The organism is Pseudomonas sp. HP_14, assembly GCF_055283875.1.
Genome location: NZ_JBTOQI010000043.1, coordinates 230,553 through 286,848, shown reverse-complemented (window position 1 = coordinate 286,848; position 56,296 = coordinate 230,553). Strand labels below are relative to the sequence as shown.

Sequence of the window (56,296 nt, the reverse complement as noted above, 5' to 3'; positions counted from 1 at the left end):
ATCAAAAATAATGGAAGCCTGCGTATGTCCACCCCTTCTACCGCCAGCAGTCCGGCGGACGAGATCGCCGTCGACGGATCCGATCCGGTCCGCGCTGCACATATTTCTGCGCGAATTGATCGCCTGCCCGCCGTTGCTACAGTCTGGAAACTGGTAGCACTGCTCTCCATCGGTGGCTTTTTCGAGCTTTATGATCTGTTTCAGACCGCCTACATCAGCCCCGGCCTGCTGCGAGATGGCATCTTTGCGACAGGTGCCCAGGGCGTGTTCGGCTTTTCCGATCAGGCTGCCTTCGCCTCGGCGACCTTTCTCGGTCTGTTTCTGGGTGCCAGCCTGCTCAGCCCGATTGCCGACCGTTTTGGCCGAAGGGCGATTTTTACCTTCGCGTTGATCTGGTACACCATCGCCACGGTGTTAATGGGCATTCAGACTGATGCGCTGGGCATTATCTGCATGCGTTTTCTGGTGGGGATCGGTCTGGGCATAGAACTGGTGACCATTGATGCTTATCTGGCAGAGTTGGTGCCCAAGCGCATGCGCAGTTCGGCCTTTGCTTTTGCCTTCTTTATTCAGTTCCTGTCGGTACCCGCCGTTGCGCTGATGTCCTGGTGGCTGGTGCCACAAGCGCCCTTCGGTATTTCCGGCTGGCGCTGGGTGGTACTGGCCAGCGCGGTGTTCGCGCTGTTCATCTGGTGGTTGCGTTCACGTCTCCCTGAATCACCGCGCTGGCTCGCTCAACATGGGCGTTTCGAGGAAGCAGAACGCATCATGGATGACATCGAAGCACGCTGTCAGCGCGATCATGGCAAACCACTGGACGCCCCCGAACCGGAAGTTGTCGCGGTCTCAGGCAAAGGGCGGTTCGCTGATATCTGGCAGCCGCCTTATCGCCGTCGGGCATTGATGCTGATCGTGTTCCATGTGTTCCAGGCAATCGGCTTCTTCGGCTTCGGCAACTGGCTGCCAGCGTTATTGTCCGGTCAGGGTGTCAGCGTCACCCATAGTCTGGGTTACGCATTTATCATCACCCTCGCCTACCCACTGGGTCCGTTGCTGTTCGTGAAGTTCGCCAACCGTTTCGAAAACAAATGGCAGATCGTCGGATCAGCGCTGGGCTCGATGATCTTCGGCACCCTGTTCGCCTTCCAGTCTTCGGCAACAGGTCTGGTGTTCTGTGGTGTAATGATCACCTTCTGCAACGCATGGCTGAGTTTCAGTTACCACTCCTATCAGGGCGAATTGTTCCCGACCAACATCCGCGCCCGCGCGGTGGGGTTCTGCTATTCATTCAGTCGCTTGTCGACCGTGTTCAGCAGCCTGTTGATCGGCTTCTTCCTTGATCACTTCGGCACCCCGGGCGTTCTGGCATTCATTGTCAGCAGCATGTTGATCGTGATGATTACCATCGGCAGATTCGGGCCGCGAACCCGTAATCTGGCGCTGGAAAATATTGCGCACCGCTGATACATAACGGCGTCGTTGCACGTCCGATCATCGCCTCACCCGAACACGTCGTGCCAGGCTGCTTCAATAGAAACATGCCTGGCCAACTAACAAAGAGGAGGTATGCCATGGTCGGTTCCCGCCCGGAAAGTCCCGATGTCGAATTAACGGACGTACAGTATCCCGAAACATTACCGGCTCCCGTGATCGACGAAACCGATCCGGATGCGGGCTTTGAACCAGGGACTGAGTTACTGCCAGAGAAAGGTGATTTTCACCGTATAAAGCCCCGCAATTGATCGCGGCGCGTCGCCCCCGTTGCAGGTGCAAGAGGCCGGCGCCCCACTGAGGAACGTCGGCCATTTCATCAACTTTGCAACCACTCCACGTTGGTTATACCGAAATGTTCCGCGTAAGGCTTGGAAACGCGGGGGACTTTCTCTGTTCGATATTTCGGAATACGGGCGATACCTGCATCGACACTGGCATGATGCCATGCTTCGGAATTATCCATGTGCTCTGCACTGATGTAGAAAGACTTGAACGCGCCGTTTAACAAATAATCGATTCTGTAGTGTTTGTACTGTGACATCCAGGCAGCGCCTCCTTTTGGTTTGCTTAGTGCAATAGATGACCTCCCGGCTTTGCAAAAAATTCACTCTTTTTTCACAAAACGCGACCAAGCAATCGTTCGCCCTGTGGCACGCTGCCTTATATCTTCATACGCTTGATTTAACGAAAAAAAGATGCTTATCGAATACCCAGGCGTTTGGCGAGTCGATTCAAATTAGCGCGATCTACGCCCAGTTCCCTGGCCACTTCCACCCACTTGCCATGATGGCAAATCAATACCTGCTCAATTAATTGTTTCTGATAAGCATCCACTGCCGCCTTCAATGAACCCCCATGTTCCATATCTGAACCCGAGGGCAAGTGCAGTCTTTCTTGTAGTTTTGTGCTCACACTAACAGCCTCTTCTTCCAAGCCTAGAGCTTGCGCTTCAACAGTGAGAATACGTGGACGCTCGGGGCTCAACGAAAGGGACTTGAGCACTGCCCGACTGATCAGGTGTTCCAGCTCGCGAACATTCCCCGGCCACGTATACCCCAGCAATAATTTCTGCGCCTCATTGTTGAGTCGCAAGCTGCGCAAGCCCATGCGCGCACGGTTTTCTTCCAGGAAATAGCCCGCCAGCAGTAATACATCCCGACCACGTTCGCGCAGCGGCGGAACCAGCAGCGGGTAAACGCTCAGCCGGTGGTACAGGTCGGCACGAAAGCGACCGGACCGGACCTCTTCGGCAAGATCGCGATTGGTGGCGGCAATGATCCGTACGTCCACCTGATGCTCCTGGTCAGACCCGACGCGCTGGAGTTGACCGCTTTGCAGTACACGCAGCAGCTTGGACTGCACTGGCAAAGGCAGCTCACCGACTTCATCAAGGAAAATGGTTCCGCCGTCGGCCAGTTCGAATTTTCCGGAGCGCCCATTGACGGCTCCTGAGAAAGCCCCTCTGACATGGCCAAACAGCTCACTTTCAACCAGCATTTCCGGAAGCGCCGCACAGTTGAGGCTGATCAGTGGTTTGTGGGCACGGGGTGAGCTCAGGTGAATGGCTTCGGCCACCAGTTCTTTACCAACCCCGGTTTCTCCTGTGATGAGTACCGATAGCGGGCTGTTACCGACTAACTGAATCTCCTGAACCAGTCGTTTGTGGGCCGGACTCTGCCCAATCAACTCTCGCGGCCCGCGACCGCCTGCAGCACGCTTGTAGACTTCGGCCAATTGGCGTTGGTCCTCGAAACCACGTGCCAGTTGGTTGATGCGCTCACTGGCCATCACCGTTGCGGCGGCCAGGCCGGCAAACGCCTCAAGGTTATCCAGATCAACCTGATTGAAGTTTGAAGGGTTCAGGGAATCCAGGGTGATCAACCCCCAAGGCTTGTCCTGAAAATAAAGCGGACACCCCAGACAATCATGAACCTCCAGATGTCCCTGATGGCCGTCGACCAGACCGTCATAAGGATCCGGAAAGTCACAGTCCATCGAGAAACGCGTGGGTCCTGGGTTCTCCAACAGTATTTTCAGCCGGGGATGTTCATCAACGCGAAAACGGCGTCCAAGGGTGTCGGCGCTCAGCCCCTCTACTGCCAGCGGTACCAGCACCTCCCCTTCAAGTTTGAGCAGCGCCACCGCATCGCAGGGCAGCAACTGCCGCAACGCATTTAACAATCGCCGATAGCGCTCCTCATCAGGTAGCTCGCGACTCAGGTCGGCCACTAACGGAACGAGGGCGTTTAATAGCGGATTGCTCATCATGATTGCGTTCCATCGGCTGAAAAAAACGAGGTCATTATGACTCGCAGGTTCATGGAATAGACAGCAGCGCGGTGGCATCTTTCGAACAATGCAGTCCGTCGAGCAGCAAACATCGGACCTGTAGGAGCTCACCGAGATTACGAGGCCAGCGATGGCTGAGTGTCAGGCAAACCGCTATCGCTGGCCTCGTAACCTCGGTGAGCTCCTACAGAGTCGGATTCAGTCTGGAAGATTGCAGCTCCCCCTGCCATAACGGTGAACCGGGAAATGGCCGCTCAGCTGTAAGTTTAATGAAACACCCGCCTTGTTTATCAAGGCTTGCAGGCCCGGGAAACTTTCTGACGCCAGCGCCATGACGATATACCAAGGGCTGTTTAATTTTATTGAGGTGGCGAAATGAATATTCCGTTTCATAGTGCGCTCAACCCCGGCAGGAGTGCACAGACATGGCCAGAATTCAGGGAAGAGTTCAACACACTAATCCCCAGACTTTCACCCCTTTAGTTGTCGATCTCGACGGCACCTTATTGCGATCCGATTTGTTGATGGAAACAGCGATGACATTCATTCGAAGTCATCCGCTGCAGATATTCAAACTGTTTGGATGGTTATTGAAAGGCAAAGCGGCTCTTAAAGAAGGTCTGGCGCTCAATACACAGATTGACGTCACGGTGTTGCCGTATGACCCGCAAGTGATCGAACTGATTGAGGCCGAGCGGGCCAACGGGCGGATGATCGTGCTGGCCACCGCCAGTCATGACAGCCTGGCCAAACGCATCGCCGAACACTTGCAACTCTTCGACCTGGTGGTGGCGTCCAATGCCGACCGCAACCTGTCTGCGCACAAGAAGCGTGATCTGCTCGTGGGTCATTACGGACAGAACGGCTTCGATTACCTTGGCAACTCCATGGACGACCTGCCCATCTGGGACGCTGCCCGCGAGGCGATAGTCGTCAATCCTCTGTCCGGAGTGGAGAAAAAAGCCAAGGCGCAAGGCAACGTAAAAAGCGTCATTCACTCCAATACATCAAGCCTGCGCGACTGGCGTAAAGCCCTGCGTATGCACCAGTGGATGAAGAACGCGCTGATCTTCGTCCCGTTGCTCGCAGCACATCAATTTGGCAGAGCAGACCTTTTGCTCAACGGTGTATTGGCCTTCCTGTTCTTTGGCTTGTGCGCTTCCAGTGTCTACGTCCTGAACGACCTGCTGGACCTTGCCGACGACCGCCATCATCAGACCAAACACAAGCGCCCTTTCGCCAGTGGCAAGCTGTCGATCAAAGCCGGGTTGATGGTCGTCCCGCTGCTATTGATCGCAGCATTCGGGGGGGCCGCTTTGCTGTTGCCTTGGCAATTCTCCGCCGTCCTGGCGGCCTATTACGGGCTGACCCTGGCGTATTCATTAAGCCTGAAACGCCAGATGGTGCTGGACGTGATCGTCCTGGCGATGCTCTACACCGCCCGGATTCTGGCAGGTGCGGCCGCATTCAGTTTGCCCCTGACCTTCTGGATTCTGGCTTTCTCGATGTTCATGTTCCTTAGTCTGGCGCTGGTCAAACGCTATGCCGAACTGCGTGAGGCCCGGGCCAAGGACCTCATGGACAAGGCGCGTGGCCGCGGTTACTACCCCGGCGACCTGGACATGATCGCAGCGTTGGGCGCCTCTTCCGGACACCTGGCGGTGATGGTGCTGGCGCTGTACATCCACGAAGGCTCGACTGTCGCGATGTACGGCCATCCGCATGTGATCTGGCTGACCTGCCCGCTGCTGCTGTTCTGGATTACCCGTGTGTGGATGCTCACCCATCGCGGCCTGATGAACGATGACCCGGTGGTGTTCGCGATTCGCGACCGCATGAGCCAGGTGATCGGTGCCCTCTTCGTTCTGGTTTTCTGGATTGCAGCATGACTGAACCCTTGTATTCCTGGGGCAGATATCCCCGCACCGCGCAACACGGACATACCTGTCCATGGATAGACGGCCTGACAGATCACCTGCACAACGTCATCGACCAGCATCAGACCAGCCTGCCCTACGGCAACGGCCGCAGCTATGGCGACAGTTGTCTGGCCGCCAGTGATCAGGTCCTGCACATGCGAGCGCTGGACCGGTTCATTCGGGCTGACTGGAGCACCGGAACCATCCGCGTGGAAGCCGGCGTGACCCTCGCGGAAATTCTGGCGGCAGCGATCCCTCGCGGCTGGTTTTTACCGGTTACACCGGGCACACAATTCGCCACCGTTGGCGGTGCCATTGCCAATGACGTGCATGGCAAAAACCATCATCTGCGTGGCACGTTCGGTAATCATGTTTTGCGTTTCGGCCTGCTGCGTCACGGCGAAAAAGCGCGGATCTGTTCGCCGATGGAAAACACCAGGCTGTTCACCGCCAGTATTGGCGGGCTGGGCCTGACCGGCGTTATCAATTGGGCCGATTTGCAACTGATGCCGATACGCTCCAGCCAGATCGACAATACCGTGGTGCGCTTCGCCAATCTTGCAGAGTTTTTCAGCCTGTCCGCCGAACTCGACCATCAACATGAGTACAGCGTGGCCTGGGTCGATTGCCTGGCTAAAGGTGCCGATACCGGGCGCGGCGTGTTCATCGTCGGTGACCATGCCCGCTATGGCTCCCTTGAAGTCGAGCGCAGCAGTCGCCTGAATATGCCGGTTACGCCGCCCGTCTCGCTGATCAACAACCTGTCGTTGCGCGCGTTCAACTCGCTGTACTGGCGCGCGCATCCGGGCAAGCGCACAGCCCGACGCAGCGCCTACGCGCCGTTCTTCTATCCGCTGGATCGCATCCTGCACTGGAACCGCATCTACGGCCGCCAAGGGTTTCAGCAATACCAGTGCGTGATTTCCGATGCGAACGCCGAAGTGGCGATGGCTGATCTGCTTGGGGTTATTGCCGAATCCGGCCAGGGTTCATTCCTGGCCGTGCTCAAACGTTGCGGCGATATCGCCTCGCCCGGGCTGCTGTCGTTCCCCATGCCCGGCACCTCGCTGGCGCTGGATTTCCCCAACAGCAGCGATTTGCGACACGTCCTGTTCCCACGTCTGGACGCGATTGTCCGGGCCGCGGGCGGTCGTCTGTATCCGGCCAAAGACGCGCACATGAGCGGCAGCGACTTCCGTCAGGCGTATCCCGCCTGGGAACGCCTCGAAGCACTGCGCGATCCCTCCCTGATGTCCCGCTTCTGGCAACGAGTGATTTTATGAAACGAGGCACCTTATGAAACGAGTGTTAATCATCGGCGCGACCTCGGCCATTGCCACTGCCTGTGCCCGATTGTGGGCCAGTGAAGGCAGCGACTTTTTCCTGGTAGCGCGAAATGCCGACAAGCTTGAACAGACAGCGGCGGATCTCAAGGGCCGTGGCGCCAAAACCATTACCCTGCACGAAATGGACGCTACGGACATCGCCTCCCACCCGGCGATGCTGGAGAGCTGCCTGCTGGCACTCGGGCAGATAGATGTTGCACTGATTGCCCACGGCACCCTGCCCGACCAGAAGGTCTGCGAGCAGAATGTGAGCGTCGCCTTACAGGAGTTTGCCAACAACGGCACCTCGGTTATCGCCTTGTTGACCCTGTTGGCCAATCAGTTCGAAACCCAGCGATGTGGCAGTCTGGCCGTTATTTCTTCAGTCGCGGGGGACCGCGGCAGGCCGTCCAACTATCTGTATGGCTCAGCCAAGGCAGCGGTTTCGACCTTCAGCGAAGGCTTGCAGGCACGGCTTTTCAAGGTCGGCGTGCATGTCCTGACGATCAAGCCCGGCTTCGTCGACACGCCCATGACTCAAGGGCTGTTGCTCCCGGCGGCGCTGTTGGCACAACCCCAACAAGTGGCGGAACGTATCGTCGCCGGCATCGCCCGCAAAGCGCCAACCTTGTACACCCCCGGTTTCTGGGCGTTGATCATGCTGATCATCCGCTCCATTCCACAGCCAGTGTTCAAGAGGCTGAACCTATGAACGAAACGCTGTTGCTGTCGGGCTGGCGTTATCGTGCCGTGGTGCTTTCAGTCGTGTGTTCTGCGCTGGGTTATCTGGGCTTCTCCCTGTGGGGCGGCTGGGAGGCAGTCAGCAAGGCGGTGGGTGAAGTCGGATTGATCGGCATCGCTATCGCACTGGCGATGTCGGCAGCCAATTACGGGCTGCGTTTCTTGCGCTGGCAGACGTATCTGAACGTGCTCGGTCATCCTGTGCCATGGCAGCCGAGCCTGAAGATCTATCTGGCGGGTTTTGCCCTCACCACTACGCCAGGCAAGGCCGGTGAAGCCTTGAGGGGCGTGTTGCTCAAGCGCTGGGGTGTGCCGTATCCGCAAAGCTTCGCGGCGTTTTTCAGCGAACGTCTGTCAGACCTGTTTGCGGTGGTCCTGCTGACCCTGTTCGGCCTGTCGCTGTACCCGGCGTCACGCCCCATGATCGTGGTCGGTGTAGCCCTGGTGTGCATCGGTTTGCTGGTGCTTTCGCAACGGCGTCTGCTGGAACGCATCGCAGCGGCAATCCCGGCCGGGGGTGGAAAACTGTTGAGCCTGGGTCGTCATCTGCTTGAGGTTTTGCTGGCAGCCCAGCGCTGTCATCGCCTGAGTCTGTTACTGGGCGTGACCTCGCTCAGCGTTATCGCCTGGAGCGCTGAAGCCTTGGCGTTCCACTGGATCCTGAACTGGATGGGTGCCGACATCGAGCTGACCTTTGCCGTGTTCGTGTATGCATTGGCGATGCTGGCCGGGGCAATCAGCTTCATGCCGGGTGGGCTGGGTGGTGCCGAAGCGGTGATGGTCGGCCTGCTGGTATGGAAAGGCATGTCCAGCGCCGACGCGATTGCGGCCACGGTACTGATCCGCCTCGCGACCCTGTGGTTTGCCGTGGCGATTGGTGCCGTGATGCTGCTGCAGCTCAAGGGCGAAGATGCGCAGGATCGAACCGTGATTGAACAGTCAGCAGCAGATTAATTCACGTACAGGAGTCACCCGATGGTCCAGGGAAGTCACCGTCATTCGTCAAATGCAGTTGCCTTGCTTTTGCTCTTTGCCGCAATCGTTACCAGCTTCATGGCTTCCAGCGGCCCGATTCAATGGATGGACAACGGGGTATTTCTCGCCGAGGCGTCCCAAGGGCATTACTTCAGCCAGTCCCTCGGCCCGCTGGATCACCCGTTGTATCAATTCATCAACACCCTGGTCTTTGACCTCTTCGGCCCTCTGGTGCTGAGTTTGCTCAACTCCATTTTGCTGTTGCCGCTGGCGTGGATCATCTACTCGCTGGCGATGAATGTCGGCGCCAGCCAGCGTCAGGCATTGCTGGCAGCGGCGGCAACGATCCTCGCTCACGGTGTGTTCTGGGTGTCGACCAAAGCCGAGGTCTACATTCTGAATTCACTGTTCGTGCTGCTCGCCTATCAGGTCCATCTGGATCAGAAGCCGCGCTTGGTCGCCGTCGGCAAACTGCTGGTCATCGGCCTGCTGACAGGGCTGGGCGCGGCGATTCACCAGTTGACGTTCGTTGTCCTGCTGCCGCTTTACCTGCAACTTTTATATCAGCACAAACTGCGTACCGTGCTGACCATTCCGGGCTTCGCTCTGGGGTTTTCGGTGGCCTTCCCGGCGATTGCCCATGACCTGCAATCCGGCATGAGCCTCATCGACATCGCCCACCGCTACCTGACCGGCTCATCGCTACAGGCCGAGACGCCCAATTGGGAAGGCAGCCTGCTGCGCTTCGATGACATGTGGCATGAAAAGAATTCGGTTTTCATTTTGCTGCTCTCCCTGATAGGTCCGCAGGTGCTCGGGCTGGTTCTGCTTCCCAAGAACAATCGCTTGCGTCTGCTGTGGTGTGCCGCTGCGCTGAACTTTGTTTTTGCCGTGTCTTACAACGTCACCGACCGCTTCACGTTCTTTCTGCCTGGAGTGGCATTGCTGTGCGTCCTGGGCATCATCAGCCTTGGTCGATTGCTGCCACCCAGTCGTAGCGGCCAGTCGCTACTCAACCTCTCGGTGCTCAGCTCACCGGTTGCAATTCTGCTGGTTTACTCGCTGTACGCAGCGGGTGTTATTCGTTTGCCGGTACACAGTGAGTCGTTGCCGTTTCGCGATGACATTCACTACTTTATGGCTCCGTATCTGCCCGATCGCTCGGCCGAACAGTTTGTGCGTGTCTATGAAAAAACCGCACCGCCCGGCTCACTGATCATCGCCGACTGGACCCCGATGGGCGCTCTGCGCTCGGCTCAGGCCAGTGGTGCATTAGCGGGGCGGACGCTGGAAATGTGCGAGGAAGTGAATGACATCAAGGTGTTCCTCACCGGCCCCGGCGCGTTCCTGACTCGCACCAGCTACTGCGCAATGATCAGCGAACGCTTCGTGCTGGAGAATGCCGTGGTGGGGTATACGTTGCAGAGTCGATGAGCACATAACCAGTGATCTGGAATGCGCTTTGCTCTAGATCGCGTACAGCCTTATCGCGAGCAAGCTCAGCTCCCACATATCCAGCTTGGGCTCTCCTGTGGGAGTAGAGCTTGCTCGCGATGAACGATACTGCGGTCTCGCTTGAAACTGCGGTTTTTGTATCGTCCCAGGCCAGGCTCGGCGCCCACAAAAACCGCATTCAGATCACCTGATCAAGGCTGCCACAACGTTTTCCCACCATCGAGCTTACGGTCCAGAAAGCTCGCCGCGCTGATCAATGCCAGATGACTCAGCGCCTGAGGCGTGTTGCCCAGATGATGTCCGTAACTGTCAAACTCTTCAGCGTAAAGCCCCAAAGGGTTGGCATAGCGCAACAGTTGTTCAAACTCCAGGTGGGCTTGCTCGACCCGTCCCGCACGCGCCAGGCATTCGACGTACCAGAACGAACAGGCGGTGAAGGCCCCCTCTTCGCCAGCCAGACCGTCGTGATGATCATCATCGTTGCGATAGCGATAGACCATGCCATCACGAACCAGTGTGGCCTCAATGGCGTCCAGCGTCGCCAGCCAGCGCGGATCACTGGCCCCGACAAAACGCACCAGAGGCATCAGCAGCATTGAGGCATCGAGGTTGCGGCTGCCTTTGTGCTGTACGAAATGCCCCAGATCTTCATTCCAGAAGTTCTTCCAGATGTCGTCGTGGATGGCCTGGCGCTCCTTGTCCCAGCGGTCGAAGGGCGCAGGCAACGAACGCTTGAAAGCGAGACGCAATGCGCGATCCAGCGCGACCCAGCACATCAGCCGGGAATGCAGAAAATGCTTGTCATCGCCCCGCATTTCCCAGATGCCGACATCTTTGTCGCGCCAATGCTCGCAGACGTAATCCACTTGCCGGGTTGCGTGCTGCCAGCCCTCGTAGGAAATCGCCTCGCCATACTTGTTCGCCAGGTAAACAGCGTCCATCAGCTCGCCGTAAATATCCAGCTGGACCTGTTTGTACGCCTCGTTGCCGATACGCACCGGTAACGCGCCGCCATAACCCGTAAAGTGATCGAGGTGCTCTTCGGGCAGTTCTTCACGGCCATCAAGGCTGTAGAGGATCCCGAGTTGACTGGAGTCTTCGCAACAGTCGCCGAGACGTCCACGCACCCAGCGCATGAAGCCGTTGGCTTCTTCGGTATAACCCAGGCGCATGAACGCATAAATCGTGAACGAGGCATCGCGGATCCAACTGTAACGGTAATCCCAGTTGCGCTCCCCGCCGGGCGTTTCCGGCAGGCCGAAGGTCGCCGCGGCGACAATCCCACCGTGCTTGCGTGAGGTCAACAACTTGAGGGCAAGCGCAGAGCGGTTAACCATCTCCTTCCAGCGACCGCGGTATTCCGACTGTTTGCTCCAGCGCTTCCAGAACGCCAGGGTGTCGACAAAATATTGCTGGCATTGCCCGGCGTTGACCTGCGGATCATCGATACCGCCGAGTATGAACTCCACGAACTCACCTTTTTTGAGGATGAATTCGGCAGTCGCGGCCTGCTCGCTCACCTGCAACGGTACATTCGCCGAGAGGCGCATGCCCGGTTGCCCATTCGCCTCGAAGCACACATCTTCACCGGCCAGCCTGGCGGTGGTGTCTGCCCGGCTGTAATCCAGTCGCACCCGGCACTGCATGCGTATCGTCGCACTGCCATAACGCACCTGCACACGACGCACTATCCGCGGCAAATCGTCCTCGCTGTCGCCAACCGGCATCAGATCAGTGATTTCGATCACCGCTTCTTCATCGATCCAGCGGGTTTGCAAAACGTTGGTATCGGGCAGATAAATCTGCTGACGGCGAGCGTTGGGCAAGTCCGGCGCGAGCTTGAAGATGCCCGCCTGGTTGGTGTCCAGCAATGCGCTGAAGATTGACGGGCTGTCGAAGTCGGGCCAGCAGCAGAAATCAATGCTCCCGGTATCCGCCACCAGTGCGGCACTGCGCATATCGCCGATGATGCCGTGGTTCTCTATAGGGTTTTGCGGTTCTTCCGGGAAATCAGCCATTGTCTCGAAACTCCGGATAGAGGCTCATGCCGCCATCAATAAACAGCGTGGTGCCGTGTATGTAATCGGACAAGTCCGAGGCCAGCCATACCACTGCATTGGCCACATCCTCGGCATCACCGACCCGACCGTAGGGAATCAGTTTCAAGAGCTCGGCCTCTTTGTCGCCTGCCATGGCCTCTTCGTTGATTGCGGTACGAATCGCGCCGGGGGCAATGCTGTTGACGCGGATTCGCTGCTCGCCCATTTCCTGAGCAATGCTGCGCATCAGCAGGTCGACACCGCCTTTGGACGCGGCGTAGTTGGCATGTCCCGCCCAAGGGATCAATTGGTGCACTGAGCTCATGTGAATGATCTTGCCCATGGCCCGTGAGATGTCAGGACGCATACCTTGGCGGATGAACTGACGCAGCGCGGCACGTGCACAGAGGAATTGTCCAGTCAGGTTGACGTCGATGACCTTGTTCCAGTCAGCGAGGCTCATGTCGACGATGGAGGCATCTTTTTGCAGCCCGGAATTGGCTACCAGAATGTCCAGGTGGCCAAAGTGTTCCAGTGTTTTGGCGAACAGGTGCTCGACTTCGTCTTCCTTCGACACATCGGCCCCGATTGCAAGCGCCCTGCCACCTGCAGCGATGATCTGATCGACCAGTTTTTCGGCGGGTTCGGCATGGGAGTTGTAGTTGATGACAACTGCAGCCCCCGCTGCTGCCAATGCTTTTGCAGCCCCTGCGCCGAGGCCGGAGCTGGCCCCTGTGACCAATGCGACTTGGTGTTCCAGTGAGATATGCATGGATTCGAGCCCTCTAGGTCAGCATGTAAAGCTGACCCGGGGGGCTTCGTTGAAGTTCAGTGCGGGAGTGGGTGTGGAGTTGTAATGGGCTGTTTCTGTTTGGCCTGTGTATGTATCCATTGCTGCGTTACGGCTGCAATTGGTTGCGCTTTTACAGCGCCTCACTTTTGAAAGGAGCCGGAAGCCGGCCCAAAAGTGAGGCGCCGTAAGGGCGTAACCAATAACAGCAGCAACCGCAATACCGGATATACCCCCAAAACCTGGTATCGACACTAAACCCAAACCCAAACCCAAACCCAACACGCAGCTTGAGCGTTACAGCATGTAACTGCTAGTTTGACCCCACAACGCTAAAAGCCCTCCCGGATCGCGAGCCCAATGAACCGAAACGAACTGCGCAAGGCCGACATCAATCTGATGGTGGTTTTCGAAACCTTGATGCAAGAGCGCAACGTCACTCGCGCCGCCGAAAAACTATTCCTCGGCCAACCAACGATCAGCGCCGCCCTCAACCGGTTGCGGGCGCTGTTCAATGATCCGCTGTTCATCCGCGTCGGTCACCGGATGGAACCCACCGCCAGGGCACAGGAAATCATTCATCACCTGTCCCCGGCACTCGATGCAATGTCGGTCGCCCTGAGCCTCACCCGGGATTTCGACCCTGCGAGCAGCGACATGACCTTTCGCATCGGTCTATCCGATGACGTCGAATACAGCCTGATGCCCGCCCTGCTACGCGCCATCCGCGAAGAAGCCCCCGGCGTTGTACTGGTCATCAAACAGGTCAACTACTGGAATATCTCCGAGTTGCTCATGTCCGGCGAAATCACGGTGGGGGTATGCCTGACTCAGGAGCTGCCCGCCAACGCCAAGCGAAAACTGCTGCGTTCCATACAGCCGATGGTGGTACGCGCCGACAAATCGGCAACGCCGATGACGCTGGACGAATACTGCGCACGCCCGCATGTGGTGGTCTCTCACGTAGCCAATATCAGCAGCTTCGCCGATGAATGGCTGGACGCGATTGGTCGCAAACGCAAGGCCGTACTGTCAGTGCCGCAATACAGCACATTGCCCGCACTGATGGCGGGCACTGATTTGTTGTGCAATTTGCCGGACCACCTGACTCAGGCAATGATCAATACCGGCCAACTATACGGCGAACCCCTGCCCTTCATCACACCGAATCTGGAACTGTCCATGACCTGGCTGAGCATCATGGACACCGACCCGGCAGAGCGGTGGTTACGCAAAAGACTGGAAGAATTCATGGGAGACCGCGACAAGTTCTCCCCGATTCTCTGAAAGGATCAACAACTCTGGGAATTCAAAAACTTGGCACACCCTCATCAAAAAAAAGAATAACTATTTGATTTGGGATGCTTTTCTGTAGGAACTCACGAGCACCGTGAGGCAGCGATAGCGTTTTTTCTGATACAGCGCGCTATCGCGGCCTCGCGGTGCTCGGTGGAGCGCCACCCCGGTCGCTCCTACAGGTCAGATGCGAACGTTGGAGAATCAGCCGAAACGGCCGGTGATGTAGTCTTCAGTCTGGCTTTTGGATGGCTTGGTGAAGATGGTGTCGGTATCGCCGTGCTCGATCAGTTCACCCATGAACATGAACGCGGTGTAATCCGAGCAACGCGCAGCCTGCTGCATGTTGTGGGTCACGATGATCACCGTGAACTGCTCTTTGAGCTCAGTGATCAGTTGCTCGATACGCCCGGTAGAGATCGGGTCCAGCGCTGAAGTCGGCTCGTCGAGCAGCAGGACTTGCGGGCGCAGCGCGATGGTGCGGGCAATGCACAGACGCTGCTGTTGACCGCCAGACAGACCGGTGGCGCTCTTGTTGAGTTTGTCTTTGACTTCGTCCCACAGCGCAGCACCACGCAGAGCCTCTTCCACGCGGTCTTCCATTTCACGGCGCGACAGCTTTTCATGATGCTTGATGGCGTAGGAAATGTTGTCGAAGATCGACATCGGGAACGGCACAGGTTTCTGGAACACCATCCCCACGTGGCTACGCAGGCGGTTCATCGAATAACCCGGCGCCAGGATGTTCTCACCGTTCAGCAGCACTTCACCCTTGGCTTCCTGCTTCGGGTACATCGCGTAAATACGGTTGAACACGCGCAGCAGGGTCGACTTGCCGCAACCCGACGGACCGATGATCGCGGTGATGCGTTTTTCCGGGATGATCATGTCGATGGATTTCAGCGACTTCTGTTCGTTGTAGAAAAACTCCAGACCACGAACTTGAATCTTGGTTTTTTCATTGGCAAGGGAAAGGTTATTCATCAAGACGCCCTATTGCGCAAAAGAATTAAGCGGGAAGCGAGGCTGAGGATCAGCACGAACAGTGTCATGACCAGAGCGCCAGCCCAGGCCAGAGAGTGCCAATCGTCGAACGGGCTCATGGCGTACTGGAACACCACGACCGGTACGCTGGCCATCGGCTTGAGCAGATCGCTGCTCCAGAACTGGTTGCCGAACGCGGTAAACAACAACGGCGCGGTTTCGCCAGTGATGCGGGCCAGCGCCAGCAAGACACCTGTCACCACACCCGCCTTGGCAGCACGCAGTACGATCTGCAGGGTCAGCTTCCACTGCGGCACACCCAGCGCCAGCGCGGCTTCGCGCATGGTCGAAGGCTGCAACTGAAGCATTTCATCGGTGGTACGCACCACCACGGGGATTACCAGCAAAGCCAACGCCAGGGCACCGGCAATCGCCGAAAAGCCAACCTTGTGATCCGTCCATTCGTTGAGGGGCAGAATCACCGCGGTGTACACAAACAGGCCCAGCACGATGGAGGGAGCCGACAACAGGATGTCGTTGACGAAGCGGACCGCGTTACCCAGTTTCGAGTAGCGGGCGAACTCTGCCAGCCAGACACCAGCCATCAGGCCAATCGGCGTCCCGATCAACAGGCCGATGCCGGACATCAGCACGCTGCCGTAAAAGGCGTTGGCCAGACCGCCTTCAACGCCAGGCGGCGGAGTCATGCCGCTGAACAGTCGAAAGTTCAAGGCATCCACACCATTGATGATGGTGGTCAGCAGGATCCACACCAGCCACAACAGGCCGAAAGCCGTCGCGGCGCAGCTAAGGACCATTGCTGCTTTGTTCTTCAAGTCGCGAACCCGATAAAGGCTCTCGTTGCCAGTCACTTCCTTACTCATAACCCCTCCTTGCGGGACAGACGCGACAGCATGATGCGAGCCAGAGCCAGCACGATGAAAGTCACTACGAACAGCAGGAAGCCCAGGGCAATCAACGACGAGCGATGCAAGTCGGTGTAAGCCTCGTTGAACTCGTTGGCGATTACCGAAGCAATCGAGCTACTTGGCATCATCAACGACGCCGAGAACTGGTGGGAGTTACCCAGTACGAAGGTCACCGCCATGGTTTCCCCCAGCGCACGGCCGAGGCCGAGGAAGATGCCACCGACAACGGCGGAACGGGTGTACGGCAGAACGATGTCCCAGACCACTTCCCAGGTCGTGCCGCCCAACGCGTACGCCGACTCTTTAAGGGTGGTAGGGACACTTTTGAATACTTCGACCATCACCGAGGTAATGAACGGCGTGATCATGATCGCCAGCACGATACCGGCGGTGAGCATGCCGATACCCAGTGGCGGCCCCTGGAACATCGTGCCGATAAAGGGCAGCTCGCCCAGGTTGTCATTGATCCACGGTGCAATATGTTCAGCCATATAAGGGCCGAACACGAACAGGCCCCACATGCCGTAGATGATCGAAGGAATACCCGCCAACAACTCGATAGCCGAAGAAATCGGCAGTCGCAACCATGGCGGCGCTACTTCAGTCAGGAAAATCGCGATGCCGAAGCTCACCGGAACGGCGATCAGCAAAGCCAGAAAAGAGGTGACCAACGTACCGTAGATCGGCACCAGTGCACCAAACTTGCCGTCGACCACGTTCCATTCGGTGCTGGTTAAAAAACCGAAACCGAAGGTCTGGAATGCGAGGCTGCCGCCCCACAAGGTCGAAAGTGCGATACAGCCGAGCAATGCCAGAACCAGCATCGCCGAACCGCCCATGACGCGTTTGAACCAGCGATCATGACGCTGATCACGGGCCGCGCGGCGTTCACCTTCAGTGACGGAAGCAGGGATCGCAGCGGACAAATATTGGGTGTTTTCAGTCATCTTGGGTCCACTCGCAAAGAAACCCTGTCATCGGGCAGCGATGACAGGGGTGAGCCGGAGAAACGTCGAATTACTTGGTGAACTCGGTTTTCCAGTAGTCCTCAACCTTGGTAACCAGGGCTTTCGGCAGTGCTACGTAGGACAGGTCTTCAGCTTGTTTCTGACCGTTTTCCAGCGACCACTTGAAGAAGTCGAAAGCAGCAGCGCTTTGCTCTGCGTTCTTGGCTTTCTTGTACATGATGATCCAGGTGGTAGCCGTGATCGGCCATGCAGTTTCGCCCGGAGCGTTGGTCATGATCAGGTTGAAGTCTTTAACGCTGTTCCAGTCAGCAGTGTCAGCTGCGGCAGCGAAGGCCTTGGCGTCTGGCTTGATGAACTTGCCCGCAGCGTTCTTCAACTGGGTGTAAGACAGTTTGTTGGTTTCAGCGTAGGAGTGCTCAACGTAGCCGATCGAACCCTTGATCTGCTTAACGTAAGCCGAAACGCCTTCGCTACCCTTGCCGCCTACACCGGCTGGCCATTGAACGGTCGAACCAAACTTCAGTTCTTTAGCCCACTCCGGGCTGACTTTGCTCAGGTAGTTGGTGAAGTTATACGAAGTGCCCGAGCCGTCCGAACGGTGAACAACGGTGATGTTCTGGTCTTTCAGTTTGTCTTTGAGCTCTGGGTTCAAGGCAACGATCGCTGGATCGTTCCACTTCTTGATCTCACCCATGAAGATCTTGGCCAGTACTGGACCATCAAGCTTCAGTTGACCAGGCTCGATGCCTTCAACGTTGATGATTGGCACGATGCCGCCGATCACGCTCGGGAACTGACCCAGACCACCAGCAGCCAGGTCTTCTGCGGACAGAGGAGCGTCGGAAGCGCCGAAGTCTACAGTTGCAGCCTTGATCTGAGCGATACCACCGCCAGAACCGATCGACTGATAGTTGATGCGGTTGTCGGCAGACTTGCTGTAATTCTGCGACCACGCGGAGATAACCGGGAAGACGAAACTCGAACCAGCGCCTGTTACGTCTACCGCATGGGCCATGCCACTCAGGCACATCGAAGCGAGCAGAACCGACAAGCGTTTTTTAGTCAGCAGAATCACGGCGATACCTCAACAAGGGAAATTTGGTGGCCCATCCATGGGAAGGCCCGATGCGGATTTAATCCTCGGAATGTTGCGGTTTCATGACAATCAGTCGAGTTGTGTCACAAAGGGGCTTTTTTGTAGGTTTTTCTGAGGGGGAGTGAATGCGTAACTTCGTGTTTCGCCCAATGAAAACCGGGGTTACGCAGATATGGGCGAGAAATTTTCGGAATAATAGCTTTGAGCCAGCCATATCGCTGAAATGCTGACTGTCTTCAGGTTCCGCGGCCCTGAATGTTGCATTTTGACGACAGGAATTTTGCAGACGAGAGATGCCACATCCACACCATTGGTCGGCATGCACGGCACCTATCGTCCCTTCCCGCCACCAAAAAGATGTATCGCCCCTAACAATGGAGATTCATCTGATGAACAAAAATAAAATGACTGCCCTGATGCTTGCGGGGCTACTGAGTGCGGTCACAGGCTCGGCGTTCGCAGGCTCAACCGGACCGACCAACCCGGTGGATACAACCCCTAAAACACCCGCCAGCGGTATGGAGAAAAAGAATACTGATGGCACCAGCACCAACCCACCGGGTACCTCCCCTGGCGTCGAGGGCATGGACCCGGAACCCAAAATCGATGGCGCTACCGGTACAGGTAACGGGATACCCAATGATCAGAACAAGAGCGAAGGTAGCAAGGGCGGCAATTCGGGCGGCGCTGGCGGGTCGGGCAGTGGTGGCTGATCTCTGATGCATTCCCTGTTGGAGCGAGGTTTGCCCGCGAACCCGGTGACGCGGTATGTCAGACAACACGCGTTATCGTTCTTCGCGGGCAAGCCTCGCTCCAACAGAAGCGGTTTGCAGGCCATTACGGAGTGTTAAACCCGTTAGTTGATGTGGCAGTGAATCTCTTCACAAGGCTCCTGCATCACAGGGGTTGCCCACTGCACATAACACACCACTACCGGCATGCCGTGCTCGGCGCAGAAGTCCAGCCAGCGCAGCTGGTTATCCTGCAACCGGTCACCCGGCCCCTTGACCTCAATCATTCGATAACGCCGTTGCGCCGGGAAGAATTGAATCAGGTCCGGCATACCGGTCCGGTTGGCCTTGATGTCCAGTAACAGCCGCCTGAACCAGTGCCGTAGATGCTCGACCGGCAGACAGTGCAGCGCCTGCTCTAGCAAATCGGGCGTCAAAGCGCCCCAGAACACGAAAGGCGACTGCAGGCCGAACTTACTCTGGTAGCACTCACGAACGGTGTCCTGCCAAGTGCCGGAATCAAGCTGTGCCAGACAAGCATCGAACAGCCCGGCGCGCCTCGTGTAGAAATCCGGGCTGTGCAAATCGCTCGGGCCGCTGTGAAAGGGATGAAAAAATGCACCCGGCAACGGGGCGAAGATGGCTGGCCAGCAGAGCAGACCGAACAGCGAGTTGATCAAGGTATTCTCGACGTAGTAAACCTCACTGCCCTCCTGCGCAAGATGCTGCTGGACCATCTGTTCCACTGTCAGGTCAGAGCGCTGCGGCACGCTGACATCCAGACGTTCGACTTTACGCGTGACCCTTCGGACCTTATCGATAAGCCCAAGCTTGCGCTGCAGGCGCGGCAATACCCGACGTGCGTGCTGCTGCTCGGCATCGCTTCGCGGCGCGGCTTGCACCTGCTCGAGTAACACCATGGCGGCGCTATAGTCCTCGCAGCGTTCCAGCACCCGAATGCGCCGGGAGCGAGCGCCGGGGTAGTCGCTGCACTCGTACACGCTCAACGCCAGCTGCCAGTCCTGCTCACGCTCGGCCTGCTGACCGATCTGAAACAGTGTCTTGCTGCGGCGCATCTCGAGCCAGGGATTGCGGGTGTAGATAGCCATGGCGCGTGAAGCCAGGGGCTCCAGTGCCACGCCCTCATCCAGCGCCTGACGGCAGGCGTGCAACTCAAGGCAGGTATCGATATCCGCCCGGTCACTGATGGCCCGGGAGTCCAGCGAGAACTCGACCTTTTCGTAGCGATACACGCCCAGATCCGCCAGTACAAACTCGGACCATTCCTGGTAGAGATTGCCGAAATACAGCAAGCGCAAACGATCACAAAGCGGCATCACACGCAGGGCGAAAATCGTTTCGTCCAGATCAGCGTGCCAGCTGTCCAGGGGTTGCGCGATCTTATGGTGGGGTTGTAACAGCTCCAACAGTTCGTGCTTTCGCTCCGTGCCGCGAACACCGTGCGCCTTGAAGCAGGCCGCCAGTTCGGCCTTGCGCAATAGAACAAACAATTGTTCGAGGCTGATCGCCGGGCGCGGGTCAACCCAGCCGTTGATCAGTAGCGGTTGCACCGCCTCACGCGTGTCACCCAGCTCGGGGTAATCCAGTTTGCTGGAGCGAAACAGCTCGCCTTTGCGCATGACCATGCGCACCAGCAGACATTGAGCCGGTTGCGGCAATTGCGCAAAGCAGCGAATGAATTCCTGTTCCTGCTCATCCAGCAAGTCAGCATAGCGCTGCCCGATCCAGGCCAGCACCTGACGGAAGTTCTCAAGGTAGTAGAACGGATTTTCCAGGGGTGACGTGTTCACAGCAGGGGTTCGCAACCAGTCAGACATACCGGCAAGGATACTGTTTATACATACAGATTCCAGTGTTGAATCAGCCCCTCCGATAAATGGCTTACGGTTTGCCGATGTATGAAGCGCTAGAATCGATATTCCTCACTGTTACGCAGGAAATCGACAATGCAGATTGCCACTGCACCGCAGATTTATCTGGCCGGCTTCGATGTATTTCGGGCAGATGCCATTGAGCATGGTCAATACCTCAAGGCCTTGTGTACCGCTCACAGCCTGGAAGGCTTGTACCCCATCGACAATGAAGTACCCACCGATCTCTCTGCTCAGGAAACCGCGCAACTGATCTGCTCGATGAACATCGCCATGATTCAGCGCAGCACGGCGGTGCTGGCCAACCTGAATGTGTTCCGCGGTCTTGAACCGGATTCCGGGACGGCGTTTGAAGTCGGCATGGCAATCGCGCTGAACAAGCCCGTGTGGGTTTATTTCGACCCGGTGGAGTCGCTACGAGATCTGGTACCGCACGACGTGAATGGTTATGACGAACACGGGTATGCAGTGGAGGATTTCGGTCTGCCGAGAAACTTGATGCTGGCTTGCACCTGGGCCGGTTCGAGTTCGACAGTTGAATTGGCGGTCGAGGCCTTGTCGCTGTATCTGGCAAGACAAATGCCCGATCAGTAGGAGCTAACACTGGATCTGTAGGAGCTCACCGAGGTTACGAGGCCAGCGAAGGCGGAGTATCAGACAGACCGCCTTCGCTGGCCTCGTAAGTGCAACTGGAACACTCAGTTCACCGATGAAGAACCCACGTCGCTGCTAAAAATCGGGTCCAGCTTGTCCGAGTCGCTGAATTCGTCCAGCCCCAGCACATCCAGGTCCAGATAACCTTCCGGGTCAGTATCTTCATCCGCATCGGCATCGTTCAGCGGCGATTGATCACCACCAAAATGATGGTCTGCACATGCATAAAAATGCGCGGAAGTGACCTGCATGTAAAACGGTGAAAGTGTCTGCATCTACTGCTCTCCTGATCATTTCTCTGTGCCAGCGCCACCAGCGTGCTTGCATGAGCACAGGCTAACCCAGCCTGTAGGAAAATGGAGCTAGCTGTGTCAGCTCCAGCTCAAAAATTCTCCGCTGCTGTCACGTAACATCTGCACCATGGCTTGCGCTGCGGGCGATAGATACCCGCCTTTACGGACTGTGCAGCCGATGGTGCGCTTCATGGTGGTTTCCTTCACCACGACTTCGCGCAAATGTTGCATGTTGTTGCCGAACTGGAGGGTCTCACGTGCGGTGAAGCTCAGCAGGCTGGTGCGCTCGATCAGCCCAGGCAATAGCGGGATCGAGTTGGCTTCGATCTGAGCGACAGGTAGCGGTAATTGTTGAGCAGTGAATGCCTGATCCAGCCATTTTCGCGACGTTACGCTGGCTGGCGGCAGCACCCAGCGATACGCGCAGAGGTCGGCCATCGTATAGCGAGTCTTGAAGATCGGATGATCCTTGCTGGCGATGACAACCGCTTCGTCTTTCAGAATCGCAAAACTTTCGAACTGCTCATCGTCAGTAATCAGCGCACAAATAATCATGTCCAGCTGTCCGGAGCGCAGGGACTCACGTAACAGGTCGTCCTGACCAATAACCATCTTCAAGGTGATATCCGGGGCGCGTTGCAACAGCGCTGACGTCAGCTTCGGCAGCAAGTATTCGGCCATGGTCGACGCGCAGCCCACGCGTATGTTTCCCACAGCACCACTGGCAAAATCGCGCACCTCGCGCTGGGTCTGGGCGATGCTCTGCTGCAGCACCTTGCCCCGTGCCTGCAGCAGCTCCCCAACCGGAGTCAGCTTGATACGGCGACCGTCGCGCTGAAACAAGCGAGTGCCAAACGACTCCTCCAGACGCTGAATGCTTTTCGTCAGCGCGGGCTGGCTGCGGTTGAGTTTCTGCGCAGCACGCCCAAGGTGGCCGAGTTCGGCAATCGTTTCAAAATAGGCAAGATCGCGGAGATCCATAATTCATCAACCAAAGTTATCAATTCATGACTATTAGAAAATAGACTTGATCGATTGAAGTGTCGATACTTTCGTCGTACGAGCGTCCTGTCTCGCTCGCCTTGCGGAGCCCCACCCCTTGTCATGCGCCTCTGGCTTTTCGCTGCATACCCTTCCAAAACCGGTTCAGTGGTTGGGCCTGATCTTGCTTGCAGGTGCTGCTGGACAACTTCTCAAATATTGGCAAATGCCCGCGGCACTGTTCCTTGGCCCCATGTTGGTGGCGATAGGATTCGGGGTGATGGGCGCGAACATCCGCCTGAATAAAAACCTGTTCCGCCTGGGTCAAGGTACGGTCGGCGTACTGATTGCACACTCGATGACCATGGCCGTACTGATCACCGCGTTACACTCCTGGCACGTCATGCTGTTTGCGACCGCACTCACAGTGCTCCTCAGTGCCGGGGTCGGCCTTTGCCTGGTGCGTTATGCCGGAATTGCGGGCAGCACCGCGGCGTGGGGCACATCGCCCGGCGCAGCCTCAGCGATGGTGGCGATGTCGGAAGACTATGGCGCCGACTCGCGGGTGGTAGCCACCATGCAATATGTGCGGGTGGTCTGCGTGGTCATGGTCGGGGCCGTCGTCAGCCGGATGATCGGCGTGGAAGGCGGCGGTACCGAAGCACACAGCGCCCAGGTGGAGCTGCAAGGCATCAATCTGCTGAACTTTGCCTTGAGCCTTGCGGTGATCGTGTTCGGCATTATCGTCGCCAGTAAAATCCCTGCGGGTGCGTTGATGGGGCCGCTGCTGATTGGTGGCGCTCTGCAACTGAGCGGGCTGCTGCAAATCACCTTGCCCACCTGGATGCTGACGCTGGCCTATGGCGCCATTGGCAGCTACGTCGGACTGCGTTTCGACCGCCCGACCATCCGCTATGTATGGCGCCGCATGCCAGCGATGATTCTTGGCTCAATGCTGCTGATTGTGCTTTGCGCACTTTCGGCCTGGTTGATTGCGGTCATGCTCGACAAGGATTTTCTATCGGTTTACCTGGCTACCAGCCCCGGCGGCCTGGACGCGATGGCGATCATAGCCATTGATACCCATTCGGATGTTGGCTTCGTACTGGCCATGCAGACACTGCGCTTGATCGGCGTCATCCTCACCGGCGCATTCCTTGCGCGGCAAATAATCCGCCTGACTGACAAGGGCGTGCATTCGCACTGATCGCCCTTGATCCATTGAATCTATCGCGCTGGCGCCTCTCAAACAGTTAATCACTGCGTCTTTTGAGAGGACCACCGTGAGCACCGTCAAAATCGCCACCTTTAACATCAATGGCATCCGCAGCCGCTTGCCGATCCTGCTGGACTGGCTGCGGCGCGAGAGTCCCGACGTGGTGTGCCTGCAGGAATTGAAAGCCGCCGACCTCGCCTTCCCGATCAATGAAATTCGTGAGTCTGGCTACGGTGCGATCTGGCAAGGCCAGCCGTCGTGGAACGGCGTGGCCATTCTCGCCAGGGACATGGAGCCGCTGGAGGTACGTCGCGGTCTGCCAGGCTTCGAGAAAGACAGCCAGAGCCGCTACATAGAAGCGGCCGCACATGGCGTGATTGTCGGTTGCCTGTACCTGCCCAACGGCAATCCGCAGCCAGGGCCCAAATTCGATTACAAACTGGCCTGGTTTGAAAAGCTCATCGAGCATGCCGGGGCGCTTTATGACAGCGGGCATCCGGTGGTGCTGGCAGGTGACTACAACGTGGTACCGACCGACGAAGACATCTACAACACACGGTCATGGCTCAAGGATGCGTTGTTGCAACCAGAAAGTCGTGAGTGCTTCCAGCGGCTCCTCAGTCAGGGCTGGACTGATGCATTGCGCACCTGTTTCCCGGACGAGCGGATTTACACCTTCTGGGATTATTTTCGCAAACACTGGGAAAGCAACTCCGGCTTGCGGATTGACCATTTGCTGCTCAATGCGCAAACCAGCGCCCGGCTCGAACGCGCCGGGGTGGATCACTGGCCGAGGAATGAACCCCACCCCAGTGATCATGCGCCGACATGGGTGGAGCTGGAGATGGGGGATTAGGGTGAGGTCGGCAATCTGTTGGCGATGATCCTTTGTGGGAGATCTCCCGTCGCGCAGCAAACATATACCTGTAGGCGTGACCGGGGTGGCGCTCCACCTTGCTCGCGATAGCGGTAGATCTGTTTAGAAGATATCGTCTGACCTGACGCTATCGCGAGCAAGGTGGAGCGCCACCCCGGTCACGCCTACAGAAAAAGCATTTAGATTCAGATGGTTATTTTATGTTTGATGAGAGCGGTGCTTGGTCTGGGCGGCATTGTCGTTGACAGCAGACCCGCACCGCATTGAATCACCCTATCCCCGCCAGCGCACTCGCCAGACTCGGGGCCAACGGCAATACCGGCAGCAAGGTCGCCTGATAGGCGTGATACAGATCCGGTTTACCTGGCCAGATATCCGCACTGGGCTGATTGAGCTCGTTGAGTTCATGACGCCAACTGCCCAGTTCGCGATCAATGAATAACGTTTCGTTGAATTCCCAGAAACAGCGATACCAGTCTTCGTACTGCTTTTCATCGGTGCGCTGCAATAACGCGGCGGCGGCAGCGGCGGCTTCGCAATGGACCCAATGCAGGCGATGACGAACCACCGGTTTCTTCTGCCAATCCAGGGTGTAGACAATGCCCGGCAAGCCGTCGACATTCCACGCATCGCGGCAGGCATTGGCAAACAGCTGGCGCGCATCGGCAAGCAACCAGGCCGGAGTCGGCAGTTTCAGACGTTGACGCGCTGCTTCCAGATGCAGCAACAGCCTTGCCCACTCGAAGGCGTGGCCCGGCGTCGTGCCGTACGGGCGGAAACCATCGGCCCGGTTATCGTGGTTGTAATCCGGTAAAGGCTGCCAGGACTGGCTGAAGTGCTCGACCACCTGATGATCATTGTCAGCAGCGTGACCATGAATAACCCGTTCGACAATCCGCAATGCCCGATCCAGCCACTGGGCATCACCGGTGACATCGGCAAGGGCGAGAAAGGCCTCGGTGCTGTGCATATTGCTGTTCGCACCGCGATACGCTTCCTCTTGCGTCCAGTCGCGAGCAAAGGACTCACGCATCGCGCCCTCCTCCTCACTCCAGAAACGACGCTGAATGACTTCAATGACATCCGACAACAATGCTTGGGCACCGGGACGCCCCGCGACCACTGCTGAACTAGCCGCCAGCGCCACAAAGGCATGCAGATAAGCCTGCTTGTCAGCCTTGCTCTGCTCAGTCAACGGACCGCTGAACCAGCCACCGTGCTGCGCATCACGCAACGGCCCACGCAATGATGCAACTCCGTGGTCTACCAGTGCCGCGAAGCCAGGTATGCCTCGCACATGAGCCATGGCAAAACTGTGGGTCATACGCGCGGTATTCATGGTTTCGGCTTGAGCGTTTGCAGGCAGGACGCCGCGCTCATCGAGGTTGCCAAACCCTTGGGGCAGCCGTGAGGCCTTGGCGAAAGTCAGCAGCCGATTACCTTCACGGGCCAGCCACTCATGATGTCCGGGCGCACGGAGCCAACTGCTGAAAAGATTGTTCTTATTGTCCATGAAGCTGTCTCGCCTCTGTCATTGAGCAGAGGCGAATCATGCCCGGCACGACCCGCCATGGGCAAGCGCGCCGACCAGACAGCAGCGAATCAGACCTTGAAGCGCGCCACCACCTGATTCAGGTCACCCGCCAGACGCGACAGTTCGTTGCTGGACGCGCTGATCTGGTTGGCACCCTGAGTCGACTGCATGGACAGATCGCGGATGTTGACGATGTTGCGATCCACTTCCCGCGCCACTTGAGCCTGCTCTTCCGCGGCACTGGCGATGACCAGGTTACGCTCGGAGATCTGATTGATGGACGAAGTGATATCGGTCAGCGATTCACCGGCACCCTGGGCCAGGGTCAGCGTTTCGTTGGCGCGCTCGCTGCTGGTCAACATCGATTCCAGCGCCTGAGCGGAACCGCTGCGCATGGCGCTGACCATCTTGTCGATTTCCAGAGTGGACTGCTGAGTGCGATGCGCCAGCGCACGCACCTCGTCGGCCACTACAGCGAAACCACGGCCGGACTCGCCCGCACGTGCTGCTTCAATGGCAGCGTTGAGGGCCAGCAGGTTGGTCTGTTCCGCAATGGAGCGAATAACGTCGAGCACCTTGCCGATATCCTGAGACTGATCCGCCAGGCTCTGGACCAGCGCCGAAGTGGCCTGGACGTTATCGGTCAGGGTCTGGATCGACTGCACGGTTTCCACTACGCGCGCCTGCCCTGCCTGAGCCGACCGGTTGGAATGGTTCGATGCATCAGAGGTGGATACAGCGTTACGCGCCACCTCTTCCACGGCCGAAGTCATCTCGTTGATCGCGGTCGCGGCCTGGTCGATTTCGGCGTTCTGCTGATGCAGGCCGCGGTAGCTGTCTTCAGTGACCGAGTTCAGCTCGGTAGCCGCCGAGGCCAACTGTGTTGCGGAGCTGCCGATGTGTTGCATGGCCGAGCGCAGATTGCCCTGCATTTTGTCCAGCGCCACCAGCAGGCGCGTCACTTCATCGCTGCCATCCACTGTAATGCGTTGGGTCAGGTCGCCGTTGGCTACATGCTCAGCAGCGGTTACTGCCACTTCCAGCGGGCGCACGATGCTGCGGGTCAGAAGCAAGGCCAGAGCGACTGTACCCAGACCGGCAAGGATCACGAAGATGAAGACGATGTTGCGCGACTTCTCGTACTGCTCTTCGGCAGCCTTGCCTTCAGCGTCAACGTGCTGGGCGTAGAAATCGCCCAAGTCGGCCAGTTGCTTGCCGGAGCCATCAACGATGGTTTTCATGTCTACGAGCAGTAGCTTGTTCAGCGCATCCCGGTCATTTTGTGCGGCGATCACAAACGACTTATCCAGCGCTTTCTGGTACTCGGCCAGCGTCACCCGGAACTGGTCGCTGAGTACTTTTTCTTCGGGGGTATCCACGAACGAAGCGAAAATATCGAGCTTCTTGTTCAAGTCCTGATTCCGCACGTCGAGCTGGCTGCGGTACGTCGGGATGTTTTTTGGATCCGGATCCAGAGCCATGCGCAGAGAGATCGTGCGAATGCGCAGCATGTTTTCACGGATATCGCTAATGACACGCATGCTGGGCAGCCAGTTGGTTTCAACGGCGACTTCACTCTGCCGAATCGTCGACATCTGAACCATGGCAAACCAGCCGAGCAAGGCGACCAGCAACGAGATGAGCGTGAAGCCAAGACCGGCTCGGCGGGCGATAGTCAAATTGCGTAGGTTCATGACGGGAGCTCTTTTTATTGGCAGGAAGGTCAGACTGTGCAGCAAAAAGTTGTAGGACAACTCTAGCTATCGACTGGCCAATCGCCTTCTTGAGGGTCCTTGAGACTAACGACAACAATTATTTGCGGGGCTGTCCCACATCAGCTTTTAGCTATCCGACGAATGTCTTAGAGCAAACCGCCAACCTGTGTGTCTAGACCATAACGGCCTCAAAAATGACACGGTGATCCGTGTCTCTTTTAAAGGAGATTCAGTCATGCATCTGGAAGGTTCATGCCATTGCGGCGAAGTCGAATTCAGCCTGAACAGCGCCCATCCCTATCCCTATCAACGCTGCTATTGCTCGATATGCCGCAAGACCCAAGGCGGTGGCGGTTACTCCATCAACCTGGGCGGTGATGCCAAGTCGTTGAAAATCAAAGGGCGCGAGCACATCACGATTTACCACGCAAAAATGCGCGAAGACCATCACATCAGCACCAGTAGTGCCGAGCGGCATTTCTGCAAATTGTGCGGCAGCGGTCTCTGGCTGTTCAGCCCCGAATGGCCGGAACTGATTCACCCGTTTGCATCAGCCATCGACACCCCGCTGCCCACACCCCCTGAGCACACTCATCTGCTTCTGGATTCCAAAGCGTCCTGGGTCGAAGTGGATGCGCATGAAAAAGACCAACAGTTCGACAAGTACCCCGAGGAATCAATTGCCGAGTGGCATGAACGATTGGGGTTGGTGCGCTAAGAGCGTCCTTAACAGTTGCTAGCCGAGAGGGATACACATGGCAATGCATCATGTTGCGCAATTTGCCGACCTGAAGGAGGACCGCCCGACACCGGTCACGATCGGCGACACACAACTTGTCCTGATCCGTTTTGCAGATCAGATTCGGGCATACCAAGGCGAATGCCCCCACGCCGGTGCGCCACTGGCCGATGGCGCGATATGTTCGGGCAGCCTGATCTGTCCTTGGCACAAGGCCGCATTTGCTATCGATGAGGGGAGCCTTCGCGAGCCCCCGGCACTGGACTCGTTGCAACGCTACCCGGCCAGTGTGGAGGGAGGTCGGGTGGTCGTCGACGACCAACCGCTGCCGATATCGCGTCCGGCTGCCCTGCCAGACCGGCGCTACTTCGTCATAGTCGGCGGGGGTGCTGCGGGGACGGCCTCCGCCTCTGCTCTGCGCGAGCAAGGTTTTACCGGCCAGTTGGCATTGATCGACCCGCAGGAGAAACCGGGTTATGACCGAACCGCCCTCAGCAAATTCGTTATTGCTGGAGACATGCAGCCGCACGAAGTGCCGGCCTTGCGCGACGAAAGTTTTTATCTTGATGAAAACATTCAGCGCATCCAGGCAGCCGTCACCAGGCTGGACGCACAAAACAAGCAAATAACCCTCAACACTGACGAGCGCATTGATTACGACGCGGCCTTGATCGCCACCGGAGGCATACCGAAAGAACTCAAGCTGCCCGGTGCGGACCTTCCACAAGTCCTGACCTTGCGTTCCCGTGAGGATGCGGCAGCGGTGCTTGATGCTGCGCAGCCAGACGTAAACGCGGTGATCATCGGTGACAGCTTTATCGGTCTGGAGGCGGCATCTGCGTTGCGCAAACGAGGGCTGGCGGTGACAGTACTTGCCCGCCATGAGACGCCTTTCCTGGCGCAATTCGGTGAGCGTATCGGCACCGCAATCCGCCGACTGCATGAGCAAAACGGCGTGCTGTTTCGCACCCATGTCGAAGCCATGCGCTTCACGGGCGAACACGCTTTGGAAGATGTGGTGCTCGATAGCAGTGAACGCCTCCCCGCCGACCTGGTTCTGGTAGGCACCGGCGTTCGCCCGGCTACGGATTTCGTCCAGGGCCTGGAGCGTCACGAAGACGGCTCTTTGATTGCCGATTCAGGCATGCAGGTGTGCGACAGCCTGTGGGCAGCAGGCGACATGACAACGTTCCCGATGGCGGGCTCCACCGTTAGAATCGAGCACTGGCGGCTGGCGCAGCAACAGGCGCGCATCGCCGCGCACAATATGCTCGGCGGCCATGTGCAGTTTGCCGATGTGCCGTTCTTCTGGACCTTCCACTTCGGCAAACGCATCGACTACCTGGGCCGCGCCGAGCAGTGGGATAACATCGTTTACCACGGCGAACCGGAACGCTTCGAGTTCATCGCCTTGATCTGCAAAGACGGCCTGGTTGCAGCCGCAGTTGCCTGCCAGTACGAACGCCCGATGGCACTCCTCGCAGAGCGAATGAAGCAGCCGTTAGGCGTTGATGAGGCTCTGGATTTGATCAAAAAAGCTGAGTGATTAAACACCGGTGGCACAGGCATTAGCGGGGAAAGCAGCAATGCTCCCGCTTTAGACCCGTTCTGAAATCTCGATCAGATTCAAATCCGGATCGCGCACGTACACGGAACGTATAGACCCGGTTGCTCCGGTGCGCATGACGGGTCCCTCGATGATCGGCCAGTCAGCCTGCTTCAGACGCTCGATCACCTGATCCAGCGGCACCGATGCGATAAAGCACAAATCCAGAGCGCCCGGCACCGGCAAATGCGCCTTGGGCTCGAACTCCTCGCCCCGAACATGCAGATTGATCTTCTGCTCGCCAAACCTGAATGCGATGCGTCCAGCACCGAAAGTCTCCAGTTGCATGCCCAATACACGGACGTAAAAGTCTGTGGTCGCGTCGGCGTTTACGGCGGTCAGGACCAAATGGTCAACGTGATCGATCATTGCAGATGCTCTTGAAGGGACACATCAGCCAATGAAACGTAAATCGGGGAATAAAGTCCAGTAGCGCGTAATCGCGGACGGCTATTTAGCGGGAGTCGCCGACGGTTATGTATGCGAGATCTGTCCCATAGAAAATAATTGAGACGCGAGTAGCAGACGACACGTGACTCCGAAAAACCAGCCAGACATTTCTTTCAAGCATTCCTAATAATTACTGTAGGAAACTTCTGATTTTAAACGCGGTGAGTTGACGCTCTGTTTAAACCTCTATTACGTCGTTTTTGACAGTGGCATGTTGCCCTGAATAATCGAATAGAGAACATCCATGAACACATTAAAAAAGAGAAATATTAAACGATGGCTAATCCCGGCAGTCATCTCGACTGGCCTGACCTATGGAGCCCATGCGAGTACCGAGCAGACGGACGCGATCCATACTACGGGCAGCGAAACTACTGCGGCTGAACAAGCAGTTGACCAGCAACTTTCAGAACCGAAATTTTCCGTCCTTGAAGACAAACTGCACAGCTTGAATGACGCGCTGACCAGCAGGCACCCAGTCCACTATTACGGCTTTGTTTCGCAGCGCGGGCAAGACGTGATCCTTATGTTTCCTGGTGGCAACCCAACCACACAAGCCTGGAAGGTTGAGTACTACGAGAACGGCAACTGGGTGGCGCATAATCTGCCGAGTAAAGTATTTTCAAATCCCGAACCCGGCGCCGAGATTATCATCCGCGTGACGCCCGCAAATCAGCAGCATGGAGCGAGTATTCCCTATTCACTGAGTTTTGGATCGTACCCGGTTCTTAAGAAGTACGATCTGCATGATGAGCCGGGGGTAATCCGAATTCCTACTGGGTATTCGGAGCCGGGGTGGCTGGCGACACAAGCTTATAAAGAAGCGTTGCTTGAGGTTAACTTCACGGACACGAAAGATGCTCCACTTGAGGGCGGCGTCGCGCTTTTTGGCCTGACACGCGGCACGGAACACGCACCCATTAAACAAATCCTGCTCAGTGACAAAGAGGGATTGGCTTCTAGAAAAATTGAACTAGGACGCTGCCATGGTGGAAAACAGACCAGTGACTTCGCTCATAAGCAACAGGGATTCAACACGTGGAGAAGCTACTACGTTGTGGGAGATTACTTCATTCACAACTGGCTCTCTGGAACAGCAGTCAATACGGCTCCCATTTTTAAACTAGGACACATCTGCACACAGCGACTTATACAAACAGTGCGTCCTCGCAACTGACATAAATTCAGTCTGGCAGTTTCCTGCCAGACTGACGATTCACACTGTCAAATCGATGTGTGACGAGCCCTGCTGCTCCGCATGGTTTTTTACTTGGCCAACCCACTCATCATGCATGTCTTCGATACTAGACCTCAGCACCTTGTTAAAATCGATAACATATTGAAAGCTTTCAATGCTTACTGTGTATCGACCGCCAAAGGTCTCGTCATCATGATCAATGAGCGTCATCATACTTTTTGCTACTCGTTGCAATTCAGACTTAAACCCCTCGAAGCCATTGAGGGCTTTCGTGAGTACATCCCTGTCCGCTTCAGTCAGGCTTTCATCATAATCGATCACCTTGATCGAGGCATCTGCACCTAGCGTGTAGCCGAATTTCTTACTCGCCACCTCAGGGTGAATATCCGCCAGTGCTTTGATAAAACCATCATGCGCACGCTTGGCAGATGCCAGATGAAGGCGTTCAAACAGTTTTTGCTCCAATACATACCCCTGTAAATTTTTGACGCACTCGGATACGGGCTCTGAGAGCCAAGGCTCTTTCTTGTACTGATAAAACGGGGTTTCATTTATCTCAGTAGGCGCGGTCGCAATCGCCGCTTCTGACGCGACTCTTTCACCCAGGCCCTTTTGCTGCTGATTAATCGTTAGGTTGTTTGGCTGGAAGCCGTTAAAACCGCTTGATAGACCATTAATATTCAACACACTGCCCTCCACTTGGTGTCATATTTAATAACGGCCGCACCTGGAAAACCTTGGCCTGATAACCCAGTAGGAAAGTTCCGATGAGCGCCTGATTGTGATGGCCGTCCCAAGCGCAACAAAACGTTTGCCCCACCTCGCAGGGTAACGACTTGCCAAAGGCTGGCAGCCAATGCGTTGCTCGTGGCAAAGTGCAGCTCATCTCGCAATCACTCGCTACAGAGAATCCCGGATCTTGGCCAAGCACCGAATCGTATGCCTGCTCCCCGCCCTCCTTGCCCTTCAGGCCTGTGCTTCAGCCAGCGGTGATCAGCCCACGCAAAGTTTTGATGCCTATCGACAACTGACGCTGCAGTGGATACAGCAGCACCGAAGCTTCCAGACCAGCGATCATGCCAACGAGCTGCAGTGGAACGCTCCGCAGGAATGGCGACCGTCAGGTACGGTGAAAGGCGGCATTCTGTTGGTTCACGGCTTGGGCGACTCACCCTGGTCATTTCATGACATTGGCGCAAAGCTCGCCGCGCAGGGTTTTCTGGTGCGCACGGTGTTGCTGCCCGGTCATGGAACGCAGCCATCAGACATGCTGGACGTCACGCTGGAGCAATGGCAGGACGTGGTTCGCGAGCAGGCGCAAACGCTCAGCCGCGAAGTGCCCAAGGTTTATCTCGGTGGTTTCTCGACGGGTGCGAACCTGGTGCTCGATTACGCCTATGACCACGACGAGATTGCCGGACTGGTGCTGTTTTCCCCTGCTTTTCGTTCTGACAGTGCTTATGCGTGGGCAACGCAGTGGATCGCCTGGGCACGCCCGTGGCTGGCCAGCCCCAAAGATCCTTTGCGTCCGCTGCAGACGCCGGTCCGCTATCTGAATGTCCCCACCAACGGCTTTGCGCAGTTCTACCGCAGCAGCGTTCTGGCACAGGATCGGCTGAGCGAACGCAGTTACGACAAGCCGGTGTTCATCGCCATTACCCAACACGACTCGGTGCTGGACACTCACTACGTGCTGGACAACTTCAATCGGCGCTTCAGCAACCCGGCAAGTCGCCTGGTCTGGTACGGCGACAGTCCGGCCGACTCGGCAAAAACACCTCGAGTACTCGTGCGCAAGGACTATCTGCCCGAGTACCGAATCAGCCAGTTTTCACATATGGGCCTGCTGTTCTCCCCGGATAACCCGCTGTACGGCGTAGACGGCACACAACGCATTTGCTGGAACGGCCAGGAAACTCCGGACATGCAAAAGTGCCTGGCAGGCGAACAGACGTGGTACTCGGATTGGGGCTACCGCGAGACGGGTAAGGTGCATGCGCGCCTGACCTTCAATCCTTATTTCGATTGGCAGTCAACGGTGATGATGGAAGTGCTGGAGGATGCGCAGGCGCTTGCCAGGTAATACCCGTTTTTGTAGGAGCTGCCACGGCTGCAATCGCGGTACGTCAGGATGAAGCTTCGCAGCCTGCGGCAGCTCCTACGGCAATGCATCGCGGCCGGAAATGCTAGTCCGGCGCGAGCCGTTCACGGCTGTTGCTCAAATGCGTCCACATCGCAGCGCGTGCGGCATCGGGGTCCTGGCGGCGGATCGCAGCGAGCAACGCTTCGTGCTCAAGATTCGCCAGATAACCATGATGGGCAAGGTTGGCGCCGACTCGCTCGCTCGCGGCAATCCGACTGCGAGGAATGATCGCGCTGCCCAGATGCTGCATGATTTCCGTGTAATACGGATTACCTGTGGCCTCGGCAATGAGCATGTGAAAACGCCGATCAGCCTCAACGCAGCTGTCTTCCTTGGCCAGCAAATCCTGATAATCATCCAGCGCCTGACGCATGGCAGCCAGCTGCGCCTCAGTGCGGCGCATCGCAGCCAGCGCGACCGCCTGGGTTTCGAGGCCGATGCGCAATTCAATGATGTCTCGAACCCCGGCAACAGTCTCGACCTTGAGGTGCAGCCCGGTCTTGTCGGTGCGCTCAAGGACGAAGGTGCCGACGCCATGGTGAGTTTCCACAAGGCCGGAGGCCTGCAATTTCGAAATCGCCTCGCGCACCACCGTACGGCTGACGCCATGCTCGCGAACGATCTCGTTTTCGGAAGGCAGCTTCTGCCCCGGCGGGATCTTGCCCAGCAGAATCCGCTGGCTCAGTTCGGTCACCAGATCGGTAGCCAGACTGTGGGGTCGACGCTTGGAAGGCTGAGGTATGGGCTGCTGCATGGAGACAGGTCCTGAACAACATTAAGTACGCGTGAGCGCCAGCCGCCCACCTGTTGGGCGCGATCATAGCATCGCCACCACGTGACTTGTCATACAAGCAAACCCGCACAACTTGTCTAACTTGTATGACAACATCGCAAAACCAAAACTGTTGCTTGTTGCCCGCAGAGGCCATAAACAACGGGTTTAGACGAATACAGACAAAAAAGACTGCACCAAGCCACACCCCGAACACATAGCAGATTAATCTATAAATAGCTGTTATTTATGGTTTTTTATAAGACTCATCAACTTGTCCATGCCGTTATGCAATGCAATACGACACAACTGTTTTCGCTAACCCGCAGCAATAAATCTTGATTTGCCCTCTTGCGCCGCAACGATCTACTTGTATGATGTCTACCAACACAAGCCCGCAGCTTGTCCTGACCCGCATAAAAATAACGAGTGGGAGATTCATCTGTGAACACGTCTAACACCCAGGCGGGTGATGGGGTCAATTCGACATTGGTTTCAGCTGTTTCCAAGGTCAAACGCCACATCCTGCCTTTGTTCGTCATCATGTTTATCGTCAACTACATTGATCGGGTAAACATCGGCTTCGTGCGATCGCACATGGAACACGATCTGGGCATAGGTGCCGCCGCTTACGGCTTTGGTGCCGGTCTGTTTTTCATCGGTTACGCCCTCTTCGAAGTCCCCTCCAACATGCTTCTGCAAAAGGTCGGCGCCCGTATCTGGCTGACGCGCATCATGCTCACCTGGGGCATCGTTGCGACCTGCATGGCCTTCATCCAGAACGAAACGCACTTCTACATCCTGCGCTTTCTGCTGGGCGTTGCCGAAGCCGGCTTTTTCCCAGGCGTGATCTATTACTTCACCCGCTGGCTGCCAGGGGTTGAGCGCGGTAAAGCCATCGCAATCTTCCTCAGCGGCTCTGCGATAGCCTCGCTTATTTCCGGTCCGCTCTCTGGCCTGCTCCTGCAGATCACCGGGTTCGGCATGAAAGGCTGGCAGTGGATGTATTTTATTGAAGGCATGTTCTCGGTATGCCTGTGCGCCTTCGTCTGGTTCTGGCTCGACTCCAAGCCTCACGATGCCAAATGGCTGACCCGTGAAGAACAGGACGCGCTGGTCAATGCCATTGATGAAGAGCAACGCGCCCGTGAAGCCGCCAACCCGGTCAAAGCGTCCATCGGCAAGCTGCTCAAGGATCGCCAGATCATTTTGTTCTGCCTGATCTATTTCTTCATCCAATTGACGATTTATGCCGCCACCTTCTGGCTGCCGAGCATCATCAAGAAGATGGGTGACCTCAGTGACATCCAGGTCGGGCTGTTCAACTCGATCCCGTGGTTGCTGTCGATTGTCGGCATGTACGCTTTCGCCGCCATGTCAGCCAAGTGGAAGCGTCAGCAGGCATGGGTCGCCGCCGCATTGCTGATTGCAGCTGCCGGGATGTTCATGTCCACCACCGGCAGTCCGGTCTTCGCCTTTGTTGCGATTTGCTTCGCTGCACTAGGCTTCAAGTCGGCATCTTCGCTGTTCTGGCCGATTCCACAGGCGTATCTGGATGCCCGTATCGCAGCAGCCGTGATCGCGCTGATCAACTCGGTGGGTAACCTCGGCGGCTTCGTCGCACCTACGACATTCGGCTTGCTGGAGCAACACACCGGATCGATCCAGGGCGGTCTGTACGGCCTGACTGCCACGTCGATCATCGCCGCCATCATCGTTTTCGCTGCACGCAACACACCGAAGCCCGGCAAGAGTCCGGCAGAGCCAACGGCAACCACGGCTGCCCACTCTTGATCGCTCGCTACGACTATTAAAAGGACCTACAACAATGAATCAGAACCTGAGCAAAGCACCCGTTATTACCAGCATGCAGGTCGTACCGGTCGCCGGCCACGATGACATGTTGCTGAACCTCAGCGGCGCGCACGGCCCTTACTTCACTCGCAACATCGTCATACTGCAAGACAACGCCGGACACACCGGTGTCGGCGAAGTCCCGGGTGGCGAGCGCATCCGCCAGACGCTGGAAGACGCCCGGCAGCTGGTGGTAGGCAGTTCGATTGGCACCTACCAGAAGATTCTCAACGACGTGCGCAAAACCTTCGCCGAACGCGATTCCGGCGGGCGCGGCCTGCAGACCTTCGACCTGCGCATCACCATCCACGCCGTGACCGCCCTTGAGGCGGCCCTCCTGGACCTGTTGGGTCAGCATCTGGACGTACCGGTTGCGGCCCTGCTCGGTGAAGGCCAGCAGCGCGACGAAGTGAAAATGCTCGGCTACCTGTTCTACGTGGGTGATCAAGGCAAAACCAATCTGGATTACCGCAAGGAACCGGATGCAGATAACGACTGGTTCCGCGTCCGCCATGAGGAAGCGCTTACCCCTGAGGCGGTGGTTCGTCTGGCCGAGGCCGCTCAGGCGCGTTACGGCTTCCAGGACTTCAAACTCAAGGGCGGCGTACTCAGCGGCGATGCCGAGATCGAAGCGGTCACGGCGCTGGCCGAACGCTTCCCGGAGGCCCGCATCACGCTTGATCCAAACGGCGCCTGGTCACTGAAAGAGGCCATTCGTCTGTGCCGCGATCAGCATCATGTGCTGGCCTACGCCGAAGACCCATGCGGCGCGGAAAACGGCTTTTCCGGTCGAGAAGTCATGGCTGAGTTCCGCCGCGCTACAGGCCTGAAAACCGCGACCAACATGATCGCTACCGACTGGCGTGAGATGGGCCACGCCATTCAGTTGCAGTCCGTGGATATTCCATTGGCCGACCCGCACTTCTGGACCATGCAGGGCTCGGTACGCGTGGCACAAATGTGCAACGAATGGGGCCTCACCTGGGGCTCGCACTCCAACAACCACTTCGATATTTCCCTGGCGATGTTCACCCATGTAGCGGCTGCTGCGCCGGGCGATATCACCGCCATTGATACCCACTGGATCTGGCAGGACGGTCAGCGCCTGACCCGCGAACCGTTGAAAATCGTCGGTGGCAATGTGCAGGTTCCGAAGAAACCGGGGCTAGGGGTAGAGCTGGATATGGACCAGGTGCAAAAGGCCCACGAACTGTACAAAGGCATGGGCCTGGGTGCCCGTGATGATGGTGTCGCGATGCAGTTCCTGATTCCGGACTGGAAGTTCAACAACAAACAGCCTTGTCTGGTGCGTTGAGCCCATCGCTATTATTTGAGCGAACGCTATTCCTGCAGGAGCCAACTTGTTGGGCTGGCGTCATATCTGCGAAGGCAGGCCTGGCGTCTCGCGAACAAGTTCACTCCTACAAAACAGCGAGAAACCTTGCCAACCCTGGCATGCGGCGCGCAACCCCCTTGCGCGTCGTTTTTTATGGCGCGACAGAGACGCATGCTAAGGTTTGTGAATCCTTTGCAATGAAGTCCCGCCATGTCCCATATCGCTCATACCCACCCACGTTTGAGCATCGCCACCGCACTGGGCCTTGCCAGCGGTTTCGCCGCAGCCATCATCGCTCCGCAGATATCCATCACCAGCAAATGCCTGATCGCCTGGAACGTCGGCGTCTGGATTTATCTGCTGCTGATTCTGATACGCACTTTTCGCACCACTGCAGCAGATGCCGAACGTATTTCCATGATCGAAGATGAAAATGCCGGGCTGGTACTCGTCACGGTTTGCTTTGCGGCGTTGGCCAGCCTCGCGGCGATCACGCTGGAGCTGTCCGGCAGCCGGGAAATGACCAGCAATGACCGTGCTCTGCACTACGCATTCACGGCGCTGACCGTGGTGGGCTCATGGCTGATGACCGGAGTGATCTTCAGCCTGCATTACGCCCGTCTCTTCTACACCTGGACAGGCAAGGAACCTGCTTTGCGCTTTGCCGACGGTGAGAAACATCCGGATTACTGGGACTTTCTGTATTTCTCCTTCACGCTTAGCGTTGCCGTTCAGACCTCGGATGTGGGCGTCGCCACGCCGGGCCTGCGCAAGATTGTCCTGGCCCAGAGCCTGATCGGCTTTATCTTCAACACGGCAATCCTTGGTTTCTCGATCAATCTTGCCGCCGGGCTGTTTGGCTAAGCGGCAATCTGGCGCTAATGTGGCGGCACAACCCCGAAAACGTGGATAAAGGCGAATCTGAGATGACGCGAGCGAGAATTGCGGTGCTTGATGACTGGCAATCCGTGGCCAGCGAAGTGGTGGACTGGTCTGTATTGAACAGCATTGGCGAAGTCAGTTTTCTTCACGATTACCCTGCCGACACCGCCACCATGGCGGCGCGTTTGCGAGACTTCAATGTCATTTGCGTCATGCGTGAGCGCACAGTATTTGATGAGGCGCTGCTGGCTCAGCTACCCAACCTGAAGCTGCTGGTGACTGGCGGCATGCGCAATGCTGCGATCGACGTCAAAGCCGCCGGGAAAGCAGGTATTCAGGTGTGCGGAACAGAAAGCTACAAGCACGCCGCACCGGAGTTGACCTGGGCGCTGATCATGGGCGTGACGCGTAATCTGGTGAATGAAGCCAATTCGCTGCGCAGCGGCCAATGGCAGATCGGCATCGGCAGTGACTTGCACGGCAAGACCCTGGGCATTCTCGGCCTGGGCAGTATCGGTAAATGGATCGCCCGCTACGGTCTGGCGTTCGGCATGAAAGTCATTGCCTGGAGTGAAAACCTCACAGCTGAAGCAGCTGCTGAGTCAGGCGTTACTTATGTCAGCAAGCAGGAACTGTTTGAGCAGGCGGACATTCTTTCCATCCATCTGGTACTCAGCGAGCGTAGCCGCGGTCTGGTAGACGCGCAGGCATTGAGCTGGATGAAGCCGACGTCTTACCTGATCAACACCTCTCGCGGCCCCATCGTCGATGAAGCTGCGCTGATCGATACCCTGGAAAAACGGCGTATTGCCGGGGCTGCACTCGATGTTTTCGCTGTCGAGCCGCTACCTGTCGAGCATCCATTCCGGAAACTGGACAACGTGCTCGCCACGCCTCATGTGGGCTATGTCACGGAAAATAATTACCGGATGTTCTTCAGCCAGATGATTGAGGATATTCAGGCCTGGCATGCCGGAGCGCCGATTCGGGTGTTTGGTTAATCCTGCTGCTGGAACAAATCCACTGCAGGACTGGCTTTAGCTGGTCCTACGACGCGTTTCAACACAGTTTCAGGAGCAACACCATGACCCCAAACGCATTCGGCCTCGACAGCGTGCTGCTGGTCATCGACATGCAATATGACTTCATGCCAGGCGGTGCTTTAGCGGTGGCTGAGGGCGATGCGCTGGTGCCGTTGATCAACCGGCTCGGCGAGCAATTCAGCGGTGTCGTCATTACTCAGGATTGGCATCCGGCGGGGCATATTTCCTTCGCGTCCAGCCACTCCGGGCGCATTCCGTTCGAGGTCACCACCCTGCCCTACGGCCCACAGACGCTTTGGCCGGATCACTGCATTCAGGGCAGCCATGGTGCGCAGTTGCACAGCGAACTGGACCTGCCCCATGCGCAACTGATTCTGCGTAAGGGCTGTAATTCGCACATCGATAGCTACTCTGCGTTTCTCGAAGCCGATCGCCAGACACCCACAGGCCTGGCCAGCTACCTGAAAGAGCGCGGCGTACAGAATGTGTTTGTGGTTGGCCTGGCGTTGGACTTCTGCGTCGCGTGGTCGGCACTGGACGCCCGGGCTGCGGGTTTCACTACGCTGGTCGTCGAAGATGCCTGCCGCGCCATCGACATGAATGGATCGTTAGGCAAGGCCTGGCAGGACATGTCAGCGGCAGGGGTGACGCGCATTCAAAGCAGTGAATTACTGACGTCGTAAGGACGGCTGTGTCGGGCAGAACAACGTCTGCCTGACACACCGCATCGCGACCGTCGTAACCTCCGATGGCTCCTACAGAATCAGTGATTGCCGCAGGATCTCAACGCTCCCGGCTGAGGCTCTTCACCGACAGATCCAGCGCCTTCTGCATGTCCAGACGTGCTGAACGGCCGACGTTTTTATCATCCATCTGGTAGTTACGCTCCGACGGTAGAATCGGCGCCGTCAGGTCATCAGCGTCCATCGCTTCGAAGTCGAAATTGCCGCCAATGGGCATGGCACTGCGCCGCAGCAGCATACGCAGTTGCTCGGGCGTCAGCTTCGGATTGATCGAGAGCATGGCCGCAACAATGCCGGTGACCATCGGCGTGGCGTAGGACGTACCGCAATGCACTGCGCCCTGCTCCCCCGAAGTCAGGGTTGACGCGCGGGTGCAGGCCGCAGCCATGATATCGACGCGACTATCGACGTTGGATGATTCGCGCTTCTCGACGTAGGCCGGATCATCGATAGGCAAATCATCATCCTTGCTGCGTTGATGCCCGCCTACCACCAGTAATTGATCAGTGATGAACGACGAAGGCAGTCGATACTCATCCGTGCCGGAGAACGAAGAACCGTTACCGGCTGAATTGATCACCACCACATCAGGGTGCTTTTGCCGCAACCAGAGGAAAAACTCCTCCAGCAATTCCTCGTAACCTGACATGGCGATGCCGGAGCGAATCAGCGAATCCACCTCATCGCCCTCGACATTTTTAGCGCCGACCCTGTGCAGACCCCAGCTCCAATTGATCACCCTCGCCCCGTCTTCCACGAGGTTCACTGAAGCCGCGACATTGGCAGTAATGCCCGCGTCTGAGTTGCGTTCGACAATCACCTCAAAGCCGTGGCTCGTGCCGTCCAGCGCTCGAAGGAAGCCGGTATTGCCACCTTTGCCGGTATCAGCCGCTAAAATCCCCGCCACTGTGGAGCCATGCCCGTCAGGCTTGCTGGCATCCCGGGCATACAGGCAGGTACGGGGCTTGCCTGATTTACAGTCGCCCAGGTAGTCGGCAAAGTCAGGGGCATCGAAGTCCACCTCACGTTCAATGACGCCTATGCGGATCGGCACCGGCTTGATCGGCGAGGTGACAGCGGGAATCCTGCGCTGGTAATAGTTGACTGCGTCCATGAACCGGTTGGCAGCCCACTGATCCTGGGTCGGTTTGGCTTGTTTGCCATCGCTGGGTGCGGCTTCGGCTTCCGGAGACTCGGCAGCGGACTCTTCAACGACCACCGCGTCGACACTGACTTCACTGCCAATGCGCAAAACCATGGCGTCGCGCTGCACCAGATCAGTGACCGGCAGGCGCAACTGGTAAGTATTGAGTGGCGCAATCGAGCCAACCACCGTGGCACCGAATTTGTTTGCGATGCGCTCGGCTTCTTTTGCGGCCGGGAATTTCTCCTCGATGATGACGCTGACCAGATCCACATAGCTGGTCAGGCCATCCATATTCTTCGCCACCTGCTGAGGCGTTGCAGCCAGTACATGACTGCCCGCCATGCTCAGCCAGACCGCATTGCTGCTCTGTCCGCCCTGCTCCAGCCATAGCGGCCCGCTGCGCCAGTCGGCAGCGGTCAGGCGTAATTTGAGCCGCTCACCGTCGCGTTCGAACAACTGCGCGGGCAGCGCTTTGCCATCCAGTTTGAGCTGCACATCCCCAGACTTGAGCCCTTTCACACCGATACAGAATGTCTGCCGCTCACGCCCGAGCAAATCGTCGCAGCGCTGCAGGCGCTCGACCCGCAACGCCTGATCAGCCTGCACCGGAGAAACACTCGCCAGCGCGGCCATGAACACGGGGAACAGCGTACGGCTTAGCATTAAACATACCTGAGGATGTGACGTTAGCAGTCTGACTGCTACGTCACGTCAGGGTTCAGACCCCACCCAGGGCGAAGTTTTTCAGCGTGTCGCCTTCCATTCGATACCGCACCCACTCGTCCTGCGGCTCGGCGCCAATGGATTTGTAGAAGTCGATCGCAGGCTGATTCCAGTCCAGCACGCTCCATTCGAAACGTCCACAACCGCTGTCATGGGCGATTTTTGCGAGATGGCGCAACAGGTGTTTGCCAGCCCCCACACCGCGATGAACCTGCGAAACGAACAGGTCCTCAAGATACAACCCCTTGCGGCCCAGCCAGGTGGAGTAACTGAGGAAATAAACCGCGAAACCTATCGGCTGATCGTCCAGCAGGCAGATCAAGGCACGGGCCGGGGATGCTTCATCAAACAGGCTGCGTTCGATATCCGCAACGTCAGCCAAAACCTCATGCTCGGCCTTTTCATAGATAGCCAACTCGGTAATAAAGCCCAGAATTACCTGGGCATCCGCGCGGGTGGCTTCACGAATCTGCAATGTCACGTTTATCTCCTTGAAGACTGGTTTTTATTAATCAATCAGATGGGCTCAATGGCGAACGACCAGCGGAGGATTGTGTCTCAACCATCAGCCCGGCGCAGCATTTAAACACCTACGCCTTCACTCGCATTTTAAGGATGTTGTATGGACGATAAAGCAGAAGGCAGAACACCCGGGTTGTCCGCAGAAGAGGAACGGGAAGTCGACGAGAATCAGCCACCGCGACCGGCGGTGCTGCACGAGACCATCCGCATTCAGGGCGATCACGAACTCGAGCGCAGCGTCGCCGCGTTGTGGTGGTCCGCGTTGGCCGCAGGTCTGACCATGGGCCTGTCGCTGATGGCCATGGGATTGTTCAAATCCCGCCTGCCGGATATTGAATCCAGCCATGTGATCGCCAGCCTGGGTTACTCCGCCGGTTTTCTCGCGGTCATCCTCGCCCGCCAGCAGTTGTTCACCGAAAACACCCTGACTGCGGTGCTGCCGGTCATGAGCCAGCCCACCCTGAGCAATCTGGGCCGGTTATTTCGCTTGTGGGGTGTGGTGCTATTCGGCAACTTGTGCGGCACGTTGCTGGTGGCTTATGTGATGTTGCATTTGCCTATTTTCGACAGCAAGACCGATCACGCCTTCCTCGAAATTGGCCGTAAGGTCATGGAAAACGACGTCACCCATATGTTTTCCAAAGGTATTGTGTCTGGCTGGATGATCGCCACCATGGTCTGGATGATTGCGTCCATGGAGGCCGCCAAGATCTGGATCATCGTGCTGATCACCTACCTGATGGCATTGGGCGATTTCACCCACATCGTGGTCGGTTCGGCAGAGGTTTCTTATCTGGTGTTTGCAGGTGAGTTGTCCTGGAGTGACTTCTGGCTGGTGTTCGCGGCACCGACACTGGGCGGCAATATCATCGGCGGCAGCTTCATTTTCGCTATCCTCAGTCATGCGCAGATCCGCAGCGAGAAAGACACTACGGCCAAACTGGAACGGGACCGGTTGAAGAAGATTGAAGAGAAGAAGCGGCTCAAAGAGGAAGAGCAGGCTACTTCGGTTACTAAATAATTTAAGCTGGAATGCGATTTCTCTGTGGGAAATCGCATTTCAACCCAGGCCAAGTGCCAGATGAAAATTCTTTCAGAATCTGTTCAGGTTAGATGAGCCAGAATGGCGTTTTGGCTGTAACCCCTTCAGGCAGGCAAGATGACCCGAATTCTGACCATCGAAGACGACGCCGTGACCGCCCGGGAAATCGTCGCTGAATTGAGCAACCATGGCCTCGAAGTAGACTGGGTGGATAACGGTCGCGAAGGCCTCGCCCGAGCAGTAAGCGGTGATTACGATCTGATCACTCTGGATCGTATGTTGCCCGAAGTAGACGGCCTGGCGATTGTCACGACCTTGCGCGCTCAAGGTATCTTCACCCCCATCCTGATGATCAGCGCCCTCTCCGATGTCGACGAGCGCGTCCGGGGCCTGCGTGCCGGTGGCGATGATTATCTGGCCAAACCGTTTGCCTCCGATGAAATGGCTGCGCGGGTTGAAGTCCTGTTGCGCCGACGCAACCCGGTGGCGGCAGCAGAAACCGTCCTGCAAGTCGCCGACCTTGAACTGAATCTGATCAAGCGTGAAGCCAGCCGTGGCCAGCAACCGTTGAGCTTGCTGCCCACGGAATACAAACTGCTGGAATTCCTGATGCGTAACAGCGGGCAGATCATCACCCGCATGATGATTTTCGAAGAAGTCTGGGGCTATCACTTCGATCCCGGGACCAACCTGATCGATGTGCATATCGGCCGCCTGCGCAAAAAAATCGATCCGCCCGGCATGACTCCACTGATTCGAACCGTACGAGGCTCGGGTTATGTCATTGCTGAACCCGTCTAAAGGCTGGCGATCCTCCAGCAGCCGCTTGCTGGCGCTGTACAGCTTTCTATTTGTGGCCTGGAGCTGCACCTTGATCGGGGTGGTCTACTGGGAAGTCAGCAGCTATCTGGAAAACCTCGCCCGTCACTCCCTCATGCAACGCCAGCAGTTGTTCGCCCGCTTCGAAGGTGAACAACTGATCGAGGCGTTGACCTCCAGCATGACCTTTGACATGCGCGCCGTAGACGCCTACGGATTGTTCGATGCAGAGTTGCGCCCGCTCAACGGTCCGATCAAGACCGTACCGCCAAGCCTGCCGCTGGACGGTAAAATCCATCAGCTCAGCAACTGCGTCGACTCGCAAGACCCGCACATGCCGCAGGATACCTGCGATGCAGTTGCCAGCCAGACGCGTGACGGTCACTGGCTGGTACTGGTGCGTGACAACGGCTCCTTGTTTGCGGTGACTACCCTGATCTTGCGCGCCCTGCTGTGGGGGCTGTCACTGACGATTATTCCAGGCATCGCTGGCTGGCATCTGCTCAGCCGCCGACCGTTGAAACGCATTCGTGGTATCCAGGCCAGCGCCGAAGCAATCGTCGCTGGCGACCTCGGGCGCCGTTTGCCGGTGTCCGCACGGCGCGACGAACTGGACATGCTGGCAGTCATCGTCAATGCCATGCTTGATCGCATCGAAAAGCTGATGAACGAGGTCAAGGGCGTCTGTGACAACATTGCCCATGACTTGCGTACACCGCTGACTCGCCTGCGGGCACAGCTGTACCGCATTCAGCAGCAATCACCGGAAGACTCGCTGGTCGCCACGCAAATGGATCAGGTGATTGCCGAAGCGGACACCTTGATGGCGCGCTTTCGCGGTTTGCTGCGTATCTCAGAAATCGAAGATCACCAGCGACGCTCGGCATTCATCGAGATCGACCCCGGCGCGTTGTTGCAAGAGGTCCATGATTTCTACCTGCCCCTGGCTGAAGAAGGCGGCGTCAGCCTTTACCTGCGCGTAGAGGATCCGCTGCCACAGCTACTGGGCGACCGCGCCCTGCTCTTTGAAGCACTGGCCAATCTGCTCAGCAACTCGATCAAGTTCACCCCGCCCAATGGCAGCGTGATCCTGAGTGCCCGGGCCGACGGCGACAGCACGTGTCTTGAAGTCCAGGACTCAGGCCCCGGCATTCCCGAAGCCGAACGCCAGGCGGTGTTTCAGCGTTTCTATCGCAGCGAAGGCAGCACTCAGAAACACGGCTTTGGTCTGGGGCTATCGATTGTTGCTGCGATCGTCAATCTGCACGGCTTCACCCTGCATATCGGAACCAGCCCGCTGGGCGGCGCGAGATTGAGTCTGGAGTGTCGGCAGACGGTGGCGTTGGTGTGATCGTCCGCGATAACAACAGTTAAGTTGGAACTGTAGGAGTGAGCTTGCTCGCGATAACGGTAGACCTGTTGAGAACTACCGTCTGACCTGACGCCATCGCGAGCAAGCTCACTCCTACAGGTAAAGAAGCATTCCAAATTAGTTAGTTGTAGCTTGTTTGATGAGAGCCGCCCCGGTGTCCCTGGCACCACGCTGTCGCGAAACAAACATTGGACTGTTGCCGCCCACTAGCTCCAACAGCCCCCCGTTTACTCAGTGATTTATATTTTGTTTGATAGGGGCTGTCGAAGGCTGCGAAAGCGTTCATTCTGATACACCGCCATCGCAGCCTTCGGCAGCTCCTACAGGACGTTTACGGTTTCACAGGTAGCCGTATTTCAAGGCACCGAAAAACCAAACAACACCCGCGGCGCATCAACCAGCAAGCCGCGAAGTTCAGCCCCGGAACACCCAAGCCCCTGTAATTGGCCAATGGCCCGAGCGAAATCAACTTCACTCTCGTGCTGCGTATGCGGCCAGTCACTGCCCCAGACCAGACGATTCAGACCGAAGCACTTGATCAGCAAAGGCATGGCTGCCCTGGCAAAACCGGCGTTTTGCTCAGGGCTGCCGCCCAGGCGGTAAATCGCTGAAACCTTGACCCATACCCGACCGCTCAAACCGCATTCCAGCAACGCTTGAAACGCCGGATGATCAACCCCGAGCGGCGCGTCAGGACGGCCAAAGTGGTCGACCACGATCTTGCAGCCAAACGGCATCAGACCGCGAATCAGGGTTGGAATATCTTCTACCCCGCGATGCAACTCCACGTGCCAGCCCAGCGCGGAAACCTCATCGAGAAGCCGTTTCCAGCCCGGCTCGGTAAAGTCCGGCAAAGGCTTGCCCATCAGGTTCAACCGAATCCCGACAATGCCCTGCTCGTCCATCTGCCGCAGTTCTTCACGGCTGATGTCGGCATCGACCACCGCCACACCGCGCAGTTGCTCTGGCGCCTTGGCCAGCGCGTCCAGCAGGTATTGATTGTCGGTCCCCAGAAAGCTCGGTTGCACCAGAACGCCATGGCTCAGGCCATTCTCGCGCAGCTGTCGCAAGTAGGCATCAAGCGTCGCGTCATAGTCGGGGGTGTAACGGCGGCCCGCCGTCAGGCTCAGATCGCTGCTGAACACGTGGGCGTGACCATCGATACCGATGATTGGGGTAGTACAGGACTCAGGCATGGAACTCATCTATCAAGGAAGCGCGGTGCAAACGCACCGCGCGTGGATCTACTGCAAACCAGACGGCACGTCAGGCTTGCTGCGGGGTTTCACGTCCTTGAGTCGCATCAGTTTCGGGCGTGGTCGCTTCCAGGCTGCGACCACGGGTTTCAGGCAGGCAAAGTGCGGCAATCACTGCCACGCCGTAGGCGATACCAGCATCGATACCGATGGCCGAGCCCAGCGACATGGATTCGCTCATGTGACCGACCATGAACGGGAATACAGCGGACAATACGCGGCCGAAGTTGTAGCAAAAGCCCACCCCTGCTCCGCGCACATCAGCGGGATATAGCTCGTTGAAGAACGAGCCGAGACTGGCTGGGATACCGGCTGCAAAGAAACCCAGCGGGAAGCCGAGGAACAGCATTTGGGTATTGGTCAGGGGCAGGAATACATAGCACTGCACAGTGACCACGCAGCAGATGGCGAACAGCAAAATGTTCATACGGCGACCGATACGGTCAATCAGGAAGCCGCTGGCCACGCAGCCACACCAGAAAGCGACAATGATCACCGCCAGATAGCCGCCAGAGTTCAATACCGAGAGATTGCGCTCGGTTTTCAGGAAGGTTGGCAACCAGGTCATTACCGCGTGGTAACCACCGTGAGCCCCCAGACCCAGGATGCCGCCGAGCAGGGTTACACGCAGCAACTCAGGGCGAAAAATACCCGCCATGGACTTGAAGAAGCTTTTCGGCGTGGTCTTGTCTTTCTGCTGACGCTGGAAGCTGTCCGGCTCTTCAACATTGCGGCGTACCCAGATGATCAGCAGCGATGGCAACAGACCGACAAGGAACATCGCCCGCCAGGCGATATCCTGCGGCACCAACGAGTAGATCAGGGTAAAGACCAGCACCGCCAGGCCCCAGCCAACCGCCCAGGCGCTCTGCACGGTGCCCATCACCTTGCCGCGATATTTGGACTGGATGGTTTCTGCCATCAACACTGCACCGGCAGCCCACTCGCCACCGATACCAAAGCCTTGCAGGGCCTTGACGATCAGCAACTGGTTGAAGCCGGTGACGAACGCCGAGAGAAAAGTGAAAAACGAGAACCAGAGGATCATCCACTGCAGGGTACGGACCCGGCCGTAGCGATCAGACAGCGTACCGCCGACCCAGCCGCCCAGTGCCGAGGTGACCAGTGTCACGCCGCTGATCAAGCCGGCATCGCCCTTGGTGAGGGCAAAGGCGGCAATCAGCGCCGGAATCGCCAGGCCGAACATCTGCACTTCCAGCGCATCCAGCGACCAGCCGCCGAAACACGCCCAAAACGTTTTGCGCTCCCGAGGAGTGACTTGGCGATACCAACTGAACATGGTTTTTGTCCTTATATAGAGTTACCCGGAGCCCCTGAAAGACGCCAGGTGGGGGCAAGTTCACTCGCGAATCGATATTCCAGCCGACGGGTTTGCGCCGGCTGTAAATGCCCTTTCGCGAATGAATTCGCTCCCACCTGTGCACCCTGTTCCAATCCAGGCCATTGCGATCGTTTGATAAAAGTGAATCAGGGAAAGAGCCGAGGCATCAGCCTCAGCGGATTTCCACGCTGTAACGGAAATGACTGGCATGCCCACGCGAACGGCGCCATTCCAGAGGTTCGCCCGCGTAATTGCGCGCCAGACGTTCAATCACCACAACCGGGCTGTTGGCTGGAATCTGCAACAGCCGCGCATGCACTTCACTGACGGCCTCGGCTGTCAGTGTCTCTTCGGCATAAGCGACCACCTGGCCACATAGCGCTTCGTAAATCGGGTAAAGCAACGGCCCCTGCCGTTGCAGGTCGTTATCCAGCAATGCCTGGAACTGAACCCGAGGCAGCCAGATTTCTTCCGCCAGCATTGGCTGCGCGTCGAGCAAGCGCAGACGTACCATGCGAATGACGGGGGCGTTCGGAATCAGACCAAGGGCCTGGCTGACCGCCGACGGCGCGGTCATGGGTTCAATGGAAAGAATTCGGCTTTCCGGAACCTGACGCGCGCCAGCAGCGGACTGAAAACGAAAGAAGCGGAACAGCGAAGATTCAAACTGCGGGCGACGGATAAATGTTCCGCGACCCTGCTGACGCTCAAGAATGTTGTCGGCAACCAGCATGTCGATGGCTTTACGCACCGTGCCGGTGGACAGGCAATACTCGCTGGACAGTGCCGCTTCGGTAGGAATTGCCTCGCCTGGACGCCAGCGATTGTTGGCAATCTGCTCAGCTAACTGATCGCGCAGACGTTGATAAAGGGGTAGACGCTCATCACTGGATAATCTGTTCATATTTTTATTTATCTAGTCATCTATATGAATGTGCAGCGAAGTATTGTCTTGATACAAAAGGTCGTCAAGAGCAACCCGGTCACATTTTTTCGCTCCGTTCTATAAGATGGCCAGGTTTCAGCCCAAGACGCCCGTCGTTGAGGGCGATCCCTGAATCAGAAGTGAAGCGAGATGATGCAATTGACGGAAATTGACGCTGGACTGGCTGACTGGAATGCACTGCGAACTGCCCACGATGAAGAATGGGGGTTGTTGATGGGCAATGGTGCCAGTCTGGCTGTCTGGAAAAACTTCGCCTACGACTCGCTGTTCGACCTGTCGCAAACCACCCGCAGCAACCCCATGAGCCGGACCGAGCTGGCGGTGTTCAGCGCCATGGACACTCACAACTTCGAGCCCGTGCTGGCGGCACTGAAGTCGGCAATGCGGGTCAATGCAGCGCTGACCATCAGTTCTTCGTCGCCGCGCAACCGGTACTTCGCCATCAAGGAAGCGCTGATCCATGCGATCCGCTCGGTGCACATCCCGTGGAAGCTGATCGAAGCCGATACGCTGGCCCGGATGAACGCCGAGTTGCAGCGCTATGCCAGCGTCTACTCGAGTAACTATGACCTGCTCGCCTATTGGGCGGTGATGCATGCACCGGAGCACTTCGACGATCTGTTCAACGACGACGCGACGTTCAATCTGCATGCAACCCGGGCTAACGCGACACGGATCCTGCATCTGCATGGCGGCATGCATCTGGTGAAGAATCTGGACGGCTCGGTGCGCAAGCTGCTGTCCTCGGAAAGCTCGTTGCTGGGTAGCTTCGCCATCAATGCACTGGACGATGTACCGCTGTTCATCAGCGAAGGCACCAGCGCCGAGAAGATGAAGCTCATCCGCACTTCGGATTACCTGTCGTTCTGTCACGGGCAACTGGCGCAACACCGTGATGCGTTGTGCATCTTCGGCCATGCGCTGGGCAAGCAGGATGCACACATCGTCGCCGCGATTCGTCAGGCCCGACCGAAGCGCATCGCGATCTCCGTGCTGCCGCGCAGCGAGGCGTTTATCGAATTCCAGAAGCGCCACTACAAAGAGTTGTTCGGTGATCTGGATATCGAGTTGAGCTTTTTTGATGCAAAGAGCCATCCGCTGGGGAGCGCGGATTCGTTGGTGAAGGCCTGACTGTAATGCTTACTCCTGTGGGAGCGGTGCTTGCCCGCGATAAAGGCGACGCGGTTTGAAGCATAGACCGAGTTGTTCTTATCGTCGAAATGCCGCCCAGACCAAGCACCGTTCCCCCAGCCTCACGAAATCCTCGTTGGAGCGAGGCTTGCCCGCGAATCAGTCAGCGCGGTATGGCAGGCACACGGTGTTATCGTTCTTCGCGGGCAAGCCTCGCGCCAACCAATGTCCACATGAGCCTGGCCAGCAGCTATCTACCAGAGGATGCCTACCCCGCCCCAACTCGCCGCGCCGGCGCCAACGCTTCAGCGATATGCGCGACCAGATACTCTGCATCACGCGCCACGCCTGAAAACCTGCCGGAACCCCAGCTGTAAAGCCATGGCAAGCCGAGGAAATACAAGCCCGGCTGCGCGGTAATACCCCGCTTGTGTCCCGGATGACCGCGACCGTTGAACACGGGCGCTTCGACCCATGTGAAGTCAGGCGTAAAACCGATGCACCAGACAATACTGGTGATGCCTGCCGCGTCCAGATCAAGCTCGGTACGCTCCTGCTCCGGCGTCCACTGCGGCACGTAAACCTCGCCGGCCGGAGCGTCTATTCCCTGTTCCAGAATGTACTTATCAATGGAGCCATTGATCCTGTTGTAGACCGCATCAGCGCTGTCGAGACTTTGCCTGAGGTTGTTGGCAAAGGTCAGCGTGCCGCCCCGCAAGCCTTCAAGACGACCGAACAATTGCATCCCTTCAGCAGCAAAGCGACGCAGGTCGATATCCCGGCCGCCATCACGCCCGGTGACGTAGTGGTTGGTGTTGTCGCGCACGCCTTCACGCAGCGGATGTGTGTCGACGCCGATGTCGTAGTAGCCCATCTCGGCCAGCCAGTCGACCACGTCCTTGCCACGATAAAAACGCGCACAGCGCGGTGCCTCGCCGACCGCAAGATAGACCTTGCGCCCGGCCAGGTGCAAATCTTCGGCAATCTGCGCGCCGCTCTGCCCTGAGCCTACGACCAACACACTGCCTTCGGGCAGCGACTCGGCGTTGCGGTATTGCTCGGAGTGGATCTGGGTGATCTGCGCGGACACACGCTCGGCCAGGCGCGGGATGATCGGCGTGTGATAACCGCCCGACGCGACGATCACCTGATCGGCCGTGAACTCGCCTTTGGAGGTATGCACCTCAAAGCCACCAACAGCGCGTGGCAGCACACGCTGCACCACCACGCCTTCGAGCGCAGGCGCATTGACCGACGCGACAAAGCCCGCCAGATATTCGTTGATTTGCCCCTTGGTCATGAAGCCATGGGGATCTTTACCCTGATGCTCCACGTCGTAGCGATACCCGGGCAACGCGCATTGCCAGTTGGGCGTAACCAGGCTGAACGCGTCCCAGCGCTGGGTCCGCCAAGTGTGGGTCAGGCTATGTTTCTCCAGCACCAGATGTTCGATGCCGTGAGCCTGCAGATAATGGCTGGCAGACAATCCGGCCTGACCTCCGCCGACGATGATTACGCTGTGATGGGGTGGTTTGATTGAGGTGAGAGGGTTGGGCATTTGAAAGCTCCGGTGAGTCGCGGATTGCACGTTCTGTAGGAGCTGCCGAAGGCTGCGATAGCGTTATACCTGACACACCGCTTTCGCAGCCTTCGGCAGCTCCTACAGGGCATTTGTTTCAGAAAGAACTCCACCCCGAACTCGGCACTCGTCCACCGCCTTCAGTGCGCATGCTGATCACCTGAACGGCGCCCTCTTCCTGCCGCATGGCCTGACCCTTCAGGGAATTAAGGGTGTCCATTGCAGAACTGCAGTAGAAACCCTTGACCTGTTTGACCCGCTCCGAGGCGTTGTTGAGGCCGCCCTCGATGCGCTGCAGAAAATCGGCCAGCGGGTAACTGGCGCCTTCTTGCAGGTGGTCGTAGATCACCGTCGAAGGTGAGTAACCGGAAGCTTCCTTGCCATTGGGCCAGCGAATGGTGAAATTGACAGCGGGCATGTCAGTGCTCCTGTTGGGTGTTCAATGAGGACAGATCAAGATGGGCATAACTGAATCCGGTGAAAGCTTGCTCCCTCAGATTCCAGAATTCGGCATGTTGCGAACCCGCCTGCACAGTCAGTGCTCCCCGCGGCTTCACCTCGCCGATTCGCGCGCAGCAAAGCCCTTCAAACTCGAAAGCGGCCTGCACGTTGGGCCAGTTTTTTTCATCAAGGGTGATCACAAAGCCGTAGCTGGGAAAGACCTGCAGCCAGCGCTCCGGAAGAGCGTCTGGCGGACATGGCAACGCATTCAAATCCACGTGCCCGCCACAACCGGTGGCCTCCAGTAGCATCAGCAGGCTGCCCAATATTCCGGCATTGCTGATGTCCTTGGCGGCATGCAGCAGTTGCGCCTCGGCCAGACGTGGCAGCACTTCAAGCTTGCTGCGCAGCCGTGAGGCCGGGACGCCTTCAAACGCTTTCCAGTAGGGGGTATCCGCATGCCACTGGCCTTCGAGGTCGACCGCCATGGCGATGACCTGCCCCGGCGCCACATGCAGGCTCGACAGCAACCTGTTGGCGACTCCGGTAATCGCCACAGCCAACGCAGTCGGATTACCAGAGGCCAGGCTGGTATGCCCGCCCGCCAGAATCAGACCGTAGGCTTCACACGCGGCACGAATCCCGGCCAACACCTGCTGCGCAGCATCCTGATCATGGTGCCAATAGGCGTTGACCACCGCAGTGGCGCGACCGCCCATTGCAGTGATATCGCTGACATTGGCCATCACTGCAGACCAGCCAGCGAACCACGGCGCGGCACTGACAAAACCGGGCAACATGCCTTCGATGGCCAATAGTTGAAACTGCTCGCCGCAGGCAATGGCTGCGGTGTCATCACCGGGCAACGCGTACAGCTCGGTGCGGGTCATCACCTTGTCCGCTTTGCCGGTGACCGCTGCGGGCTGCTGAATGGCCTGCTTGGAAAGCATTGCCTGGGTGTTTCGCAACCGTTCGAGCAGCGCTGGCAGATCGTTGATCTCACGCATGGCGGGCTCCCTGCAACGTGCGCAATGACACCTGACGCGGCATGAACGGGTAGCACGTCAAATCAGCCTGCATCAGGCAATGAGGTTGCCCGAGCAACTCAAGATGACTCAGGGTTTGCCAGTGCAGCGCCTGAAAATACAGCTCGTTTGCCGTCTGTACGGTGGCGTGAAAAATTTCACAGCCCAGATCCTTCGCTTGCGACACCGCCTCGTTGACCAGCGCCTTGCCAATCATGCTGTGGCGTCGATAGGCAGGCGCAACGCATAAGCGTCCGCCAAACCACAAACCAGGTTCCGGCTGGTAAATCCGTACTGCGCCGACCACCTGATCGGCCATGCCGCAATTGCCTGCCAGCGCGACAATGGCAATCGCTTGAAAGTCGTGACCGTCCTTGTCTTGCGCCAGCAGTTGTTGCTCATCGGAAAACACCGCCCGACGCACCGCGTAATAAGCCTGTCTCTCCCAGGGTTCGGTGGCCGGTTTGACCAGCAGTTCACCCGCCCGGAAGGGCTCGAACGTGCTGTCGACTAGAGCGAAGGCAAGGCTGGGCATGGGCGCTTCTCCTGGATGAACCGCTTATTCGTAATTCTTCAGGGCCGAACACGCGCCGCACTTGGCGCAACCGGCATTGATTTGCTCGGAATGCAGACCGTGACGACGCAGGCTTGCGCCGATTTGTGGATACAGACGGGCCATCATGGCGCTGTCGGGTTTGGGATGACGGGCCAGTGGCGTGCCGTCGATGGGTACAAAAGGCACCACGAACGGGTACACACCCAGCTCGCACAAACGCTCACTCATCTCGGTGATCGCGGCCTCACTGTCGCCCAGGCCAGCAAGAATGTAAGTGCTGACCTGGCCGCGACCGAACACCTCGACCGCCGCGCTGAACGCTTCGAAATAGCGTGTCAGGGGCACTTCAGCCTTGCCCGGCATGATTCGCTGACGAACCTCGTCGGTGACCGCCTCCAGGTGCATGCCCAGGGACACTACACCGCTGTCACGCAAACGCGTGAACCAGGTGTCGTTATCCGGCGGCTCGCATTGCGCCTGAATCGGCAGATCGACGGCGGCGGTCACCGCAGCGGCGGACTCACACAGAATGGCTGCGCCGCGATCAGGCGTTTGTGGTGTGCCGGTGGTCATCACCATGTGCTTGACGCCATCTAGCTCGACCGCCGCTTTTGCCACTTCAGCCAGTTGCTGCGGACGTTTGCGAGCAATGGTCTTGCCAGCAGCGAGAGACTGGCCGATGGCGCAGAACTGACACGAAGTGCCACGATCATTGAACCGGATGCAGTGCTGCAGAACGGTCGTCGCGAGCACGTCACTGCTGTGCAATGTGGCGATTTTCCAATACGGAATGCCGTCATCGGTGCTCAATCCGTAAAACTTCGGCACGCCCGGCATCTGTACCTGACCGACCTGCAAGCCCTGACGAAAAATCAGTGCCTGACTGCCGTCTTCGCTGGGTTGCGCTTGATAGGGCGAATCCTGAGAGGCCTGATTGAGGATCGGCACCATCATGGTCCGGCTGCCGAAACTCAGCGCCTTGTGGTCCGATGGCCCTGCTCCGCCTTGCCGCGACAAGCCGTTCTGCGCGGCGGGCCAGCGCACCCCGTGGCACTGCAGCTCTGCCAGCAATTCATTGGTCTGCATGGGCAAGCTCCTCGGCTTTCAACTGTGAAGCGCGCTCATGCACATGAGCCGTGGGTGTACGGTCGATCAGCAGGCTGAGCAGTTCCGGGCGACTGTAATGCCCCACTGAATCCATCATTCGTTTGCGCTTGTCGATCAGCGCAAGGTCCAGATCAGCAATCACCCAACCTTCACCGGAACGCAGCGGCTCGCCGAGCAACTTGCCTTCCGGCGAGACAATGGCCGTGAAGCACCCGCCAGAGATCGGTGCCAGGCTGCAGTCGGTGTCCTGCATGATTTGTGCTTGCTGATCGGCATCCAGCCAGGCTGTGGCGTTGACCACAAAGCAGCCTGACTCAAGGGCGTGATGG

The 56,296-nt window shown here is 57.4% G+C and carries 53 protein-coding genes and 1 pseudogene (1 of these 54 running past the window's edge); 25 read left to right on the top strand and 29 right to left on the bottom strand.

Annotated features, from left to right (window positions below; genetic code table 11):
• The first annotated feature begins 24 nt into the window (after positions 1-24).
• Both ACYASS_RS23120 and ACYASS_RS23115 read left to right on the top strand, forming a co-directional pair.
• Entirely contained in the window at positions 25-1,464 is a 1,440-nt protein-coding gene (locus ACYASS_RS23120; protein ID WP_463587822.1) for an MFS transporter, read from the top strand.
• Between the two features lie 107 nt (positions 1,465-1,571).
• A complete protein-coding gene (locus tag ACYASS_RS23115; protein ID WP_243248633.1) occupies positions 1,572-1,742 on the top strand; it encodes a hypothetical protein in 171 nt (56 codons plus the stop codon).
• A 68-nt stretch (positions 1,743-1,810) separates the two neighbouring features.
• On the opposite strand, the gene ACYASS_RS23110 is transcribed toward ACYASS_RS23115, so the two are convergent.
• The 3 genes from ACYASS_RS23110 to ACYASS_RS23100 all read right to left on the bottom strand — a co-directional run bounded on the left by ACYASS_RS23110 (position 1,811) and on the right by ACYASS_RS23100 (position 4,176).
• Entirely contained in the window at positions 1,811-2,035 is a 225-nt protein-coding gene (locus tag ACYASS_RS23110; protein ID WP_027900221.1) for a DUF6555 family protein, read from the bottom strand.
• A gap of 158 nt (positions 2,036-2,193) precedes the next feature.
• Positions 2,194-3,762 (bottom strand): nitric oxide reductase transcriptional regulator NorR, encoded by a 1,569-nt coding sequence (gene norR / locus ACYASS_RS23105; protein ID WP_463587821.1) that lies wholly within the window; start codon positions 3,760-3,762, stop codon positions 2,194-2,196.
• Between the two features lie 219 nt (positions 3,763-3,981).
• Positions 3,982-4,176, bottom strand: a complete 195-nt coding sequence (locus ACYASS_RS23100) for a hypothetical protein (RefSeq protein ID WP_463587820.1) — start codon at positions 4,174-4,176, stop codon at positions 3,982-3,984.
• 32 nt (positions 4,177-4,208) lie between these two features.
• Here ACYASS_RS23100 and ACYASS_RS23095 point away from each other — a divergent pair, with 32 nt between their 5' ends.
• Genes ACYASS_RS23095 through ACYASS_RS23075 form a run of 5 tightly spaced genes read left to right on the top strand, consistent with a single transcriptional unit; the run spans position 4,209 to position 10,177 of the window.
• Positions 4,209-5,672 (top strand): UbiA family prenyltransferase, encoded by a 1,464-nt coding sequence (locus ACYASS_RS23095; protein WP_463587819.1) that lies wholly within the window; start codon positions 4,209-4,211, stop codon positions 5,670-5,672.
• A complete protein-coding gene (locus ACYASS_RS23090; protein WP_463587818.1) occupies positions 5,669-6,985 on the top strand; it encodes an FAD-binding oxidoreductase in 1,317 nt (438 codons plus the stop codon). Before ACYASS_RS23095 ends, ACYASS_RS23090 begins: the two co-directional genes overlap by 4 nt.
• Positions 6,986-6,998: 13 nt before the next feature.
• Complete coding sequence (locus ACYASS_RS23085; RefSeq protein WP_463587817.1) at positions 6,999-7,739, top strand: SDR family oxidoreductase; 741 nt, start codon at positions 6,999-7,001, stop codon at positions 7,737-7,739.
• The gene (locus ACYASS_RS23080) at positions 7,736-8,722 is read left to right on the top strand and encodes a lysylphosphatidylglycerol synthase transmembrane domain-containing protein (protein ID WP_463587816.1); all 987 of its coding nucleotides are present in this window, start codon (positions 7,736-7,738) and stop codon (positions 8,720-8,722) included. Before ACYASS_RS23085 ends, ACYASS_RS23080 begins: the two co-directional genes overlap by 4 nt.
• 21 nt (positions 8,723-8,743) lie before the next feature.
• Complete coding sequence (locus ACYASS_RS23075; protein WP_463587815.1) at positions 8,744-10,177, top strand: DUF2723 domain-containing protein; 1,434 nt, start codon at positions 8,744-8,746, stop codon at positions 10,175-10,177.
• 212 nt (positions 10,178-10,389) lie between these two features.
• On the opposite strand, the gene ACYASS_RS23070 is transcribed toward ACYASS_RS23075, so the two are convergent.
• Both ACYASS_RS23070 and ACYASS_RS23065 read right to left on the bottom strand, forming a co-directional pair.
• A complete protein-coding gene (locus tag ACYASS_RS23070) occupies positions 10,390-12,216 on the bottom strand; it encodes a glycoside hydrolase family 15 protein (protein ID WP_463587814.1) in 1,827 nt (608 codons plus the stop codon).
• Positions 12,209-13,009 carry a glucose 1-dehydrogenase gene (locus tag ACYASS_RS23065; RefSeq protein WP_463587813.1) on the bottom strand — a complete coding sequence of 267 codons (801 nt, stop codon included), beginning with the start codon at positions 13,007-13,009 and terminating at the stop codon, positions 12,209-12,211. Before ACYASS_RS23065 ends, ACYASS_RS23070 begins: the two co-directional genes overlap by 8 nt.
• Before the next feature lie 378 nt (positions 13,010-13,387).
• Between ACYASS_RS23065 and ACYASS_RS23060 the strand changes: the two genes are divergently transcribed.
• The gene (locus ACYASS_RS23060) at positions 13,388-14,314 is read left to right on the top strand and encodes a LysR family transcriptional regulator (protein WP_463587812.1); all 927 of its coding nucleotides are present in this window, start codon (positions 13,388-13,390) and stop codon (positions 14,312-14,314) included.
• 213 nt (positions 14,315-14,527) lie between these two features.
• Here the strand turns inward: ACYASS_RS23060 and pstB are convergent, their stop codons facing one another.
• The 4 genes from pstB to pstS form a co-directional block, all read right to left on the bottom strand.
• Positions 14,528-15,307 (bottom strand): phosphate ABC transporter ATP-binding protein PstB, encoded by a 780-nt coding sequence (gene pstB / locus ACYASS_RS23055; RefSeq protein WP_087263883.1) that lies wholly within the window; start codon positions 15,305-15,307, stop codon positions 14,528-14,530.
• Entirely contained in the window at positions 15,307-16,191 is an 885-nt protein-coding gene (gene pstA / locus ACYASS_RS23050) for a phosphate ABC transporter permease PstA (RefSeq protein ID WP_243248413.1), read from the bottom strand. The genes pstB and pstA overlap by 1 nt, the downstream gene beginning before the upstream one ends.
• On the bottom strand, positions 16,188-17,183 hold the full coding sequence (pstC, locus tag ACYASS_RS23045; protein WP_243248412.1) for a phosphate ABC transporter permease subunit PstC: 996 nt from the start codon (positions 17,181-17,183) through the stop codon (positions 16,188-16,190). The genes pstA and pstC overlap by 4 nt, the downstream gene beginning before the upstream one ends.
• A gap of 70 nt (positions 17,184-17,253) precedes the next feature.
• Positions 17,254-18,279 carry a phosphate ABC transporter substrate-binding protein PstS gene (gene pstS, locus ACYASS_RS23040; RefSeq protein ID WP_463587811.1) on the bottom strand — a complete coding sequence of 342 codons (1,026 nt, stop codon included), beginning with the start codon at positions 18,277-18,279 and terminating at the stop codon, positions 17,254-17,256.
• Positions 18,280-18,689: 410 nt separating this feature from the next.
• On the opposite strand from pstS, the gene ACYASS_RS23035 reads away from it, so the two are divergent.
• Positions 18,690-19,013: a hypothetical protein gene (locus ACYASS_RS23035; protein WP_463587810.1), complete on the top strand. Its 324-nt coding sequence runs from the start codon at positions 18,690-18,692 to the stop codon at positions 19,011-19,013.
• Positions 19,014-19,156: 143 nt separating this feature from the next.
• On the opposite strand, the gene ACYASS_RS23030 is transcribed toward ACYASS_RS23035, so the two are convergent.
• The gene (locus ACYASS_RS23030; RefSeq protein ID WP_463587809.1) at positions 19,157-20,869 is read right to left on the bottom strand and encodes a VRR-NUC domain-containing protein; all 1,713 of its coding nucleotides are present in this window, start codon (positions 20,867-20,869) and stop codon (positions 19,157-19,159) included.
• Positions 20,870-20,998: 129 nt separating this feature from the next.
• Here ACYASS_RS23030 and ACYASS_RS23025 point away from each other — a divergent pair, with 129 nt between their 5' ends.
• On the top strand, positions 20,999-21,517 hold the full coding sequence (locus ACYASS_RS23025) for a nucleoside 2-deoxyribosyltransferase (protein ID WP_463587808.1): 519 nt from the start codon (positions 20,999-21,001) through the stop codon (positions 21,515-21,517).
• 104 nt (positions 21,518-21,621) lie between these two features.
• On the opposite strand, the gene ACYASS_RS23020 is transcribed toward ACYASS_RS23025, so the two are convergent.
• Both ACYASS_RS23020 and ACYASS_RS23015 read right to left on the bottom strand, forming a co-directional pair.
• Positions 21,622-21,852 carry a hypothetical protein gene (locus tag ACYASS_RS23020; RefSeq protein WP_243248407.1) on the bottom strand — a complete coding sequence of 77 codons (231 nt, stop codon included), beginning with the start codon at positions 21,850-21,852 and terminating at the stop codon, positions 21,622-21,624.
• Positions 21,853-21,948: 96 nt separating this feature from the next.
• Positions 21,949-22,851, bottom strand: coding sequence for a LysR family transcriptional regulator (locus ACYASS_RS23015; protein ID WP_463587807.1), 903 nt, complete (start codon positions 22,849-22,851; stop codon positions 21,949-21,951).
• Between the two features lie 118 nt (positions 22,852-22,969).
• Between ACYASS_RS23015 and ACYASS_RS23010 the strand changes: the two genes are divergently transcribed.
• Both ACYASS_RS23010 and xth read left to right on the top strand, forming a co-directional pair.
• On the top strand, positions 22,970-24,058 hold the full coding sequence (locus ACYASS_RS23010; RefSeq protein ID WP_463587806.1) for an AbrB family transcriptional regulator: 1,089 nt from the start codon (positions 22,970-22,972) through the stop codon (positions 24,056-24,058).
• Positions 24,059-24,134: 76 nt separating this feature from the next.
• Positions 24,135-24,923 (top strand): exodeoxyribonuclease III, encoded by a 789-nt coding sequence (xth, locus tag ACYASS_RS23005; RefSeq protein WP_463587805.1) that lies wholly within the window; start codon positions 24,135-24,137, stop codon positions 24,921-24,923.
• Positions 24,924-25,212: 289 nt separating this feature from the next.
• Here the strand turns inward: xth and ACYASS_RS23000 are convergent, their stop codons facing one another.
• The 3 genes and pseudogenes from ACYASS_RS23000 to ACYASS_RS22990 form a co-directional block, all read right to left on the bottom strand.
• The gene (locus ACYASS_RS23000) at positions 25,213-26,457 is read right to left on the bottom strand and encodes a D-mannose isomerase (protein ID WP_463587804.1); all 1,245 of its coding nucleotides are present in this window, start codon (positions 26,455-26,457) and stop codon (positions 25,213-25,215) included.
• An 89-nt stretch (positions 26,458-26,546) separates the two neighbouring features.
• The gene (locus tag ACYASS_RS22995) at positions 26,547-27,386 is read right to left on the bottom strand and encodes a methyl-accepting chemotaxis protein (RefSeq protein ID WP_422765600.1); all 840 of its coding nucleotides are present in this window, start codon (positions 27,384-27,386) and stop codon (positions 26,547-26,549) included.
• An 18-nt stretch (positions 27,387-27,404) separates the two neighbouring features.
• Positions 27,405-28,172 (bottom strand): annotated as a pseudogene (locus tag ACYASS_RS22990) (MCP four helix bundle domain-containing protein); the annotation flags it as partial.
• Positions 28,173-28,428: 256 nt separating this feature from the next.
• Here ACYASS_RS22990 and ACYASS_RS22985 point away from each other — a divergent pair.
• Positions 28,429-28,911: a GFA family protein gene (locus ACYASS_RS22985; RefSeq protein ID WP_463587803.1), complete on the top strand. Its 483-nt coding sequence runs from the start codon at positions 28,429-28,431 to the stop codon at positions 28,909-28,911.
• Between the two features lie 37 nt (positions 28,912-28,948).
• Positions 28,949-30,478 carry an FAD-dependent oxidoreductase gene (locus tag ACYASS_RS22980; protein ID WP_463587802.1) on the top strand — a complete coding sequence of 510 codons (1,530 nt, stop codon included), beginning with the start codon at positions 28,949-28,951 and terminating at the stop codon, positions 30,476-30,478.
• Between the two features lie 51 nt (positions 30,479-30,529).
• On the opposite strand, the gene ACYASS_RS22975 is transcribed toward ACYASS_RS22980, so the two are convergent.
• Positions 30,530-30,907: a VOC family protein gene (locus tag ACYASS_RS22975; RefSeq protein ID WP_463587801.1), complete on the bottom strand. Its 378-nt coding sequence runs from the start codon at positions 30,905-30,907 to the stop codon at positions 30,530-30,532.
• Positions 30,908-31,232: 325 nt separating this feature from the next.
• On the opposite strand from ACYASS_RS22975, the gene ACYASS_RS22970 reads away from it, so the two are divergent.
• Positions 31,233-32,165, top strand: a complete 933-nt coding sequence (locus ACYASS_RS22970) for a hypothetical protein (RefSeq protein WP_463587800.1) — start codon at positions 31,233-31,235, stop codon at positions 32,163-32,165.
• Positions 32,166-32,204: 39 nt separating this feature from the next.
• Here ACYASS_RS22970 and ACYASS_RS22965 read toward each other — a convergent pair whose 3' ends face one another.
• Positions 32,205-32,873: a hypothetical protein gene (locus ACYASS_RS22965; protein ID WP_463587799.1), complete on the bottom strand. Its 669-nt coding sequence runs from the start codon at positions 32,871-32,873 to the stop codon at positions 32,205-32,207.
• Between the two features lie 247 nt (positions 32,874-33,120).
• Here ACYASS_RS22965 and ACYASS_RS22960 point away from each other — a divergent pair, with 247 nt between their 5' ends.
• Complete coding sequence (locus tag ACYASS_RS22960; protein ID WP_463587845.1) at positions 33,121-34,269, top strand: alpha/beta hydrolase; 1,149 nt, start codon at positions 33,121-33,123, stop codon at positions 34,267-34,269.
• A 103-nt stretch (positions 34,270-34,372) separates the two neighbouring features.
• On the opposite strand, the gene ACYASS_RS22955 is transcribed toward ACYASS_RS22960, so the two are convergent.
• Positions 34,373-35,083: a FadR/GntR family transcriptional regulator gene (locus tag ACYASS_RS22955; protein WP_243248391.1), complete on the bottom strand. Its 711-nt coding sequence runs from the start codon at positions 35,081-35,083 to the stop codon at positions 34,373-34,375.
• A 462-nt stretch (positions 35,084-35,545) separates the two neighbouring features.
• Between ACYASS_RS22955 and ACYASS_RS22950 the strand changes: the two genes are divergently transcribed.
• From ACYASS_RS22950 to pncA, 5 genes are all read left to right on the top strand, one after another.
• Entirely contained in the window at positions 35,546-36,895 is a 1,350-nt protein-coding gene (locus ACYASS_RS22950; RefSeq protein ID WP_463587798.1) for an MFS transporter, read from the top strand.
• A 34-nt stretch (positions 36,896-36,929) separates the two neighbouring features.
• Positions 36,930-38,270, top strand: a complete 1,341-nt coding sequence (gene gudD / locus ACYASS_RS22945; protein WP_463587797.1) for a glucarate dehydratase — start codon at positions 36,930-36,932, stop codon at positions 38,268-38,270.
• A 231-nt stretch (positions 38,271-38,501) separates the two neighbouring features.
• Positions 38,502-39,155, top strand: coding sequence for a DUF1345 domain-containing protein (locus ACYASS_RS22940; RefSeq protein WP_463587796.1), 654 nt, complete (start codon positions 38,502-38,504; stop codon positions 39,153-39,155).
• A gap of 62 nt (positions 39,156-39,217) precedes the next feature.
• Complete coding sequence (locus ACYASS_RS22935) at positions 39,218-40,174, top strand: D-2-hydroxyacid dehydrogenase family protein (protein ID WP_463587795.1); 957 nt, start codon at positions 39,218-39,220, stop codon at positions 40,172-40,174.
• A gap of 83 nt (positions 40,175-40,257) precedes the next feature.
• Complete coding sequence (pncA, locus tag ACYASS_RS22930) at positions 40,258-40,899, top strand: bifunctional nicotinamidase/pyrazinamidase (RefSeq protein ID WP_243248386.1); 642 nt, start codon at positions 40,258-40,260, stop codon at positions 40,897-40,899.
• Positions 40,900-40,999: 100 nt separating this feature from the next.
• Here the strand turns inward: pncA and ACYASS_RS22925 are convergent, their stop codons facing one another.
• Both ACYASS_RS22925 and ACYASS_RS22920 read right to left on the bottom strand, forming a co-directional pair.
• Positions 41,000-42,769: a S8/S53 family peptidase gene (locus ACYASS_RS22925; RefSeq protein ID WP_463587794.1), complete on the bottom strand. Its 1,770-nt coding sequence runs from the start codon at positions 42,767-42,769 to the stop codon at positions 41,000-41,002.
• A 55-nt stretch (positions 42,770-42,824) separates the two neighbouring features.
• Positions 42,825-43,310: a GNAT family N-acetyltransferase gene (locus ACYASS_RS22920; RefSeq protein WP_463587793.1), complete on the bottom strand. Its 486-nt coding sequence runs from the start codon at positions 43,308-43,310 to the stop codon at positions 42,825-42,827.
• Between the two features lie 141 nt (positions 43,311-43,451).
• On the opposite strand from ACYASS_RS22920, the gene ACYASS_RS22915 reads away from it, so the two are divergent.
• From ACYASS_RS22915 to ACYASS_RS22905, 3 genes are all read left to right on the top strand, one after another.
• Positions 43,452-44,372 (top strand): formate/nitrite transporter family protein, encoded by a 921-nt coding sequence (locus ACYASS_RS22915; protein ID WP_463587792.1) that lies wholly within the window; start codon positions 43,452-43,454, stop codon positions 44,370-44,372.
• Between the two features lie 138 nt (positions 44,373-44,510).
• The gene (locus tag ACYASS_RS22910; RefSeq protein WP_463587791.1) at positions 44,511-45,194 is read left to right on the top strand and encodes a response regulator transcription factor; all 684 of its coding nucleotides are present in this window, start codon (positions 44,511-44,513) and stop codon (positions 45,192-45,194) included.
• Positions 45,172-46,563: a sensor histidine kinase gene (locus tag ACYASS_RS22905; RefSeq protein WP_463587790.1), complete on the top strand. Its 1,392-nt coding sequence runs from the start codon at positions 45,172-45,174 to the stop codon at positions 46,561-46,563. Before ACYASS_RS22910 ends, ACYASS_RS22905 begins: the two co-directional genes overlap by 23 nt.
• Positions 46,564-46,940: 377 nt before the next feature.
• On the opposite strand, the gene ACYASS_RS22900 is transcribed toward ACYASS_RS22905, so the two are convergent.
• The 3 genes from ACYASS_RS22900 to ACYASS_RS22890 form a co-directional block, all read right to left on the bottom strand.
• Positions 46,941-47,780 carry an amidohydrolase family protein gene (locus ACYASS_RS22900; protein ID WP_463587789.1) on the bottom strand — a complete coding sequence of 280 codons (840 nt, stop codon included), beginning with the start codon at positions 47,778-47,780 and terminating at the stop codon, positions 46,941-46,943.
• Positions 47,781-47,850: 70 nt separating this feature from the next.
• Complete coding sequence (locus tag ACYASS_RS22895; RefSeq protein WP_463587788.1) at positions 47,851-49,140, bottom strand: MFS transporter; 1,290 nt, start codon at positions 49,138-49,140, stop codon at positions 47,851-47,853.
• Positions 49,141-49,354: 214 nt separating this feature from the next.
• Positions 49,355-50,086, bottom strand: coding sequence for a GntR family transcriptional regulator (locus ACYASS_RS22890; protein WP_463587787.1), 732 nt, complete (start codon positions 50,084-50,086; stop codon positions 49,355-49,357).
• A 171-nt stretch (positions 50,087-50,257) separates the two neighbouring features.
• Here ACYASS_RS22890 and ACYASS_RS22885 point away from each other — a divergent pair, with 171 nt between their 5' ends.
• A complete protein-coding gene (locus ACYASS_RS22885; protein WP_463587786.1) occupies positions 50,258-51,259 on the top strand; it encodes a DUF4917 family protein in 1,002 nt (333 codons plus the stop codon).
• 268 nt (positions 51,260-51,527) lie between these two features.
• Here ACYASS_RS22885 and ACYASS_RS22880 read toward each other — a convergent pair whose 3' ends face one another.
• From ACYASS_RS22880 to ACYASS_RS22855, 6 genes are all read right to left on the bottom strand, one after another.
• Positions 51,528-52,817, bottom strand: coding sequence for an MSMEG_0569 family flavin-dependent oxidoreductase (locus tag ACYASS_RS22880; protein WP_463587785.1), 1,290 nt, complete (start codon positions 52,815-52,817; stop codon positions 51,528-51,530).
• A gap of 118 nt (positions 52,818-52,935) precedes the next feature.
• The gene (locus tag ACYASS_RS22875; protein ID WP_243248378.1) at positions 52,936-53,256 is read right to left on the bottom strand and encodes an MSMEG_0570 family nitrogen starvation response protein; all 321 of its coding nucleotides are present in this window, start codon (positions 53,254-53,256) and stop codon (positions 52,936-52,938) included.
• Between the two features lies 1 nt (position 53,257).
• The gene (locus ACYASS_RS22870; RefSeq protein ID WP_463587784.1) at positions 53,258-54,286 is read right to left on the bottom strand and encodes a sll0787 family AIR synthase-like protein; all 1,029 of its coding nucleotides are present in this window, start codon (positions 54,284-54,286) and stop codon (positions 53,258-53,260) included.
• Positions 54,279-54,839: an MSMEG_0567/Sll0786 family nitrogen starvation N-acetyltransferase gene (locus ACYASS_RS22865; RefSeq protein ID WP_463587783.1), complete on the bottom strand. Its 561-nt coding sequence runs from the start codon at positions 54,837-54,839 to the stop codon at positions 54,279-54,281. Before ACYASS_RS22865 ends, ACYASS_RS22870 begins: the two co-directional genes overlap by 8 nt.
• Before the next feature lie 24 nt (positions 54,840-54,863).
• Entirely contained in the window at positions 54,864-55,946 is a 1,083-nt protein-coding gene (locus tag ACYASS_RS22860) for an MSMEG_0568 family radical SAM protein (protein ID WP_463587782.1), read from the bottom strand.
• On the bottom strand, positions 55,933-56,296 hold the 3' portion of the coding sequence (locus ACYASS_RS22855; protein ID WP_463587781.1) for a Nit6803 family nitrilase. The gene runs 605 nt beyond the window's last position; only the last 364 of its 969 coding nucleotides appear in the window; its start codon lies off the right edge, out of view — the gene reads right to left on this strand; the stop codon is at positions 55,933-55,935. Before ACYASS_RS22855 ends, ACYASS_RS22860 begins: the two co-directional genes overlap by 14 nt.

What these genes read in the sequence shown, in the direction of transcription:
- ACYASS_RS23120 (WP_463587822.1), top strand. Translation starts at nt 25, where the DNA reads ATGTCCACCCCTTCTACCGCCAGCAGTCCGGCGGACGAGATCGCCGTC.
- ACYASS_RS23115 (WP_243248633.1), top strand. Translation starts at nt 1,572, where the DNA reads ATGGTCGGTTCCCGCCCGGAAAGTCCCGATGTCGAATTAACGGACGTA.
- ACYASS_RS23110 (WP_027900221.1), bottom strand. Translation starts at nt 2,035, where the DNA reads ATGTCACAGTACAAACACTACAGAATCGATTATTTGTTAAACGGCGCG.
- norR (WP_463587821.1), bottom strand. Translation starts at nt 3,762, where the DNA reads ATGATGAGCAATCCGCTATTAAACGCCCTCGTTCCGTTAGTGGCCGAC.
- ACYASS_RS23100 (WP_463587820.1), bottom strand. Translation starts at nt 4,176, where the DNA reads ATGAAACGGAATATTCATTTCGCCACCTCAATAAAATTAAACAGCCCT.
- ACYASS_RS23095 (WP_463587819.1), top strand. Translation starts at nt 4,209, where the DNA reads ATGGCCAGAATTCAGGGAAGAGTTCAACACACTAATCCCCAGACTTTC.
- ACYASS_RS23090 (WP_463587818.1), top strand. Translation starts at nt 5,669, where the DNA reads ATGACTGAACCCTTGTATTCCTGGGGCAGATATCCCCGCACCGCGCAA.
- ACYASS_RS23085 (WP_463587817.1), top strand. Translation starts at nt 6,999, where the DNA reads ATGAAACGAGTGTTAATCATCGGCGCGACCTCGGCCATTGCCACTGCC.
- ACYASS_RS23080 (WP_463587816.1), top strand. Translation starts at nt 7,736, where the DNA reads ATGAACGAAACGCTGTTGCTGTCGGGCTGGCGTTATCGTGCCGTGGTG.
- ACYASS_RS23075 (WP_463587815.1), top strand. Translation starts at nt 8,744, where the DNA reads ATGGTCCAGGGAAGTCACCGTCATTCGTCAAATGCAGTTGCCTTGCTT.
- ACYASS_RS23070 (WP_463587814.1), bottom strand. Translation starts at nt 12,216, where the DNA reads ATGGCTGATTTCCCGGAAGAACCGCAAAACCCTATAGAGAACCACGGC.
- ACYASS_RS23065 (WP_463587813.1), bottom strand. Translation starts at nt 13,009, where the DNA reads ATGCATATCTCACTGGAACACCAAGTCGCATTGGTCACAGGGGCCAGC.
- ACYASS_RS23060 (WP_463587812.1), top strand. Translation starts at nt 13,388, where the DNA reads ATGAACCGAAACGAACTGCGCAAGGCCGACATCAATCTGATGGTGGTT.
- pstB (WP_087263883.1), bottom strand. Translation starts at nt 15,307, where the DNA reads ATGAATAACCTTTCCCTTGCCAATGAAAAAACCAAGATTCAAGTTCGT.
- pstA (WP_243248413.1), bottom strand. Translation starts at nt 16,191, where the DNA reads ATGAGTAAGGAAGTGACTGGCAACGAGAGCCTTTATCGGGTTCGCGAC.
- pstC (WP_243248412.1), bottom strand. Translation starts at nt 17,183, where the DNA reads ATGACTGAAAACACCCAATATTTGTCCGCTGCGATCCCTGCTTCCGTC.
- ACYASS_RS23035 (WP_463587810.1), top strand. Translation starts at nt 18,690, where the DNA reads ATGAACAAAAATAAAATGACTGCCCTGATGCTTGCGGGGCTACTGAGT.
- ACYASS_RS23030 (WP_463587809.1), bottom strand. Translation starts at nt 20,869, where the DNA reads ATGTCTGACTGGTTGCGAACCCCTGCTGTGAACACGTCACCCCTGGAA.
- ACYASS_RS23025 (WP_463587808.1), top strand. Translation starts at nt 20,999, where the DNA reads ATGCAGATTGCCACTGCACCGCAGATTTATCTGGCCGGCTTCGATGTA.
- ACYASS_RS23020 (WP_243248407.1), bottom strand. Translation starts at nt 21,852, where the DNA reads ATGCAGACACTTTCACCGTTTTACATGCAGGTCACTTCCGCGCATTTT.
- ACYASS_RS23015 (WP_463587807.1), bottom strand. Translation starts at nt 22,851, where the DNA reads ATGGATCTCCGCGATCTTGCCTATTTTGAAACGATTGCCGAACTCGGC.
- ACYASS_RS23000 (WP_463587804.1), bottom strand. Translation starts at nt 26,457, where the DNA reads ATGGACAATAAGAACAATCTTTTCAGCAGTTGGCTCCGTGCGCCCGGA.
- ACYASS_RS22995 (WP_422765600.1), bottom strand. Translation starts at nt 27,386, where the DNA reads ATGCAACACATCGGCAGCTCCGCAACACAGTTGGCCTCGGCGGCTACC.
- ACYASS_RS22985 (WP_463587803.1), top strand. Translation starts at nt 28,429, where the DNA reads ATGCATCTGGAAGGTTCATGCCATTGCGGCGAAGTCGAATTCAGCCTG.
- ACYASS_RS22980 (WP_463587802.1), top strand. Translation starts at nt 28,949, where the DNA reads ATGGCAATGCATCATGTTGCGCAATTTGCCGACCTGAAGGAGGACCGC.
- ACYASS_RS22975 (WP_463587801.1), bottom strand. Translation starts at nt 30,907, where the DNA reads ATGATCGATCACGTTGACCATTTGGTCCTGACCGCCGTAAACGCCGAC.
- ACYASS_RS22970 (WP_463587800.1), top strand. Translation starts at nt 31,233, where the DNA reads ATGAACACATTAAAAAAGAGAAATATTAAACGATGGCTAATCCCGGCA.
- ACYASS_RS22955 (WP_243248391.1), bottom strand. Translation starts at nt 35,083, where the DNA reads ATGCAGCAGCCCATACCTCAGCCTTCCAAGCGTCGACCCCACAGTCTG.
- gudD (WP_463587797.1), top strand. Translation starts at nt 36,930, where the DNA reads ATGAATCAGAACCTGAGCAAAGCACCCGTTATTACCAGCATGCAGGTC.
- ACYASS_RS22940 (WP_463587796.1), top strand. Translation starts at nt 38,502, where the DNA reads ATGTCCCATATCGCTCATACCCACCCACGTTTGAGCATCGCCACCGCA.
- ACYASS_RS22935 (WP_463587795.1), top strand. Translation starts at nt 39,218, where the DNA reads ATGACGCGAGCGAGAATTGCGGTGCTTGATGACTGGCAATCCGTGGCC.
- pncA (WP_243248386.1), top strand. Translation starts at nt 40,258, where the DNA reads ATGACCCCAAACGCATTCGGCCTCGACAGCGTGCTGCTGGTCATCGAC.
- ACYASS_RS22925 (WP_463587794.1), bottom strand. Translation starts at nt 42,769, where the DNA reads ATGCTAAGCCGTACGCTGTTCCCCGTGTTCATGGCCGCGCTGGCGAGT.
- ACYASS_RS22915 (WP_463587792.1), top strand. Translation starts at nt 43,452, where the DNA reads ATGGACGATAAAGCAGAAGGCAGAACACCCGGGTTGTCCGCAGAAGAG.
- ACYASS_RS22910 (WP_463587791.1), top strand. Translation starts at nt 44,511, where the DNA reads ATGACCCGAATTCTGACCATCGAAGACGACGCCGTGACCGCCCGGGAA.
- ACYASS_RS22905 (WP_463587790.1), top strand. Translation starts at nt 45,172, where the DNA reads ATGTCATTGCTGAACCCGTCTAAAGGCTGGCGATCCTCCAGCAGCCGC.
- ACYASS_RS22900 (WP_463587789.1), bottom strand. Translation starts at nt 47,780, where the DNA reads ATGCCTGAGTCCTGTACTACCCCAATCATCGGTATCGATGGTCACGCC.
- ACYASS_RS22895 (WP_463587788.1), bottom strand. Translation starts at nt 49,140, where the DNA reads ATGTTCAGTTGGTATCGCCAAGTCACTCCTCGGGAGCGCAAAACGTTT.
- ACYASS_RS22890 (WP_463587787.1), bottom strand. Translation starts at nt 50,086, where the DNA reads ATGAACAGATTATCCAGTGATGAGCGTCTACCCCTTTATCAACGTCTG.
- ACYASS_RS22885 (WP_463587786.1), top strand. Translation starts at nt 50,258, where the DNA reads ATGATGCAATTGACGGAAATTGACGCTGGACTGGCTGACTGGAATGCA.
- ACYASS_RS22880 (WP_463587785.1), bottom strand. Translation starts at nt 52,817, where the DNA reads ATGCCCAACCCTCTCACCTCAATCAAACCACCCCATCACAGCGTAATC.
- ACYASS_RS22875 (WP_243248378.1), bottom strand. Translation starts at nt 53,256, where the DNA reads ATGCCCGCTGTCAATTTCACCATTCGCTGGCCCAATGGCAAGGAAGCT.
- ACYASS_RS22870 (WP_463587784.1), bottom strand. Translation starts at nt 54,286, where the DNA reads ATGCGTGAGATCAACGATCTGCCAGCGCTGCTCGAACGGTTGCGAAAC.
- ACYASS_RS22865 (WP_463587783.1), bottom strand. Translation starts at nt 54,839, where the DNA reads ATGCCCAGCCTTGCCTTCGCTCTAGTCGACAGCACGTTCGAGCCCTTC.
- ACYASS_RS22860 (WP_463587782.1), bottom strand. Translation starts at nt 55,946, where the DNA reads ATGCAGACCAATGAATTGCTGGCAGAGCTGCAGTGCCACGGGGTGCGC.